The organism is Halorubrum trueperi (assembly GCF_042662525.1).
GTDB classification, from domain to species: domain Archaea; phylum Halobacteriota; class Halobacteria; order Halobacteriales; family Haloferacaceae; genus Halorubrum; species Halorubrum trueperi.
Window position 1 is genome coordinate 1 of sequence record NZ_JBHSXI010000015.1, and the last position, 42,645, is coordinate 42,645.

A 42,645-nucleotide genomic window follows, 5' to 3' on the forward strand; every position below is an offset into this window, starting at 1 on the left:
TCTCGAAAAGTAGCCTCGATAAGCCGCCGCTGTCACGTGGTCCTTCGCTTAGCTAAAGACGGATGGCTTCAAGAGTAGAGCGGATCGCAGTGAGTTCGACGAGGATCTCGTCAAGTACATCACGCTTGGTTTCACCCGCGTCCGTCGTCGGTTCACCACGGCTGCCCTTCACGCGTTTGTTAATGAGTTCCTGAACCGCGCGCGGTTCAGGGATTGACTGGAACTGCATCTCGATACCGGAGCCGCCAGCGGTCGAAATATCGACGTTTCCGTAGCCGAATCGAGAGCCGAAGAATCCCTGGCTGTAGGAGGTGTTTTGAACCTTTCCGAAATCGATGCGCTGGACATCACGTGAAAGGATTCCCGTCTTCTTGTACAGCCCGTCGGTCGTCACAACGCACTGCGTATTCTCGCGCTGCAGATAGCTCCCGGCAATGATGAATAACCCAACGAGGATGAGAGAGAGGGGCACTCCAACGACAAGCGCTGGGATCAAGCTACTCTTGTGCGGTTTTCCAGACCAAACAATTTCTTCATCCTCGTCGAGGGTTAACCAGTCGGTAGTTTCAGGGTCGATAGTAGATGACTCGGACATACGAGGCACTTTGCCAGAGGACTGTATTAAACTCCCGACAGGACGATAGCGATTGGTGCTTGTTGTGCCGTTCAGACTCGTGATGAGTCCACTCCCCCGACACCGACTCTTAATCTACTTCAGACCGATGCACACGTATGATACGATACTCGGCGCGCTCGGCGTTCTCACGGCGCTCGTTCCGAACCGGATCGTGGACGTTTTCGAGGCGATCGTGGTCGAGAAACCTGGCGAAAACACCGTTCATCCGTGGTTCAGTCTCATGATTCGGGCGGAAGGTGTAATGTTCGCGCTCGCCGCGCTCCGTGACGGCCGCCTCTACGCGTGGCTGCTGAATCTCACCGGCACTTCGACAGTGCCAGTAGTTGTGAGTGCTGGGCTCGCGTTCTTCGATATTCGAGTATCGTCTGAATAATTATAACCGGACATTCCGAACATTCGATGTCTGTAACGACAGTCACATCACGATGAACGAGCATGAAACAGATATCGGCGAGTGGCGGTCCCTCGGCGGCGCCCCTGTTGGAGACGGAAGCGATGACACCGACCTGGTCTTTGCCCACGTCAGCGACCTCCACGGGCAGCTAACGCCGCGCTATCAGGTCTACTACGACAACCCGACGTCGAAGCCCGACTTCGGCTTCGGAGACGACGACCGCGTCATCGAGCGTGGCGGCGGAATCTCCCTGCTCGCAGCGAAACTCGACGAACTCCGCGAGCACCACACCGTTTGTACGCTCATGAGCGGCGATACGTTCCACGGCACCGCCGTGACTACCTACACCGATGGACGAGCGATGCTCGAGCCCATCAACGACCACGTCGCGCCCGACGTCTACGTCCCCGGCAACTGGGACTACTCGAACGAGGCCGCCGAGGAGGGCAACTTCCTGGAACTGATGGACACACTCGACGCGCCTGTTCTCGCGAACAACCTCTACGACTGGGAGACCGACGAGCGATTGTACGACGCCTACAGCACCCTCGACGTCGGCGAGTTCTCTGTAGGCGTCGTCGGGATGACGAACCCGTACGTCGACCGGATGGCACCCGCGTTCTCCGAGGGGAAGTACCGATTCGGCAAGCACCCCGAACTCCTCGAAGAGTCCGCACAGGCAGCCCGCGAGGACGGCGCGGATGTCGTGGTCGCGGTCACCGAGATCGGTCTCCCATGGATGGTCCAAGCCGCCAAGGACTGTCCGAGCGTGGACGTGATGTTCAGCGCGCACACCCACGAGTACACCTACGACCCAATCGTCGTCGAGGAGACTGAAACCGTGGTCGTCGAGTCCGGCATGGGCGAGGCGCTCGGGCGCGTGGACCTCCGCGTTCGGGACGGAGAGGTACAGTTCCGCCACCACCTCTACTGTCTGACCGAGGGCGGCGAGCACACGCCGGAACCGGACCCCGACGCGGAGGAGACAGTCGAAACCGCGCGTGCGCCGTTCTTTGAGGACGACCCAGAATTCGAACGAGGGGCCGGCACGCTCGACCGCCCGCTGGACGCGGTCGTCGGCCGGACGGAGGAACCACTCTACCGGCAGTCGTTCCTCGAGAGCGCGTGGAACACGCTGTTCAACGACGCACTCAGGGCCCACTTCGATACCGACCTCGCCGTCTCGCACGGGTTCCGGTACGGGACTGCCATCCCATCCGGAGAGATCACGCTCGGAGAACTGTACACGTTCTTCCCGATGACGACGCCCGTCGCCCGCGGCGTCGCCTACGGCCAGCAACTCACGAACCACATGGAAGCGTTCCTTCAGGACAACTTCACGCCCTATCCCTACGACCAAGAGGACGGTCGTGTCCGCAACTTTTCCTCGAACGTCGAGGTGACCGTCGACCCGACGGCCAAGCGCGGCCGTCGCCTCGTCGAGCTACAGGTCAACGGCGAGTCGGTCGACCCGGAGGAGACGTACTCGGTGGCGACGTTTCGCCGGCCCGGCGACCCCGAACACGACCTCGGCAACTGCGGGTTCCCGTTCCAGGACGTCGAAGTCGAGGGCGGGACGATACCGGTCGACGTCATCGTCAAGTACCTCGAGGAGCACTCCTCCATCGACTACGAGGTGATGGGGCTGGTCGAGACCGCCGACGACGGCGGTCGAGCCCAGAACACGCCTGCAGACGGGCCGTATCCGTTCATCCAGCCCGGCGTCGACTACGCGGCCGGCGAGGCGTACTGCGAGACGTCCATGATTCCGCGCGGGAACGCGTTCCCCGAAGAAGGGCGTAATCGAACGCGCTAGGCGGCGACGGCGCACGCGACAGATCCGACGAGCGGCAAACTCGACAGCACACAGGTGAGATACGATGGTCAAGAACATCACTGCGGAACAACTTGCAGACAGGATTGACGCCGACGAACAGTTCACGCTTATCGACACGCGTCCCGAGGACAGCTTCGAGGCCTGGCATGTACGCGACGCAGAGAACGTTCCGTACGACCCTGACGAGGGGCTGAGCGAGGACCAACTGAACGAGGTGAACGCGCTGGTCGACGGCCGACCGATCGTCGCTATCTGCGGGAAGGGCCTGACGTCGACACCGTTCGCGTTCGAGTTGGACGAGCACGGCCACGACGACGTCTCTATCGTCACTGGCGGTATGGAGGCGTGGAGCAAACTCCACGAGATCGTCCCCATCGAGACGTCCAGTGACGACCTCGTCGTTCGGCAGGTCCAGCGACGAGCGAAGGGTTGTCTCGGCTATATCGTCGGATCGAAAGAGGCGGAGGAGGCCGTCGTGTTCGATGCGACCAGACAGACCGACCAGTTCAAAATTGCTGTCCAAGACGCTGGGCTCTCGATAACGCGCGTGTTCGATACGCACGTGCACGCCGACCACATCTCAGGCAGTTCGGCGCTTGCCGATGAGATCAGCGTGCCCTACCACCTCGGCGAAGCAGCCAGTGAGCGCGGTGTCGAGTACGAATACGAACCGCTGTCAGATGGGGAAACTATCGAGGTCGGTGACATCGAGATCGAAGCCTTCCACACGCCGGGTCACACCTCGGAGATGATGAACTACCTCGTCGACGGGGAGTTCCTGTTGACGGGCGATACACTGTTCGTCGACTCCGTGGGGCGGACGGAACTCCAGTTCGGTGATGACGACGCCTCCCACGGGGCCGAACTACTGTACGACTCACTGCACGAGACGATCCTCACCCTTCCGGACGACACGGTAATCCTGCCGGGCCACCTCACCGTCACGAGCGACGGCCGCTACGAGAACGGCTCGCCGGGCGAACCCCTCGAGGCCCGGATCGGTGACCTCCGCGACGAACTCGACTTTCTCGGGCTGGACCGCGAAGCGTTCGTCGAGCGCCTGACCGAGGGCGCCCCGGAGAAACCCCCGAACTACGAGTCAGTCATCGCCATCAACACCGGCAAAGAGACCGTCAACGACGAGGGAGAGGCGACCGAACTCGAACTGGGGCCAAACAACTGTGCCGCGTGAGTGACATCCACCGCGTCGTAACCGGAGAGGAACCAGAGGTCCCTCACTCGGTAAAAGTACTGAGACTGGGTCCCCGTCAGAAACCGGGTCGATAACACCTCGACGCCAAGCGAGTCTGAGGACGGTCAGTGACGCTCGATGCGACTGTGATAGACTCGTTTACCGCTGCTCACCCCGGTCGATTGCGTCTAACACTGACGAACCGGACCGATGGCTTGCTCCTATCGTGGGGGTGCGGCGTGGCATCGACGGTCCGTTCACCGCGATCGGGGGAGTCGCCAGGTCGACGAGCGGGATATCTCGGCGTCCGCGGAAGCTGTCGTGCAGACTGACGATACTGTGGGAACCCCAACTACCTCCTGGATCGGCCCCACGAAATAGCACATCGCATACTCTAAACCGGGAGTAGCAGACAATTGTGTTTCTACATAGCAGTTGGTTCACATGTGGTTGCGTGAAATCAACAATGAGCAACTGCTGGATTGATCCTCTGTATTCAGCATGGCCCCAGGAACATATCACTGATTGAGGATTTCAACAGAGCCGAACAGACTTTTCTCAATCGATTTCACAAACGTCGGGATCTACAGGCCAATAACCGATACCGGTTTCAATACGAAGTCGTGCGGAGCTTCGTTTTCTTGGTGAAGAGAAAGAATAATTATTCCGTGATAATTTTGAATTCAGTGGCTCTGTTGAAATCCTATTCTTCGATGTGAATTCTCTTCTGAAACATACTGTCGAGGAGAGTTGCGTACTGGGCGATTCGTGAGTTCCCTTGATTGATTGGTCACACTGGTCTCCAAACACTCTAGACTATAGTTCGCGTACTATGAACTATGTCGAACGCTCCAACTCCCATTCAACTACCGGACGCGGGACACACCCCACACCGGTTTTTCGTTATCCAAGACCTGCTGGGGACTCCTGATCTCGCGCGGTTCTACACCGATCTCTTAATTCACTCCCCGACAACGGTCACAGCAGCCCGCAAACGTCAGAGCCTCTCGAAGAGTACTGGCTACAAGTACGCGAATACACTAGCCGAGTTAGGTGTCGCAGAGGAGTTGGATAAGTACGAAGACGGTTCTTCACTCTGGCGTGCCGAACCCGTGAGTGGAGCTTGGACAGAGCAAACAACTCTCGCACTCGGCCCCGCCATTATTGCGGTCTATGGCGCAACGAGTGTAGACGACGATCTCGAACTGTTCGTTGACCGCCACGGGAAGGCCGCGCTCGCACCGACGGTTATGGCCACGCTCGCTTACCTACAAGGAGATACGACGCGTCGTGGTGTCGCGGATGACCTGGGTGTCCCTGCCGTGGAAGCCATCGCGGTCACTCAAGCAATTGAGCGGATCATCGCCGTGATGAAAAACCACGACCCAACCATTAGCGACATCACGTTCGAGGTAGACGTTCACGACCGCGCAATCAAGCAGGGACCGTACCAGCGGGCCAATGAGTGAAGATCACCCGTCTCCGTTCCTAACAACCCTCATTCTCGATACAAGCTTTCTTCGAACGATCTGACGAACAGAATTCATTTCGCATCAACCATTCAGACAGCACGTCAGAGACGAAGGGACTGACCCGTATCTACCACCAAGTGTCATAGACGAACCTGCGGAGCAACGTGGATACATCAGTATACACAGTCTGTACTGAGTGATTGGAGGTGAAAAACTATCAACTGTCAAGGGTTTCAACAGACCCCACGGGTCGTACGTCCGTATCTCTGGAAACGGCTCACCGCAATTGAGTAGGAACATTGAGGGGGATAAGCAGAGAGTGGAGAGCCATGAGTCCTACCGTCCAAGAACTTCGAAACGCAATTCGAGTAGCGACAGGTCGCTTCGAACGGGAGGTCGAGGCGTCGTTCACGAAGGAGGAACTGCAAGCGGTTTGTGAGGCACTCGGAGTCGATGTCGACAAGACACGGCGATCATCAACATCGCAGAAGCGACGACTCATCCGGGCGCACGTCGGCATCACCGAGTCACTTGAGGCGGCCGACGACTCCACCTTCCGGAAGGCCGATCTCCAAGCGATCGCTGACGGAGTCGGGGCCTCATTCGAGTCGTAGCCACCAATCGCCCAAGCAATCTGGCTACTGCAGTTCCCGACCTGACTCCTCAAGTGAAATCGCCTTCTTCTGACCGACTCGCGCGGTGTGTCAAGGCCCTGCCGCAAAGGCGGCCGAAGGGGGGCCTACCGCAAAGCGGCCCTGCTCCAGAAGAACTGCCCAAAACAGTCGACATCCAATTCCGCACAAGCGGGTACTACGGAGTTGATACAACACCGGTGGTCAAACCGGGAACCGCAGCGAGGAATCCGCCAAATTAGTTATCGTGACACGCAGCGTCCGAACGAAACTGACGGTGCTGTCAATTCACACCGTGAGGCGAGTTAGTCTAAGAGTGTCACCTCCGCTGCGTAGTTCATGTGCGGGGTTTGACGGTCGCGGTGTTCGACGACCGCGTCGTATAATGCTTCCACGCAGATACCCTGCATCGTTGCCTCCACGTCATCACTTACATCGTTACGGACGTGCTCGTCGATGAACTGAGTTACTGTCTGTTCTGCCTCAAGATAGCTGGCTTCATCTTCGAACGCGCTCCACGCAGTGCGTCCGCTCCCCCCGGCAAGCCCTTCGTGAAGTCGTTCCCTGACGACGTGGTCCGCTCCGGTTTCCCACGCCGTTATGAGGTCGTCTGCGACATCCTCAGCGTACCGAACGAGTGCCGTAAACGGTTCTACAGGTCGCCCAACCGCTTCGTGACTGTCGATCGCGTCAAGTGCTTCATGGGAGATCCGATCAGCAACATGGTCCCGGTCCAACTCCAGGATTCCAACCTCAAGGGTTGCGCCGTAATCCGTGACTGTAAGCCCAGTTCCGCCACCGGCCTCAGACCACGTCCGAACCGCAATCCACTCCTCGCCAGTCCTCATGAGGTGGTCAGTCACACCCCGATCCGAATCGTAATCCCGGTTATGAACATGAACCGTCACATCACAATCCCCCGAACGGTCGTGCTTGAGTGCCTCCCGTGCTTTCGCTTCGATCGTTTCGAAACGCTCACTGTATTCATCGCTCTGGTCACCGCTGTCGTCAACGTCTGGTGAATGATTTCGTGTCATGGGTATCGCGTGCTAACCGCTATCCGCACCGCAAACACGCGACGTCCGATGACGCGCTGGCCCCGCGTCAGCAAAGGACTATGATACCAGGATTTTGGGTATCAGGTGAGCTTGCCAGAGAGGTCTACGCATCGTCAGCCTATAGATGCACGAATCTTCTCGGGCGTCGCATACCTACTCGACTCACCGGATCACGGATAAAACCTTGCCCCGCCGATCTCAAACAGACCTCCAGTAAGATGCGTAGTGCCCAAACAGTGGGTTGGGCAATTTGCTACCAGAGTGGCTGATGTCGGCGTGTGATCCAGAACGAGAGCACACGCCTACACTGGTTTCAAGAATGAATTTCCCGCCCCCTAAGAAACGATGTTTTAGCGGCACTCATATACGAAACTGGGGATGGGAATACGCCCGAATTCATCGTAATCCCTATTCTCTTGATCATTTTCTTCCTTCAAATTTACCTTATTGGTACTCTCATCATTGGAAACGTCATAAATGGATGAGTCCCTTGTACGGACCGCAACTGGGTCACAATCTATCAACGGGTGGGGATTTCACTCACGGATAGACAGCTAACTCGAATTCGTACCAGCTCCCGTCGTAGATCGCGTACATATTCGGAAACGTCGTATACTCCCCATAGTCGCTGTGGTCCCGTACGTGATCGGCGGTGTTGAGTTGGGTGAGGACTTCATCGAGTCCGTCTGACATCGGTGGCGACTCCTCGTAGAATCCTGAAATTGGCCGTCCCTCCGTCGCCGTGTTGAGTACGTCCGTCGCCTCTGTAGAAAGTGAAACCGTTGAAAAGTCGACTTGGAGAACGGTGTTGCGCACGTGTTGCTCGTATTCAGACCGTGGTCCCCCTATCGGCTCGGCAGTGAACGTCCGTTCAGTGACGGGGATGGTATCCTGCTCCGCTCGGGCTTGGAACAGATGGTCATTATGTTGCAGATACTCGAACGGGGGTGATGGGACGAGATCGCTAGCTTCGGAATCAAGGTGGTGGTGATACGTGACGCCGCGTGAACCGGGCTTCTGATCACCGACATCGATCGCCGGGTTTCGGTCTGCGGCGGCGGCTTCCATCGCCCGCTGTAGTATCTGCTGGTCACGATCGGACAGCGACGCGATCGGGACAGTTGCCGGATCGGTACCGTCGGGCTGTTCCGAATCCTGTAAATCCAGGTAGAATTCCCACCAATCTCGTTCGACGGTGCGAACCATATCGACGTGGATTCGGTAGTACTGGTCGCCGTCCATAACGAACTGGGAGCGTTCCCGTTGCTCGGAACCGAACTCGTACTCGTAGGCTAACTGGTAGTTCAGTACCGTGACGGAACCACTCGCAAGCAATTCGTCGTAGACGGTACGTTTGTATTCCTCGGGATAATCGATAGCGAACTGCGCGTGTTGTGCCGTCGGATCTTCCATTAGGAACGCCTCGTACGGATCCTCTGCCGGGTAGGCACTCAATCGAAATCGAGAATCACCGGACGATATACAGCCAGCAGCACTCGTAACTCCCACTGCCCCAAGTGTCGTCAACAGCATTCGTCGCGTATATGGAACTCTCATTAACGACTCATTTTCTATAGGAGCGGGGGGCAAAGCGTCTCTGCAGAAGTACTGTTCGAACGGTAAGCAAGACGTGGTACATTCTCACGAGTATTCAGCTATCGCTGGGGAAAACGTTTCAATTCCTCGGTAACTAAAATCGAGTTTGACCTTTGCATCGCTTTCATCGAGACTGCAGTGATCGTGAAAAGCGCATAAAATGTACTGGTTGCCCCGTTGATGACGAATACCTGTGTCTCATAAATAGTGTAGACCAGTCGGTATGGGTTGTCCGCTAGTATGATACAGTTGGATTTCGTGTTTGCTTTGCCACATTTATTTATCCTCTTGAGAGAAGGCGTTCTTGATGCCCTCCAAAATCAGGGATTTTGTAATGAGTGAACCGTCTGGACGGTCCGCTGCAGCGGTGATGTTCTCCGGCGCACTCCTTTTCGTCGGTATGTACGTCTACTTCGGAGTGTTTGGCGACTCCTCCACAACCCATGAACTCTTCCTTGCGGGATCGTTCGCACTGTCTGGGACCGCCGAGTCTCTTCCCAAAGACCGACGGCGAGCAGCTGGGATTCTCCGTGTGACGGCGATTCTCATTCCGCTGAGTATGATCGCTATCATCGTTATCGCGCCTGAAATCATCAACCCGCGGTAGGAGTGGTTTGTATTCGCTTTGTTGGACAGAGAAGATTGCGTTCACGGATCGAATACTGCGCGTGGCTTCCTCGTCGTACACGACAGGACTTGCTCTTCGAAGGAAGCTCGAACCTCGACGAAGCTTAAAATCTGGTTTTGATACTACGTTCGACCTAATGTGACAGCGGTAATCCGTAGATACGATGATCATCGTCTCCGCATTCAACGATGGATTCACCGCCCTCCGCGCGAATCCAATCCTGCTTGTCGCCGGCCTCCTCGTCGGGGCCGGCAGCCAGTTGCAATACGTCGATCACCTAATTGAACAACCACTCCTCTCGGCAGGCGTGTCGCTCGCCTGGCTGATCGTCTTCCCGTTCGTTATCGGCGGATTCCTCGGCACTGCCCGAGTTGCGATCGACGGAACAGACGCGTCACTCACCCATTTTTTCACTGCAGCCCGGACACATTACCTTCGACTGCTCCTTGCAAGTATGTTGTTCGTGCTACTCGTGTTTGGAACCGCTATCGGACTCGGGGTCATCGGGTTCGTCCTCGGTATCGGGGCGATGGCGATCGCCCCGATTAACGAGATGGCCGCGTTCGTCGCAGGGATTATCTCGCTGCTTATCTGGTTGGTGTCGATCCTCGTTGTCATGATGTTCGTACAGTTTTACGATACCGCGATTGTTATCGAAAACAAGAGCGTTACTGCCGCATTCCAGAGAAGCATCAGGCTCGTCCGTTCAAATCTGAGAAGTGTCGCCGGATTCTCGCTGGCGTGGGTTGCCCTTATGAACGTTTTCTTCATCCCCGAATATCTGCTTCAGTTGATGCTAACGGACGCTGGGCCGGATGACGTATTACCGATTGATCTCGGAATACCGCTCGTTGTCCTGCTGCCTATCGGGATCGTCCTTACCACGGTTGGATTCACGTACTTCCATACAGTGTACACGGCCTACTACATGCGACTGATCGCTGCCTCACCAGCCGCCCCGGAACCAACATAAACACCTACCAACAATTACGACCGACCGTTTCGAACAGTCCCTGACTGAACCAGAGGCCGCAACCGACATCCATAGAAGCTAACCCCATCATGGCACGACTCCTCCCAACTCAAACAGACGCTACTGTCGAACGAAGCGATACTCCCGCTGTATTGAGTCTCGACGACGACGTGACACGAGATGTGATCGAAGCGTTGTCCTCCGAAACCGCATACGAGATCTTTCGGCTGCTCAATGAGACGCCAGCAACGCCGGCACGGATCGCCGAACAGCTTGACCAGAGCGCGCAGACCGTTCATTATCACCTGAAAAACCTCAAATCGGCCGGCGTTATCGAAATCACCGACACCTGCTATTCGGAGAAAGGCCGTGAGATGAGCGTGTACGTTGTGTCGGAAGACCCGACGCTACTCTTTCTCGGCACCGAGGATGATCGGCCGAGTCTCAAACGTGCGTTCAAATCCTTCGCCTCGCTACTCGGCCCTCCATCGATCCTGCTTGCCGCCGGCGAATCCATCTCCCAGTTCGTCACTGTCGAATGAGCGGGCAAACCGACGCACCGACCCGAAGCACTTCTACCTGTCACGGCATAACCACGGGTGACGTGGCACCGACGATTAAGGCACGAGATGATATCGATGGCTGTGGCTGCCTCGAATGCCGCAACATCGATACAACGGCAACCCGCCGAACGGTTCTCGATACGTTAGTCTGGTCCGTTCGTCTGTTTCGATCCTACCCGTCAATCGTCGCTTTTGCGAGCGTGATTATCCTCACCAACCGGCTTCTCGAAACGGACAGTATAAACGTACTCCCGCTGCCCGCAATCGGCGTCTTCGAGACGCTGACAGCGTTCGCGTTCATCGTCTTGATTCGAGCATACGTGGGAACGATCGTCACAGGAGAACTGACCGGCGCTCCCGTGACGATACGCGAAGGATTCCGTCGAAGCCTCGCTCGAACGCCGGCATTAGTCGGTTTGATCCTCTTCATCGTTTTTTGCGCTATGACGATCCCGTTCCTCCTGTTTCTCCCCCTCTTGGTGCTGGTCGGTGCGATCCCGGGCAATCCCGTAGAGATCGTTGGCTTTCCGGTTGCTGCAGCAGTCGGTGGCATCGTTTTTGCCGTGCCGTTTCTCTTCTTGTTGTTCAAGTTCTGGTTTGCACCGGAAGCCTGCGTTATCGGCCGGTACGGTCCGATCGAATCGCTCCGGGTGAGCTGGCGCATCACAACGAACTACCGAGGAAAGTTCGTCCTCGCAGGGGTGATTGTAATTGGAAGTGCACTTAGCCTCTATCTACCGACAATGTTCCCCGAACTAGGTGCGAGAGTGGCCCCAGTGTCTCCCGTTTTAGAGGCTATCTCGACGAGCGTCGGTGAACTGCTCTCGATCGTCTGGGCAAGCGCGTACGCACACATCTACGTCCAAGGAGTTATTTCGTGAATTTGGAGAAATCCCATGAATTCAGTTCGCTTATATCGCATCGATGACGATCGCTGCGATCACGATCGGCTCTGTCGGGATTGAACTCGTATCGGTGAGGTCGATTTCGTACTGATCGAAGTCGAACAGTGTGAATTCGCCAGTGATGGTACCGATCGAATCACCGTTGGCGTCTGATATCTCGTACTTGTGTGCGAGGTATTGGCCTCCCGGCAGGAGTTTCCGCGCGAGTGAGACGGGTGCGCCGCGAGAGTTAATCTCGGCGAGTAGTGACTGGTCGTTCGCGTCGCTGAGCCGCCACGTGTCTTGCAACACCGAGAGATCATTTTCAAAGATAACGAGCTCTTCGTCGGTGCGACTGTCAGTGAGGAGGTAGTCTCCGGCGATATCCCACGTATCGATCGCTTTCACACGACAGATCTCAGTCCCATCTTTATCCACGAATGGGAACTCGTCTTTTTTCTCGTACATTTGGTACGTGGTTCGAAAAAGCGTGTTTCCCGTAACGTCCCTCGCTTCGTACTCGGGTCGAAAGTTCTTATCACGGTCAATCTGCTCGACAGTATACTGACTTCCGGAGAGGTCGATCGCAGAGAGGTCATACTGTTGGAGGGCTGTCATCGTTCGATACGCTCACCCGTGGCAAAAATAACTACCGCCTACAGTAGCGGTAGTGTTCAGATAAGCTGATTCCATGAAAAAGCAAACGATCTGAGCCACTCGTCAGCAGTTTCTGCTTTGGCATTGCTGAAACAGTTTGAGAAACAGGTAGTTCAACGTTTTATCTCACGAAAGACACGTTCGATACTGTTTCGATTTCCATGTCGTTTGTATCTAAAATCGAAATCGTGTTTCCGACTGGCTTGCTGAAGTGAAGCTGAACCATCAACGAAAACAGTTGCGTCGTCTACATTGTGTTTGTTGCGGAGTTCAGCAACAAATCGATCCGCGAGAGCGTTAATTGTTGTCGATTCAAGCTTTGTATGGAGCAGATCCTTCGTTTTCGGATCGACAGCAGCGTACAGCCAATACTGTTCATCATCAAGTCAAATCACCGTCTCATCAACCGCAACGTGATTCGGACTTCGGCCTGATTTTGGCTGTAGATCGGCCTTGTGGCCCCAATTATGAACGGTGGAGCGAACCCGATCAACACCAAATACCTCAAGAAACGAAACAGTATTTGAAAGCGATAAACCAGCCAAATGAAGCTGAATACTGAGCTTCATTAACAACCTCGGTGTTGCATCTCACTCCACAAACTCTAAGTTGATCTCGTCTAAACAGCCGCCGAGGCGGTCGTTTTCGGGCATAGATCACTTTGAAAACGCACCGCCTCACCTTTCAATCCTTATCTGAACACCCCCGCAGTAGCACACCGTTGTCAGTGACCCACGACTGAAGTCGTGGGCTTTCGCCTTGCATCTTTGTGATTTAATTGTATACCCTACCGAAAAAGACACAGATCTGCCGTTTGAATCCTGCAACGACACGTGACAGCCAGCATAGACACCGCGCGCGTCTTGGTGCCTGACCGGCGAGGAACGTAGTACCGGTCGCACGCTCCGGCAGAACTCGCTGTACAAGGTGCATCCGTTGCGGGTATGGGAAGTGATCCGATACGCAGTGACATACTCATCACTGACGCGACCATGTGGTTACTCATTTAGTGGACATTGAATTGAAACTATGACAGACGATACCGATCCTGCATCGTCGGACGAAGATAACGAGGAGCGGGGAAAATTGGACAAGGTCATCAACGTCGTTCTGGAATTGCTCGGCCTGATATGAGACTTACTGGGATGGATACACATTGAGCGGTGTTCTAATCGGTAGGGTTATCCCCTGTACTTTTCCTTTCAGCTAGACGTTGCTGGCACGCCGATTGAACACGTTGAGGATCGACTCAGGGTAGCGCAGGTGTGGGAGTCGGATTTCTCGATCGGAATGCCCGACGACTCTGGAGGTGTCAATCCAACGACGAATCGGCTTTTGTTCGACGCGTAATCCAGTTTCGTCCCACGGCTCAATTCGCCACAACCGCGTTCGAAACAGTCGATCATAGGCGACGATCGCATTTCCCTCATCGGAGACCCGATATTCGATGCCGCCGTACCGCAACCCGTAGTCGATTGTGAGTATCCCCGCCGGAACGATCAAACTGGCCACGACAATAGCGAGCACAGTGTTCCAGACGTGCCCCATTGCGAAAAGGAGCACAATGAGCAAGGGAAGGCTTTCATTTAGTAGAATTACAGGATAAACATATAACTCTCTGAGGATTTCAACAAAGTCACTCTTTCTGCTTCGCTACTGTCTTTACAGCAACATAATCTCACAGCCTTCTGCGAATTTAACAGAGGGCTCTGGTGAATCGCCAGAAGGCGTTTGATTTCACTGTTTCACGGCTCGCTTGATGTTGTAGACCGCACACGTCAGGACGATCTCTCGAAATTCGCGGTACCACGCTCGGGCACGCACCGCATGGCCGAGCGTCCGCTTGATCGTCGAAAAGACGGTCTCAGACAGTGCTCGTTGGCTATACAGAGACCCATCGATGCGCGCGTTATGCGCGCAGTCGATGGGTCGGAACTCGCGGTGCTTGATCAGCGGTCTCACACCCTCTTCGCGCAATTTCTCGCGTAATCTCTTCCAATCGTAGCCTTTGTCGGCGGCGAGGCTGGCAATCTCGCCCGCCGTAACGCGGGCGAGATTGCCAGCCGATCTGCGTGTCGTGACGTTTCTCGGTCGTACAGTGAACGTCGAGCACAGCTTGTGTTTTCGTATCGACGAGCGCGGTCGTTTTCAGCGTTTGAACGCGGTAGTTCGTCCGGCGGCAGTAGTGCTTGCTGGCGGTTTCGCGGTCGAAAAACGTCGCGTCCATCGCGGCGTGATCGGCGGTGTCGTGCAGCTGCGCTGAGAGGCGTAGCAGCACTCGCCAGATCTTCATCTCTAACCTATCAAACGCCTTCACAAGCGTGGAGTGATGTGGGAGATCGCCCTCTTCGAGGCCGATCTCGGCCAATATTTGTGGCATCTCGCTCAGCAGATCTAGCGTTTCACGGTACGGTTTCACCAAGTAAATCCGGAGACAGTGGAGCGAAACGACGGCGTAGTCGGCGAAGCCCCTACCCCCTTCGGGGGCGGCGGCTTCGCCTCGGCCACCAACAGCATTTTTAGCTAACCGTACCGCTTTGCTTGTGAAGCGGGAGATTTTCGACATAGGCATCGGCAGTCTCCCGCTTCAACTCCTTTGAACTGACGACCTATCCCGACGCAGTATAGCGATTCACCAGAGCCTAACAGAGCAGTTTGGTCCTATATTTCGCTATTGTGTCGCGGTCAAGGGTGACACCGAGTCCAGGATCAGTCGGGACAGATACGTACCCGTCCTCGACATCAAGGTCCTCCTCGACGACATCCCAACGAAGCGGAGAGTCTTCGATACAATACTCCAGCAGCGGTGCGTTCGGATTGGCTGCGATCAGGTGGAGGCTTGCAGCGACTAAGATATCAGTGCTGTATCCGTGAGGCAAGAACGGAATCCCACTTTGGGCGGCAAGAGACGCGATCTTGTTCATGTGTGTAATACCGCCCGACCGGGCTACGTCCGGCTGTACCCCGTCAACATTTCCGCGAGAGATGAAGTCTCGAAAGCCGTATGCCGTATACTCCTCCTCGCCACCGACAATCCTAGTTTCAGTCGCGTTGCTGATCTCTGCGTAACCTTCGACATTGTCAGCGAACACCGGTTCTTCCATCCAAAAGAGGTTGTGGGCCTTGTCGAGAGATTTCGTCGTCTTGATCGCACGTTTGGTATCCCACCCGTAGGTCATCCCTGCATCGACCATGATGTCAAAATTCGGCCCCAAAATGTCTCGGGCAGCTCCGAGCAGTTCATGATCATGCTCTACATCTTGACCGAAGCTACCCCAGCCGAACTTCACAGCGGTGAATCCATCTTCAAGGATTTGCTCAGATTGCCTGCGCATGTACTCTGTATTCATTGGATCCTCAGGAAACAGAGTACTTGCGTACGCACGTACCTCATTGCACTTTTTGCCCCCAATGAGTTTGTGAATTGGCTTGCCAGTCACTTTGCCCATAATATCCCATAACGCCATGTCAATTCCACTAATAGCCGTAATGGCAGCTCCCTTTCGTCCGTAATAGTAACTCTTGTCAAACATCTCGTCCCAAAGTACCTGTACGTCGAACGGATCTCGCCCAACGACGACCTCTTTGAGACCGGTAGATTTGTCGTGGGAGCGCGGGGCGTTTACGATCGCCTCGACGACCGCCGGAGACGAGTCGGCTTCTCCAATACCGGTAATGCCTTCGTCGGTTGTAACTTCGATAATTGCCGCATCTTGCGTCCCATTCGCCACATCCTCCACGTTGGAGAGGGATAACGTGTGTACGATGACGTCCGTAATCTCCATGTAAATCCTCTGTTTCGGACGTTACAATAAATAATTATGTTGCGTCTGGGACTAGTAAGCGATAGGCCAGTGAGACAATAGAAAAGGGAAAAACCCAATACAGTTTGCTATGATTTCTATGACATGCGGATTGGACGATTCCAAGTCGACGGACAGTCACGAATCGGCGTCTTCGAAGACGAAACAGTCAGAGATGTTACATATAAATTCGAGTCCTTCCGCGATGCCCTCTTACGACCACGGGATGCCGAACACGCCGAGGGAAAATACTTTGACATCAGCGAAATTACTTATCTCCCGCCAACGACCCGCCAGAACACAGTGTTCTGTGCAGCGCTTAATTACGAAGCACACGCCGAGGAATCGGATAGCGCCGTCCCCGAACGACCACTCATATTCATGAAGCTGGCTCGCACGTTGGTCGGTCATCAAGAACCAATCTCTTATCATACACGAGTGACCCAAGAAATCGACTACGAGGCCGAGCTCGCAGCGGTGATCGGCGAGCGTGCCCGGCATGTCTCGAGCGAAGAGGCCTTGGAGTACGTCGCTGGATACACCATTATCAATGACACCTCCGCCCGTGACCTACAGTTGGAGCTCGAAGTCGGAGAGGACAACCTACTCGATTGGTTCTCGGGCAAAACTATGCAACGGACAACACCGGTCGGTCCCTCCATCGTCGTCGATGAGATCAACGATCCACAAAACCTCTCGATCGAGTCCCGCGTAAACGGCGAGACAATGCAGGACGACAACACCGGTATGATGATCCGTACCGTCGCCGACCTAGTGGCATTTGTCTCCTCACGTGTCGAACTCAAACCCGGAGATATCATCGCAACCGGTACGCCAGAGGGCGTGGGTGCCTTCCAAGACATCCAGCTCCATAACGACGACACCGTTGAAGTCGAGATCGAGGACATCGGTAGGCTCGTCAACACCGTCGAAGAGGTCAACGAGTAACCGTCCTAGGGGCTATCGTACACTCCCCAGGATCACTTGGAAAGCACATTCCAAATACTGAACCATGCCATTGCAGTCGGATCCTACTTGTTCCATCGGGGTTTCGTGATTGCACCTTCTGAAGCCGATTCGAACATCGATCCATACTTCGCGAGGACACCAGAGGAGTCGTCAGATGCAGGCGGTGTCCAGTCATCAAGCCGATTGTTGATCTCCTTTTCGGAGACATCGATATCAAGTCGTCTCTCAGGAATGTCGATGGTGACTGTGTCTCCCTCCTCAACAATGGCAAGCGGACCACCGTCGAACGCTTCCGGGGCCACATGTCCGATCATTGGTCCTCTCGTCGCCCCACTGAACCGCCCATCTGTCACGAGTGCAACATCATCTTCGAATCCTTGGCCGACAATCGCTGTCGTCGTCATAATCATCTCGCGCATACCGGGACCCGCACGGGGCCCCTCGTATCGGATGATAATCACATCACCAGAGTTTATCTCGCCGTTTCGAACGGCGGCGTCAGCGTTCTCCTGATTGTCGAAAACACGGGCTGGACCCTCTATCGAAAAGCTGGACTCGCCGGTAACTTTGAGAACAGCTCCCTCTGGCGCGATATTCCCAAAGAGGACGACGATCGCTCCCTGTTTGTGGATCGGATCGTCAAGCGGAGTTACGACGGTCGAATCAGTATTGGGGAGCGATACATTGTCGAGAGCTTCGGCAAGCGTCTTCCCCGTGAGGCGCTTTGTGTTTCCATGGAGGTGTCCGCCCTCGTACAGCCGACGAAGGATCACCGGAACCCCACCCTCACTGTGGAGATCCACCATGTGGAATGTCCCTCCCGGCTTGAGGTTCGTTATGTGAGGGGTCTCACGCGAAATCCGATCGAATGTCTCGATGTCCAGATCTACTCCGGCCTCGTTGGCCATCGCGAGGAGGTGAAGAACTGCATTGGTCGAGCCGCCCACCGCATTCAGGACAGTGATCGCGTTCTCGAACGCCTCGTAAGTGAGGACATCAAGCGGTCGAATATCCGATTCAAGGGCCTCCATAAGGAGTTCTCCGGCCTCAACACCAACGTCGCGTCGCTCGTCACTTACTGCCGGTGGCGTTGCCGATCCAAGCGGCGCTATCCCCAGTGTTTCGGCAATTGTGGCCATCGTGTTGGCGGTGTACATCCCAGCACAAGAACCGGGACCGGGACAGATCACCTTCTCGAACTCTTTAATCTCGTCCGCGCTTATCTCCCCTTTGCTGTACTTCCCGAGCGCTTCCTCGATATCCTGCATGGTGACCGGTTCACCCTTGTACTCCCCAGGAAGGCGAGTCCCACCGTAGAGGAACACGCAGGGGATGTTGAGCCTAGCCGCAGCCATCATCATTCCGGGAAGATTCTTGTCGCAACCGGCTACAGTAACCAGTCCGTCAAGTTTCTCTCCCTCCGCAACGAGTTCCACTGAGTCGGCGATAATCTCGCGGGAAACGAGAGAGGTTCTGTTCCCGTCGTGTCCAGTACTAATGCCGTCGCTAATAGTTACCGTTCCGAACTCAAGAGGAGTTCCACCTGCGTTCGAAATACCTCGCTTCGCCGCTGACGCAATATCGTCGAGGTGAACATTACACGGTGTGATCTCGGCTGCCGGATTGGGTACCCCGATGAGCGGCTTCTTGAGGTCCTCTTCCGTCAAATCCATCCCGTAGAACATGGCTCGATGGGGAGCCCGTTCAACACCTTCAGTAACTTCTTGACTACGCAATTTCTCTGGCACGAACAACTTGTTGATTGCCACCTTGATAAAATATATTGTTTATTCGAGGATGTGTGACTCGAATTTAGTACAATTTATTAATATATAAATTAATTTGAAATTGAAAGTACTGTTCTCGATTCTAGTATAGGCCATCCTATAGATACTCGCTACAGGAACCTCGATAGCTATTCAGGCGGATAGCGAATGTTGCGTACAGGTTGAATTCGTCAAAAAAGAGGTATTTTAATATCGGTCCTCGAACTGCAGTTCAACCTCTCTCTGTGAGACTGGATTAAAAATAACGTCCTTCTCGTCGTTAAAATTATCTCTTTGATCGATATATTCCACGATGTCGTAGGCAGTTCCCGGGAAATCTTTCGACAAGGTTATTGATACAATGTCCTCACGCATACCGAACTCGCCGAGGCTAGCGAATCCCTGATGCAGTAATAGTTCCACGAACTCAAACAAGTCTCCGGAGTAGAATTCGTCGATCACCTCACCAAGTTCGACGTCGTGGTACGTACGATCTATCATCATCGAGATAGAGATATCCACACTCTCATCGAACACGGTGTCGATATTCTCAGCGATGAGTACAGCATCTTCGAACACCTCAATCTGATCGGAGGTTCCCTCCTTCAATATCAGATACATGATTGCAAGATTAGCCTCGAGGCTATCGAGCACCGCGTTACTTTCGGAAGAATCGACGATCGCTTCATTAAGAATTCCTTGATCGACATAATCAAACACGGTAGCAAACTCGGTGATGATATCAATATAGTCGCGGAGCAACCTCCTTTCCCTGTCCCTGTCGATTCCATCGACTGGACTCTTGTTTCGGAGATACTTTGTGTCTTCCTCCGAGAGTAGTTTCACCCGATCACCAAGTCTATCAGACATTTTCTACCTCCGATTTAGAACTTGATACGGGATAAAAACAGGCTGCCTCCTGAACAGAATTGATCGATTCCATATCCGGTTCTTGCTTGCATTTTTCCTTTGCATACTTACAGTTGTCTCTGAACCGGCAGCCGGATGGGATGTCTACAGTGTTTGATATAGAGGAATCAATATCCGTACCAAGGCGTTGTTCATCTGGATCGGGGTTGGGGACAGCCGAAAGTAATTGCTCCGTGTATGGGTGTGCAGGATAATCTATGATCTGACCCGTATTACCCATTTCCACAATGTCACCAAGATACATGATGATCGTCTCATCAGTAATGTATCTAATTGTTGCGAGATCATGTGAGATATATAATAGCGTGAGATCTTTCCGATCTTTGAGCTTCTTGAATTGATTGAGGATACCGGTACTAACACTCACGTCCAACATCGATACCGGTTCGTCGGCAACGAGGAACGATGGATCTAGAACCAGTGCCCGGGCGATAGAGACACGTTGACGTTCCCCTCCGGATAACTCTGAGGGGAGTTTCGGAATATAGTTCTCGGGGGGAGTCAAGCCGGAATCCTCCAGTGCTCGAACGATCCGGGCTTCGCGCTCCTCAGGACTGCCGATATTATGGATCTTTAGCGGCTCGGTGACGGTTTGCCCAACCGTATATCTGGGATTAAGAGATTCGTAAGGATCCTGAAAGATTATCTGTATATCCCGTCTAAACTCTTTCATTTCTTCCTTGTCGAACTCCGAGAGATCGCGCCCTTTGTATCGGATCGTTCCCGAGGAGGGTTCAACCAGCCCCACCAGTAACTCACCGAGCGTGGACTTGCCACAACCACTCTGGCCGGCCAGTCCAACAATGTCTCCCTGGTGGATATCGAAGGAAACTTGGTCAACCGCCCGAAGGTACTTCTGATCGCTAAACAAACTTGAAAGGATCCCTCCTTCTCGCACAGCGTACTTTTTTGTAAGATCACGAATCTCGAAGAGAGGATCTTCACGCATACTAACGCACCTCAACCGTATCATTCTGTTCCCACGTCTCTATCTTCTTCCCCTCTTCTCTGAACTTTTCTGCCTTCGACGTGTAATGACACTTCGCCACATGTGATCTGTTGTTCACTTTAGTATCCGGTGGTGTTACCGTACAATCTTCTGTTGCGAACGGGCATCTGCTCTTAAATCGGCATCCTTTCGGCGGATCGATCAGTTCAGGTGGTGAGCCGGGGATTGTGACCAACGCGTCATCCGGATCTGAATCAATTCTCGGAAATGCGTTCATGAGACCGACGGTGTACGGATGAGCGGGTGACTTGAAGACATCGCTTGAATCCCCTGACTCAACAACATTTCCTGCGTACATTACTGATGTTTTATCAGAGACCTCAGCGACGGCATTCACGTCGTGGCTGATAAACATCATTGCACTATTAGTCTCTTTCTGAAGATCGGAAATCAGCCGGAGGATCTGATCCTGTATGACGACATCGAGACCTGTCGTGGGTTCATCTGCTATGATCAGAGGAGGGCTTAGCGCCAGAGCCAAGGCGATAATGACGCGTTGGCGTTGACCGCCGGAGAGTTCGTGACCGTAGTCATTTATTACAGCCGCATCAAGATCTACGTCTGTCAATAATTGCTCAATTTTCTCTCTTCGCTCGGCTTTCGAAAGATCGGTGTGGATACTCAGGGCTTCGTGAAATAGTGATTTGATTCGATAGACGGGGTTGAGAGCGTTCATGGCGTTCTGAGCGATCCACGATATCTCGCTCCATCGGATGTTTTCTCGCAAAAAATCCTCGGACCGTTCCGTCAGATCTTTTCCATCGTATATGATCTCCCCACTGACGATGTTGGCGTTACTGGGAAGAATACCCAAGACGCTTTTTGCCATAGTCGTTTTTCCACAACCACTTTCACCGACTATCCCAACCGTTTCTCCCTTCTCAATCTGAATATTGACATCTTCTACGGCCCGTACGTTACCTTGGTCCGTTTTATATTCAATATTCAAATCGTTCAACTCAAGTAGAGCCATCGGACATGGATTGAAACCAACTCCACTTAAATCTTTGTCGGATAGGACAACAAACGGCATCGACCTTAGGACAGGGTAGTTTTTGGAAATTAAATGTTAGTGTTGATGCATGCCTCCAAAAGGACATATTACTGATCCAAGTTTAGAGAGCACAACCAGATAACAGGGCATGATTATCGCTGACAGCCCAAAGCGGCATACTACAACTCTACGGTAAACCTCTTCGCTAAATAGAAGATTTTTCCGGGTAACGTCAGAACCCTTCCGATGATGGGTAGTTCAGGTTGCAGATGCTACATGAAGTTTTACGAGGGCAGGTTGGATGTCTGTGCTTGTCAGCCGGAGGGTATGTGTCTGTGTGTGGTCCAGGATTCGACTTTTCGAACTACTAGAGTTGGTCCGGCATCGCTACATTCAACCCCAAATTGAGGGAGTAGTGAGAGAAATTAAAACTGGGTAATCCTCGTATATAACACAGGGCTGCTTCTCATTTACTCAGTTCTGGAGCGTCTCGAGATCGGCTACGACTTCGTCAACAATTTTGTCAGCAGCCTCAGGAGCGAATGGTGTTACTCGAGTCTCGTACCCGCCTTCTTCGTGTGCCTTGGCAGTTGGAATATACGCTACACGGCTCACGTTAGAGTATCCCGAGAAGAGTGTGTACTCGAACGGCGACTTCTGCTTGATCGCCTTGCCGGTCTCGACAAACGGCTCCCCAGGTATTCCGACAACAGCAACATTCGGCGATAGAACGATGATCTGAACTTCGATCGGATGTGTTTCCTTTCCACCGAACTGGCCCGCGATTTTTTCGTCCTGTTTTGCACGCTTTGCACGAAACGTCGCGTTCGTGATCGATTCGTTATCGGCGTCTTCCTTCCGGAGCTGCTGCAAATGCTTGCGATGATCCTCGTATCTGTCCTTCGCTTCGTTGAAGCTCATTAGGTCGCGTATTGGAAGCTCAATCTCACGTGACAGCACAATTATAGAACGATTCGGGACATTCTCGTCGTACTCGTAGACAGCGAGGGGAGCGCCTGATTCTAGCGTCTCAACATAACGTTCCTCACGCCCACGCGGGTCGAGTGACCACCAGACTCGTGCGACTTCAGATCCGAGCCGTCGGCCGAGTGGTCTGTACTCGTCGATACCGTTTTTCGCTACACCGTGAATTGGACCAACATCACCCGCTGCTCCCTGCAAAAACAGACAAGTGGCGCCCGTCGATTCCTCGACAGTTTGTCGTACAACTCCCGGATAATCCGGCGTGATGAGGTCATTATCAGGGCCGACGGTGATCGGATGACACGCATAGTTAGCTACTGCCGCAAGCGGTTCTCCTGCCACCGTATCAAAGCGTAAGACTCCAACTTCATAATCGACTGGCCCATCCGGGTTCCGTCCCACAATCATTCGGCCGTCCTCAGGCCGCTGAAATCGCCGATTGATCGCTATCTCCGAATGGCCTGTCCCGGCTGCCACGCGGGCCGGCTCCATTGACTCAACCGCCTCCCAAGCGGCGCCTGCGATGAGATGAGGGAGCGACTCGAGATATGGTTCGACCATTTCTGATCCTTCATCGATCCAACTCTCCCTACGAGTCGTCGGTCCAGAGTGCGTGTGTGAAAACGAGAGTCTAACATTCGATGTTGGGATATCAACTAGCCTCGAGATCTCCTCACGTGTCCGCTTCGCGTCTTTGTAGGTTAAGTTTCCAATGTCAATATCGGCGATCACAATGGAGTCAGAGTCACCGCCGAGGGCAAGAACTGTCGTTCGGAGTGATAAATCGACGCCAGCAGCCCGTTCGTGGGTCTGAGCGCCCCAGTTTCCGTGAGCAATTCCGACTGGCGGTGTGATGTCAACTGTTGCAATGCCTGCACGTAGTTGGGTCATAAACTCGGTATGTTTATACATGCCACAACTACTAAACATTTCGTATGCGGTTTCGTTCGTCACAATTATCAGAGAGTTATTTTGGACATAAATCACGCCTCAATTATCAACTGGTAAAGACGGGAAGTAATACAGAAATTAATAAGCTACCAACGATAAACTGGAGACAGATGCTCTAATACTATACTACTCCTCAGTTTCTTCAGACGGCCTCATCAGCTGTTCATCGTCATTCCAGACGTAACCAGTATCCTCTAGAATCGACCTGGCCTCCTCAGCTCCGCCCTCGTATGTGACGGGGTCAGGATGTCGCCAATCCTCGTTAATTGGCGCGATAAACGTCTGCCCAACAGCAGGAACCCGGAAGTTCTGATAGGCAGTCTGGACGATCGCTTCCTGATCTATCGCATGGGCACAGGCTTGGCGGAGCGTCCGGTCGTCAAACGGCTCCACGGAGTTGTTCATGCAGAACGCTTGGAGGCTGACAGTCGGCTGTTCTATCGTCGTTACGCTGTCCACCTCCTGTAGTCGGGTAAACTCCGTCGGCCCGGGTGACTGATAGAACGTGGCCGTCCCGGATTCGACATCGCCGATGGCAGCTGATTCGGCGCCGTATACCTGGACAACATACTCGTCGAAGTCGTAGTCCCGGTAATAGTCGTCGTGCACCTCGTAGCGAATCTGTTCGGAACCAAACTCGGTGACTTTCAGCGGGCCACTTCCAGTGTAGTCCGGATCACTCACCTGTGCAGGATCGTCGACGTCCTCCCAGACGTGTTTCGGAGCAATAGTCACCTGACTGAGCGTCACTCTCACTAGATACGCGGCCGGATCCTCTAGATTGAACCGAACCGTTTGCTCGTCAACTGCTTCGATCTCACTGATCTGCTGGACGAGCGACTGGTACTGGCCGTGAGCCCACTCATCGACAATTTCGTAGGTGAACTTCACGTCTTCTGCAGTTATCGGTTCCCCATCGTGGAATGTGATATCATCTCGTAGCGTTACCTCCAGCGTCGTGTCGTCCGACCACTCCCATTCGGTCGCCAGAGCGGGTTGAGGAGAGCCATCATACCAAAGCTGAACGAGAGAATCAAAAGCGACGTTTACCTGCGAGTGGATCGAACTGTCTGAAAAGTTCCCCCAGTTCAGGCGGTCGACAGTCTGTGTCTGGGCCTTGACCACCCTGGACGCATCCGTTGTCGGCGAGATCTCGGTTAGTGAAATCCGGTTATGGAGTAGTTCCGTCCCCGGGAAGGCCTCCCAGCCCTCCCATTCGTTGTTAGCCACGCCAAGGACGTTCTCAAACTCCGACATTATATACGGAACGTCTTCTCCAAATTTCTCCTGAATATCGTTAACGAGTTCCCTCCGTGCTTCCTCGTCAGTTTCGACATTCGAATCCTCGATCATTTGATCCATCTCATCGTCGGAGTAATAGGCGTGGTTGAGTGTGCCCTCTCCGATACCCTGCGAGTGGAGGTTCTCATTAAGGAATACGAACGGATCGATCCGGTCTGGCGATCCGGTCCGACTCCATCGGTTCACGACCGAGTCTTGTGGATCCGAAAGCAAAGCCTCAACCCAAGCCGCGACCTCCATCGTGTTCAGGTCAATCTGGATTCCGATTTCGCCGAGCTGGTCGGCGATCAAATTGAACGCGTCAACGTTCGCAGGATTCGCCGAACGATTCGGGATCGGAAGCTCGAATGGACCGACAGGCTCGTGATTTTCCAGTTCGTCACCACCGAAAGTACTGGTACACCCGGCCAGTGATGTTCCTGCAGCGACACCCGTTGCTGTCTTGATAAATGCACGTCTATTGTGCATAGTCCTCACATACCACTCATGGTATATATAAATATGGTTAATTTCATAGTAATTTCCACCTTATAATCATGGTTCTGCACGATAGGCAGTTCGAATAGATAATCATCCCACCGAAAACAAGGAGTATTTCGGAAGGTACAGGTGACAATCTCTCCGAAATCATTGTGGGTTATAGTCTCGAATACGTGGCTAATAATTTTGACTATGCAGTTGACATGGCTCGTGACCCAGAAACATCCTCAGTTCTTAGCTGGGGCGGTATCTGTATCAACGACTATCAAATTGGAGCAGCATCGAGGATTCTTTTAGAAACGCGAGATTCTCTCGGTCCGGGGTAGATATTTATATCATAGGAATATACGACTATCCATGCAGCAGAGACACAAGTACATATTCAAACGTGTCGGCTTTACGGGGTTGTCCCTTTATATAATCGCAACATTCCTGTTTCTGATGTTCCGAATTCTTCCAGGTGACCCGGCATATGCTGTCTTTCAGCCGGGAATGTCGGTCGAGGCTCAAAACAGTTTGCGCGAGCAGTTCGGTCTCAACCAGCCGCTTTACATCCAATATCTAAAATACATCGAGAACCTGTTGCAGGGAAATCTGGGGATGTCTTTCTCTCACCGAGAGCCCGTTTCGTCGATTCTGGTCGAACGAACGCTCAACACGCTCACGCTATCACTGACTGCCGTCGTGCTAGCATTTGTGTTTGGAACACTGATCGGCGCGTATCTCTCTTGGAAGCGGGGAACGAAAATTGATACCATCGGTATCGGTGCCGTGCTGGCACTGCGGAGCGCCCCCGCGTTCTGGACCGGCATGTTAGCGATAATGATATTTTCTTTCAACCTCGAATTATTCCCAACTGGTGGCATGCGATCCATCGATTACGCCGGGACTGGACTCTTCGCGAGGTACCTCTCGGTTGACTTCCTGTGGCACCTCGCGTTACCGCTCATGGTAACGGGGTTGTACTACCTAAGCATTCCTGCGTTCATCATGCGGAATAACATGATAGATGTGCTTGGAGACGACTACATACTGATGGCTCGGGCAGTGGGAGTCTCAGAACTATCGATACTGTACCGACATGCGGCAAGAAACGCGCTACTTCCCGTGTTCCACTACGCTGGAGTCATGATCGGGTTTGCGTTTGGTGGCTCGGTTGTTATTGAGACTGTTTTTTCGTGGCCGGGTGTCGGACGCATGATGTGGACCGCAGTGACGGACTCGAACTACCCACTTGCACAGGGAGCGTTCCTGATGATCGCGTTAGTGATCATGATGATGAATCTAGTTGTGGACATATTGTCGGTGTACGTTGATCCTCGTGCTTCAGTAGGGGGTGGAGAGTAAAATGAGCCAGAGAGATCAGATCATCGACATTGACAAGTGGTTCACGGACAACCAGCAGGTGATGCTGGGACGACTGTACGAACAGTTCCGGCGGGGATTCGGTCTCCTGTGGGCTGACCGGATGGCCCGTGTGAGCCTGTTGGTCCTTGGAGTCTTCACATTCCTCTCGATATTCGGACCGACTCTGGCACCCTACGATCCGAGTACATCTCACATAGCGGCCAACGGGCAGGTCAAGGCGTTACAGCCCCCATCACTCACTCATCCGTTCGGTACAACACACATCGGACAGGACGTGTTCTCCCATTGGATGCACGGAACGAGAACGTCGATCTTTGTCGGATTCGTATCGGGATTCGTAGTCATGGTTATTGGAACAACCGTCGGGATCGTTTCCGGATACTACAAAGGGAAGGTCGATACGATCCTCATGCGAATCGTAGACACCCTCTACGGAGTCCCAGCACTCCCGCTGATTCTGATGTTCGCTCTGTTCTTCGGGGCTTCCGTCTATAATATTTTCATCGCGATGGCTCTAGTGCTGTGGCGGACCATGTCACGGATAATTCGTTCACAGACGCTGTCTCTCTCCGAGCGACCCTACGTCCGAGCTGCCAAAGCGACAGGGGCCAGCGATCGGCGGATCATGGTTTTCCACATCCTCCCCAACATTCTTCCTCTAGTGTTCATTCAGACCGTGATCATGGTGAGCGGTGCGATAATCCTAGAGGCAGGCGTCTCGTTCCTTGGGGCGGGTGCGCAGAATACGATCAGTTGGGGAACTATGCTTCAGCAGACATTCGTCACGGGCGCGATCCGGACTGCCTGGTGGTGGGTCATTATTCCCGGTATCAGCATCAGTATGACCGTAGTCTCGCTATTCTACATTACGAGGGCCCTAGAGAAGATTACGAATCCTGAAGTCCGAACACGGTAGTTATCGTTTTACATCGATCAACATAATTTTCACCGGTATGAATCGTATGCGGAATTTAATCGACACCTCTTAGGCTCATATAATCAGAAATTCCGACTCCGACTGCTACTTTCGTCCGCAGCAATTCGCCGCACAGGTACAGAAAAGACGTCCTGCATAGGTCGACCCGTTGGGCCAGTGTAAACGGCTAGGAACGCGACAACAGCTGTGCTCACAACCTAAGACATCAACGTCGCTCACCACTCAGGCACATGGAAGTTATCACGGTCGAAGAACAGTGGTTCGTCCGGAACAGGCGGCTGGTCTTCGAATACCTCGTCGTCAATCGAGACGCCGAGACCAGGCTTGTTAGGGGCTGGAATGTAGCCATCCTCAATCTCAAGAATGTCGGTGTCGATGTGCTCAGAAAGCGCCCAAGACCCAAAACCAGCGTCGCCTTCTTCGTCGAAGTCGGTGTGTGCAATCTCTTGGATCAGGAAGTTCGGGACTGACAGATCGACGTGCAACGCCGAGGCGAGCGCAACAGGTCCGAGAGGGTTGTGTGGGGCAATGCGCATCCCGTGGTGCTCGGCAGCTGACGCGATCTTTTTAATTTCTGCGAGACCTCCACTGTGACAGATATCCGGCTGCAGTACCGCGGCAGCATCGCGCTGGATAATCTCCTCGAACTCCCGGAGCCGATAGCGACGATCACCAAGTGCGTAGGGAATGTTCGTACTGTCCGCCAGTTTCTCGACAGCAGGAATGTAGTACGGCGAGATGAAGTCCTCTGCGACGAGCGGATTAAACTCCTCGAGCTCCGAGGCGATATGCTTGGCTTCGGCGAGTTTCCAGCGTGAGGCAGGATCGAGCATAATGTCGATCTTTGGCCCGACAGCGTCTCTGACGTCACTGACGATGTCGGTGACTTCGTCAATCACCTGAGGGTACTTTTTCGGATCGTTTGATGTCGGAGAGAATTTGATGCACGTCAAGCCCTCCTCAACTCGCTCATGTGCTTGCTCCGCCAAGTTCTCGCGCGTCTTCTCTCCGATCCACTTGTAGACGCGAACCTTGTCTCGAACTGGTCCACCTAGCAACTCGTAAACTGGGACGCCGAGTGCTTTTCCTTTGATGTCCCAAAGGGCGGTCTCGATCCCGGAGAAGGCACTATTCATGATTGGTCCGTCGTGGTACCAGACCGCATCTTGGAACTGGCGTCGGTGACGCTCGATCGGTGCCGGATCCTCGCCGATGAGATAGCGGTTGGCAATGGCTTGGATCACCTCAAAAACGGGCTGTGGCGCCGTCTCGACCACGGCCTCCCCATATCCCGAGGTTCCCTCATCAGTATCAATACGCACCACAGCGGAGCTACCACCTATTCTGGCAGTTTGGACATCCGTAATCTCCATGGATGTTTGGTTTCTCCCAGGTTTGATTAAATCTATGGGTGGATCATTTTTTGTGGACACGGTGGTTTGGGACTCAGTTTCACGGGACCACTCGTTTCGTGTACGCCGCTGAAACTACCTATGAACTCCCGTCTGACCGAAGCGTTTTTTTCAACGCCCTGAGTCTCACGGGATGGAACATATCAATGCCAACAGTTGTAATCACAGACTACGAGTTCCCCGACCTAGAGATGGAGACGGCAATCTTTGAAGACGCAGGCGTAGAGGTCGTCACCACACAGGCAGACTCTCCCGAGGATGTCATCAAGGTGGCTTCCAAAGTGGAAGCCGATGCGCTACTCGTCCAGTACGCTCAGATAACGTCCGCCGTATTCGACGCGCTTGATAATCTCACGGTCGTAGCTAAATACGGGATTGGAACCGATAATATCGACCTAAAGAGTGCAACCAAACATGGGGTGAGAATCCTCAATGTGCCAGACTATTGTCAGGACGAAGTCGCTGAACACGCTCTTGGCCTCATGCTCAGTTGCGAACGCAAGTTTTCACGATTCGATGCCGCGGTCAAGTCGGGAACCTGGGACTGGAAAGTGGGCAAACCGATTCATCGGCTAACCAACAGCACGGTCGGGGTGGTCGGCTGTGGACGAATTGGGTCAACGTTCGTTGAGAAAACACGAGGTTTTGAGTTCGAGGTACTGGGACATGATCCGAACGTCTCCGACAAGACGGTACAGGAACGCGGATTCAAACCGACGGGGTTCGAGGATTTACTCGAGCGGTCGGACGTCGTGACCGTTCACGTCCCGCTTGACGACAAGACCGAGGAAATGTTCGATGCCGCCGCGTTCAAACGGATGCGATCGGACGCGATCCTAGTTAATACTTCTCGGGGAGCAGTCGTCGACACGAATGCACTGGCTGACGCTCTTGACGGCGGCGAACTTCGGGGTGCAGGATTAGATGTCCTCCCCGAGGAACCGCCGGATAACTCACCATTGCTCACCCACGACGACGTCGTTTTGACTCCCCATGTCGCTTGGTATTCCGAGGATTCATTCGTCGATTTGCGAGAGTCCGTTGCAACAGACATATCCCGGGTACTCACCGGACAGAGCCCGAAGAACATCGTGAACACTGCTGTGACAGAGTCGTGCGAATGATGGGTGAAAGAACTTAACGACAATCACATATGTACGAACTGCGGTGACATGCGCCTGAATCCGACTGAGGATATTGTTGCTGGAACGTACGTACTTGGTCAATTACTTACAGCGTCGGTATGCTTGGGTGTGCGATAGAAGCATACTTCGAATCATCTCGAACATAAGCAGCGATTGGAGGCTATCCCACGGACAGATGCTGAGCTATCCGGAAACGGAACTCGAATAGATTGGATTCATCAACCCTTTCGAGACAGGCGAGGATGTCGTACTCTCCACCATCCTCACGTTCGAGAACATGTCGGGCGCACAGCAATCGGTACAGCCGTCTCTGACTCCGAAGTCTCCATTGAGAACGAAGCGGCGCTTTTGGTTCGACTGCAGGACTTCTGGTGCACGCTTCCAGCTCGATGGCTCGGTCAATGGCCTCAGAATGCGTGAGGAAGTGAGAGTCCTCGCTCCTCTACAGGGTGAGCATAAGCACACGAATCTCACCGGACGTACTACAGACAGTCCCTCACTGTCCATCCTGGACAAGTTTCCAAGAATTCCCATGGGCTATCTTTGCACTCAAGAATTCCAAAGTTCCTCCTGTGATGTCTATATGTGCCACCCTCGGATCGAAGAGCATGTTCAACCAGAAAAGCCGTCAAGGAAGATCAAGTCACTCAGGGATTTGACCGTAGATGATGAGGGCCCATCGTATTTTCATGACGACTCTCCCAAGAGACTCCAGAGAAGGTACGCGACGTAATAGTCGGTCCAGATGAGGTCGTAGTCCACAGCGTACTCACCAGGTTTGTCATAACACCCCTCAAGAATCATCCCGTGACGCGGGTCAGATGCATCTTGTACGAGATATGAATCAATGATCGACGCGAGGATCCCCTCTCCAGTCCTCTGAAGCTCTTCGATGGTCTCGGAATCACCCTCAAGACGGACGAGTCCATAAGCGGCCAACGCCGCTGCGCTCGTATCCCGCGGAGCATCGGGGATCGTCGGCACCTCGAAGTCCCAGTATGGAACCAGATCATCGGGTGAATGATCCACGTAGTACTCAACCGACCGAACCAGCGTGTCGAGATACCGCTGTGCACCTGTTTCCGAATACGCCCGTGCCAGTCCGGCGATATTCCACCCCTGTCCCCTAGCCCAGCAGGTGTCGTCATCGTATGCCAGATCGTTATACTGGCGTTCCAGGCGACCAGTCTGAGGGTCAAATTGGGCCTCCTGCCACGTACTTCCGTCCTCCCGAAGGTACCAATCTAGATGTCGATCACAGTGAGAAACAGCGATGTCCCGGAATCGCGGATCACTGGTCTCATGATATGCCCGCCACAGGACAGGGACAGACGTGTAGATCATATCTACGGCACTAATCCGGGTGCCGGACACGCGTTCCCCAACCCCCTCGCTGAACTCGAACTGCTCTTGGGGCCCCTCAATCGTGTACTCACCGACCGGGATCTGTCGTGCGATCTTGTCGTAAAGTGAGACCATACTGTCCGCCCCGGTCAGTCCAATCCCAAACTGCGAACGATCGCCTGTGATGTCGTAGGCCCGGAATCCGGCGTAATGATAATTCATTCCGCCAAACATTGACTCACGCAAATTTGGGGACTGGACAATCTGATCGGTATAGGTACGCGCGGCGCGTTCGATCCGATCCGCCTCAAACGGACGGACATCGCTCGCGATCCAGAGCAGTCCGATCCAATGTCCCCCACACCAGTTCCCGTCAGTAGTTGTGTCCCACGCGCCAGTCTCCGGATCAGCCACGAACGGGAACGCACCATCCATTTCATCGAGTGTCAACAAGATCCGATCTACGATGGCGTCAAGTGCAGATAGAAGTTCGTAGTCGTCTAACGGCGAATCAGGCACCATACACGGTCAAACATCGAGCCAGAAAATGAATCTTTTCCCTCCGACAGTAATCTAAATTTGAGGATTACGATTGGGTATCTCGACTTCGTGGTGTCGTTGTCAGAAACCTATGAAATAGCTGACCAATAGAACTAAGTGAGAAAGCACTGAAGCAGATTCTGATGAAAGAATCCAAGTTAGCTTCTTCCGAGCAGTTAATGGAGCGTTCAAAGGAAACAATTCCAGGCGGAGTGAGCAGCTATGCGAGAAAATTCGACCAGCCGTTGAGCTTCAACAGCGGACAAGGATCGAAAGTATACAGCGTGGAGGGTGACGAGTACGTCGATTATCTCCAAGCATGGGGAGCCATCATCCTCGGCCACTGCCACGAGCAGCTAAACGAAAGGGTCAGCGACGTACTCTCAGAACAGGATCTGTATGGAATGGGGACGACAGAACTTGAAGTTGAAGTCGCCGAAACTATCAGTAATCACGTTCCTTCGGCGGAGAGAGTTCTTTTCGGCGTCACCGGATCAGAAGTCGTCGCTCGAGCGATCACACTTTCTCGAGCAGTTACCGGCCGCCGAAAAATTATCAAGTTTCAAGGTCACTACCACGGCTGGTACGATCCGGTAGCGATGAACCATCTCACGGATCCGGACAAACTCGGCACAAAGGACGTATTTACGAACGGAGTCCTACCAGAAATAGTCGACGAGACGATCGTTCTCCCCTTCAACGACGTCGAGGCCGTCGAACGAGCTTTCGAGAAACACAATGATGAAATCGCAGGCGTGATACTCGAACCAATTGCACACAATATGGGCTGTATGCCGCCGAAAGATGGATATCTCGAAGCTCTCCGGCGGATCACCGACAAGAACGGTAGTCTGCTAATCTTCGACGAGATCATTACCGGATTCAGACAAGACATGGGCGGCGTCCAGTCGATTGAAGGTATCATCCCTGATCTCACGACGCTGGGAAAGAGCATCGCGAATGGGTATCCAATGTCGGTACTCTGTGGGAAACAGGAGTACATGGATCGGTTCCACACCAAAGAAAACGGGGATGTAGCCTTCGGCGGCACATATAATTCTCACGCGGCCGCGCTCGCGGCCGCAGGTGAAACATTGCGCTTGCTCGAGGATCTCGATTTTCACTCGAAAGCGACGGCCCAGAGCGAGGAGATAAGCGCCGCACTCTCAGATCTAGTAGAAGACATCGGACTCGAGGCCCATATACGGAGCTACGGGCCGGTATTTCTCACGTATTTCGGCAACCCTCCGATGGACAATTACGAGGATACACTTCGCCACGACACCGAACAATACATGGAATATCGTAGGGAAATGGTCGACAGAGGCGTGCTGATGGTTCCAAAGGACGTTCGGCGAAACTATCTCACTGCAAGTCACACCGATGAAGACACGCAGAAGACCATCGAAGCGGCAGAAGATGCGTTCAAAGCTGTTTCTCGGTGAATCACGGTATCTCCCGATTGGTGCATAACTCAGGTAGAGGATTTCTTGCAATGAAGGGGGAGGTTACGCTTTTAGTCTCTGGAGAACCTCAAGTGTCTCTTCGATCACGATGCTGGCTGTATTTGGTGTAAACGGAGTGGTATCTACTTCATAACCGCCGTTTTCGTAATTTTCAAATGTTGGTATGTATGCGTGCTTTTCGTTCGAGTACCCCGAAAAGAAGGTGTGCTCAAACGGTGACCTCGCTTTTATCTCCATACCTATCTCGACAAACGGTTCACCCGGGATCGTGACAAAAGCGATGGAGTCGCCGAGTGTGAATACCTGTAGTTCGAAGATCACGTCTGATTGACCACCAAATGTATCGACTCTTCCACGTCGGAGTTCGGCCCGGCGACATTCCATAGCTTGTGCCTGTATCTTGGACTCCCTAGCTCCACTCTCACGCAGTCGGTGGAGTTCCGCCATCTTCTCCTCGTAATCGTTCTCAACCTCGTTGAGCGGCGAAAAGTCGCTGAGCGGTAGTTCGAGATCGTAGCTCACGACTTTGTGAGATTGTTCGGTTCGGTCGTCGTAATCGTACTCGTAGACAGCGAGGGGAGCGCCTGATTCTAGCGTCTCAACATAACGTTCCTCACGCCCACGCGGGTCGAGTGACCACCAGACTCGTGCGACTTCAGATCCGAGCCGTCGGCCGAGTGGTCTGTACTCGTCGATACCGTTTTTCGCTACACCGTGAATTGGACCAACATCACCCGCTGCTCCCTGCAAAAACAGACAAGTGGCGCCCGTCGATTCCTCGACAGTTTGTCGTACAACTCCCGGATAATCCGGCGTGATGAGGTCATTATCAGGGCCGACGGTGATCGGATGACACGCATAGTTAGCTACTGCCGCAAGCGGTTCTCCTGCCACCGTATCAAAGCGCAAGACTCCAACTTCATAATCGACTGGCCCATCCGGGTTCCGTCCCACAATCATTCGGCCGTCCTCAGGCCGCTGAAATCGCCGGTTGACCGCTATCTCCGAATGGCCTGTCCCGGCTGCCACGCGGGCCGGCTCCATTGACTCAACCGCCTCCAAAGCGGTACCTGTCGCTTTGCTAACGAGGCTGTCAAGATATGCATCAACCATTTCATCCCCTTCCTCGAACCAATTTTCTCGGTTTACACACGGACCGGAATGAGTATGCGTATACGATACGCGAACATGTTCTTCGGGTATTTCGGCCAGTTCTGCGGTCTCCTTGCGTATCGCGGTAACGTCGTCCTCACTCCACAGAATTACGATATCGAGACTGAGCGTAACGGTCGTCCGCTGACCGTCACTGATTGCGAGTGCCGTTACCTCTAGTGGGAGGTCGACGCCGACGGCTCTTTCGTGGGTCTGTGCTCCCCACGAAGCATGTGCGATTCCAACTGGAGGTGTCATGTCCGCTCGTGCGACACCGACGGACAATTTATCAGACATAGTTCGTGTGCATGAGAAAATGGGTCGAGACTTATATCTTTGTACTACACTAATTCGACAAGCACGAACAAATCAGGTCTGCTAGGCTATTAACCGCAACAAGCAATGATCTATTAGTGATAATCAATCTTCAGTTCGATTATATTCTTTGTCTCTAGGAGCTTATCTGCAAGTTCGTTTTCCATCCGTTCGTCAGTCATCCGAGCACTCGGACCGCTTACACTGATTGCGCCGACAAGCTCATTTGTATCGGAGAGGATTGGAGTCCCGACTGCCTTGACGCCACGTCTCCGTTCTTCATTGTTGAACGAGAGGCCGGTTTTGCTGATCGTTTCTAGTTCATCGAAGAGTTCATCGAGGCCAGAAATAGTCGAAGGAGTGAGTTCAGGAATACCACAACGTTCGATAATATTTCTGATTTTCTCGTCGGAAAACGTCGAGAGGATCGCCTTACCCATTGCCGTCGAGTGGAGATAGACGTGTTGTCCGATATGGGCGTTATCATCAACAGAATCGGCTGTTTCGGCCTTGAAAAGCAATACCCCCCAACCGCCCTCCTCTATCATAAGGTCGGCAAGTTCGCCGGTGTCCCTGGCTAACGACCGAAGAAGTGGTGCGGCAACCTGAAACAATTCCTGTTGACTCCTAAGCCTACCTCCAATTTGCAGGAATCGATGGCCCAGACGATACTCGCTGCCGTCCTTGATGACGTATCCTGCGTTTGCCAAGGTGTTCAGGTACACATGAACTGAACTTTTAGGTATATTTAGGTCTCGTGCGACCTCGGTCACGCCGACGGAGCCACGATCGGAGATCGTTTCTACAATATTGAATGCACGCTCTATCGATTTGATCCTGTTCGTGTCCGAGGTAACGTTCGTTCGGTTCGGGAATCCATCCATACACAGAACTTAGATTCAACCTATATCAAGTTAGCTGTTCAGAACCGCTTGACTTCCTGTGGCGTAGTAATTTGGTACTCTTCCGAGGGATGTTCAAAATGGTTGAACAGAGTACCATCATCTAATATCTATTTTATTGAATATGTTAACAACCAACACGAAGAAGAAAGAATTAGAATTAGAATTACATTAGTACTATTGTAATATTACAAATGTATGACTGTAATGGTGAGAGACAGGGGGAGTTTTAGCGGTTATGATTCGGAAAAAAATCACAAATTTCGTTATGTCTGGATTCTATAATTTAATTTTGCGGGTATTTATTTATAACACCTCAATGTATGATTTTGATTGGCTATTCAGATTCGTCAACATGATAAATACAATTTGATTCGGTCGTATTAAATTTGAGGATGAGGTGTTCGATTTCTGTGTCTTTATGGTCGAAATCGAACGCCTCAGAAAGGGAATCACGTTGATTGATTTGTCGTTTGTGGAGCGAGATCTATCGCCTCGATGTGTATTGAAGTAGGAAGATACTACCACTTAGCTGTTATATTACTTTGAGAGGTAGATAAATTTCCCGAAGAGTGTAGGATCGAACGGAGTAGCGTTGGTATCCACAACTGGGTTCGTAATGACGATCTCGACAGTGTCCCCGGATCAGTTTGCGGTTGACGAAAATATGATCCGCCTCCATGGTCAGCTATTCTGGCTTTACGCAGCCGTGGGTCCATATACGCTTCTTTCCGATCGCAACAAAACAAACGATGCAATGGATTCTGACCGAGCTACAGCGGCGCTACCAGTTTGGTGACGTAGAATTTTCATCGATGACGCAGACTATCTTGGACCGGTTCTCGCTGAAGACGGCTATCAATTTGAAGTTATTTATCATGGAAATTAGAATACTATTGAACGTATTTTTTAGGAAATGAAATAGAGCACATTATTGTTTGCAAATATTTTTAGCAATATTGCGTTAGAGACAGTTCAAAACTGACTCTAAGCCGTCCCCGCCAACCACAAATCACGTCAAACTTAAGTCGACCTTTGATTCACGGCTTAAGCTGGCTTGGGAACGATCTCTTTGGTATTTGTCGTTTGAAACCTTCCAATTGTCACACTAAACCTGGTTAAACCAGCAACACTTTCGAACAGTTTTTGGATTTCTTGCTTCAGACAATGTTTAGTATTGTTGAACGAGTATCTTTGCTCACAAACAAGAATATTGGGTCGTGTTGAAATGCGTCGCTCAGAGTGTCTGACGCGTCTTTAACAGGAAAGAAGTGGGCGATGTGAGTAATGTCCCCTCAAATCATCCGCTTCGTTGAGCGGTGTGTAGATTTCGCCAAAGAAACTGTCGTTGGCCGCCCGAGTTCCCCGCTTGCGCGGGGCGAGGGCGGTGTTACTGCGGTGCGACGACTAGAGCAGGACTCGGCAATCGATGTGATTGTCGTGACGCGTGGCGGGGGCGCTGACGCAGATCTGTAGTGTTTCAACAAGGAACCCGTCGTTCGAGCGATCGCTGATTGTGCGTCACCGACGGTCGTTGCGGTTGGGCACGAAGATGACGAGACACTTGCGGAGGCGGTAGCGGTTCACCGGTCGATGACGCCAACCGACGCTGGTGTGGCGGTCGCTCCGGACCTCGCTTCAGTTCGCCAGCGCGTCGCCGATATTGAACACCGAGTGGATCGTGCCTACACCTCGGTCGTCACCGACCGCGTGGCGGCACTCACCCAACGGCTTGACGCCGGGCTCCAAACGCTTCAACAACGAGCGCAGGCTCGGAAGGCGACACGGCAACGCACCGCTGATCTTGAACACCGGATCACGGTCGCATACGAGGCGCTTGTCACGTCGCGGCTGACTGCGATCGAAACCCAACTGAATGACGCGTACCAGGTCCTCGAACATGCTGCTGAGACGGATGCGATGACTGCTCGGGCCGCGCAGCGTCGAGTAGGAGGGCTTGAATCGCGGATCGACACGGCGTATCAGACACGCGTTGACCGTGAGTTTGGGGCGCTCGAAGCTCGAATCGAGGATGGGTACCGCGATGTCGAAACCGACGCTCGCGTACAAGCTAGAGAGAGTGAGACACGACGCCTCCGGATTGCAATCATCGTATTGCTCGTTGTGCTGGGGCTTACGCTGCTGGCACTCGCCGTGGGTGTTCTCTGAGGGTTGAAAAGGCTGGACGGTAATCACACAGGTATGAGTCAGCACGACGACGTCGATCACCTGTTGAAAGGCGTTGAAATAGGCCGGGCGACAATCAGGGCATCCGGAGAAAGCCTTGGAGTACGCTGCCAATTCACAGCCAGTTTCTGGTCACATGTTCGAGGCTCACGTTGAACTGATCTACTCGCCTCTACGTTCTTTCTCATTGTCCTATAGGTAGCGCTCCAAGGATCTCACGAGTATTGATCGGAACGGTTTCGAGGTGTACCGAGAGTCATGATTCATCGTTCGCGTATTGGTAGGTTGGACGGATATCCTCGAGGAGTTCTTCGACGATTTTCCAGAGGATCAGAGAGGGAGTTTCGTGCTCGAATGTAATCTCCCAACGGTCCTCCGTATCGTCGGTTGAGTACTGAAAATGCGCCTGCCCGAGATCGGGATGGTCCTCGTCTTGGTGCCAGCCGGCGTGAAAGCCCGTGTTAGGGTCCGTGTAGTTGATACGGAACCAATCGTCTGGATCCTGTCGATACCACTTGATGGTGAGTTCCGGTGAGTCAGGGCCTGTCGGGGGATCAAGACGAGCCGGATCGAAAATCGCTCGCAGCTGCTTGGCCTCGATATCGTCCGGAATGAACTCGACCGTCGAAATCTGTGGCACACGATCGAAGACGTCCCGTTTTAGCTGAGCATAGAGGTTCGCGTTCGGATCACCACCTGGATGCGGGACAGACATCCGTTAGCTGTTGGCCTCGGCACGCTCTGTCGTCGGAGTGAGGAAGTCCCATTCGCGGATGGCAAAGCCGACGATCTGGAGACGCTGCTGAAGCTGCCCCCACTCACGGGCGAGCTCGCGGCGACGGTCTTCCTCGTCAGCGTTAAGGGACTCGTCAGCGAGCGTTCCGCGAAGTTGGTTCGGTGACTCAACGCCGAATTCGTCTTCCCAGTCACGGATCTGCGTCTTCATCTCGGCGAGACGGTCCGTGAGTTCTTCGACAGTATGCCCGCTGTCTCGAAGCCGCATCGCCTCTTGCATCGCTTGGCGGCGATAATCAGGGTAGTACGTCGTGTGCGTGCCGCTTTCGTCACGATGGAGGATCCCGTCGTCGACGAGGCGTTCAAGCACACGTTTGGTTGGCTCGTGTGACCAGTCCGCTTCGGAAGCGATCCAGTTGACCGTCCGCGGCTCCGACAGCTGCCTGGCGGTCATCCGCACACGATCTTCACCCGTGGTTTGGCGTTCCATCAGGCCCTTCGAGTTTGATTCTTCTCCGGTCATACCACACCATTCGGACTGTATCTTAATATAGGTTGAGACTATTCGTTTTATATTGAATCAAATCGTGAGTTATGAGAACCCCGGCCGCTCAGCATACGCAATCGGATCACGCGACCCGGCATTCCGGAACGCCTCAAGCCGGAACGTACACGCATCTGTCGTCGTGACCTCTTGCCCACCAGGTGTTAGTACTTCCTCGCTGACGCTGACTTTCTGTACCTGCTGTGGTAATTGACGATACCGAGGCTGTTGACGAAAACAGTATCAGACGGTTACGGCTGTTGCTGAGCGGATGAACGTCTGTCCTGTTGTCGCTCGTATGCTGCGAGTTGGTCAATCCGCTCATCTGTCGGCGGATGCGTCCGGAACAACCAGCGTTCGAACCGGTACAGGCGTTGCCGAAGCCACCAGTACGACGGCTCTCTGTTCCCGTCCGGACCAAGCATTACTTTCTCCAACTCTGCAGGCTCGAGCGGAAGGATCGAGAGCGACGAAACCCCCGACACCTCGCGTAAGTCCCGATTCGGCGTGCCTGAAATGCTCCGGTCGAGCTTCGTGAGCGCAGTCGCAAGCACCGACGGTGAACCAGTGACCGCAACGGCAGCTCGATCTGCGGCCTGTTCTCGTGCCCTCGAGAGCCGGGCAGTCATCGCTTTCCCCGTTCCCCAGATGAGCGTCGAGACGAACCCAAGTGGAACGATGAGGATCGCAGCTCCCCCCGGATTTTCGATGTCCGCAAGTCGCGTCCCGAGTCCACGAGCGAGGATCACGGGGAGTGACACGGCCGTCATCACCATCGCATCCCGGTTTTTCACGTGCGCAAGTTCGTGAGCGACGACCGCTTCAAGTTCGGCACGTCCGTCGATTGTGTCGAGCGTCCCGCGGGAGAGAACGAGATGGACGTTGTCCGGACGGAATCCGACGGCGAGTGCTTCAGGAGTCTGTCGGTCCGAAAGGGCAATCGTCGGAACGGGGACGTCGAGTTGCGCTGCGACCCGGGTCACCAACTCGTACAGCTCAGGCTCGGCCTCCTCGTCAACGCGGTTGGCATCAGCGAGCCGTTCGATCGTATCGATCTGTTTGTATTCGAGATAGCCGATCGTCACCACGGTCAACGCAGTGAGTCCTCCTGCAAACGATGACGCTGCAGAGACATCAAGAAATGAAAGAACACCGTAGAGAACGGCCCAGACCCCACAGAGAAACCCGACCGTGACAGCCGCCATTCCAACGATTGTAACGGTCATCTGAACGGGAAGCGACCACCGTCGAGAGGGCATGGATTCCTGATGGTTTGAGACACAGTAGTAAGTTCTGGTCGCATTGATTGTATCCCAACAGTCCCACTGACCGTAACTACGTTAGATCAAGTGCAGACGTGTTGCTCCAGTTGTGATCAGTACAGAGGACTCACTGAACGCTCAGTACAGACTGAGAACAGATCGCTTGTACTGGATATTCACGACGCGTCGAGTCGATCATAGAACGTCCTCGGTTCGACGATATCGATCCCACGGAACGAGTCGATATCGAGCAGGTGTCCGTCGCCCGAGACAAGGTAATCGACGCCACCGGCGACGGCCGCTTCAAGGAACTTGTCGTCGTCGGGATCCGCCTCAACCGCCGTGATGTCTTCCTGTGGATCGACGAACTCCGAATAGTATCGGACCAGTTCGACTTCCTGTTGTACCTCGTGTTCGCTCATGTGAAAGCGCTCTGGGTACTTGAGCAGCGTTTCACGGAACTCGGTGAGCGTTTCCACGGAAACGACGATCTGGTACTCACGTTCGAATCCCTTGACGAGAAGTTCGTGTGGCACGCCGGTTGCGATGACGCCCGAGATGAGGACGTTCGTATCCAGCACCGCCCTCATTCGTCGCTGCTCCGCGCCTCGTGGACGAGTCGAGTGACCTCGTCGAGAGATGTTTCGCCCGCATTCGTTCGGTTTTCAACACGCCGTTGAAACTCCTCGATCGATGGGAGGTCGACTTTCTTCAACACGAGACCATACTCCGTCGGGACGACCATGAGCTTCGTCCCCTGTTCAAGTCCGAATTGGTCTCTGAGTTTACTCGGGATCGTGATCTGTCCCTTCGAGGTTACCGTGGTTACTTCAGGTTTATCGGACGCCATTGTATGCGTAAGAATTCCTTACACAAAGGGTTGAATCTACCGGTCAATTCGCAGGTACATTGAGCAGTTGATTCAGTCTCTCTCCTCTGAAATCATCTTCCTGCAATCGGTCAATACAGGCTATGCAGACACCACTTAGTGCAGGGGTACACTTATCGGTATGTTAAACAAATTATGCATATGGGTCAAACGAATCGGGTTCCGTTCGTCAGGAATACTGTTGTCGCTACAGTAATTCTTGCGAGTTTGTATGGACTCAGCTACGGAGTTCAGTCCGGCCCTCTCCAAATTCCCGGCTATATCCTTCTCATGGGATTCGGCACGTTTGGAGGTGCTGTGGGGCCAGAATCCTTGTTCCCTGTCCTCTTCGGTATATATCTCATTTCTCTCGGAGCGGTTGGTGCCGCCGCCGTTCATGTAGTTCGGAGACGGCTACCTGAAAACCACTTCGCAGGTTGGCGGCTTGGTGTAGCCGGTGCCTTTGGTATAACAGGCGTTCTCTCGATTTTGTTCGCAATAGTTGCGTTGTCTGGCACCCAAATGGATGCAGTCTTTACTACAGTTCTCTCTGCGCTGGTATTTCTGGGTCTGGCCGGTTGGTTCGCTGGACTGTTTACTATCAGGACAAAGTGGGCCGAAAACATCAACTAATAACTGCTTAGTTCGCAAGTGCGATCTTCCGGTTGATTCAGCCGCACAACCCCGGAAGTCATCCGTCTTTAGCTAAGCGAAGGACCACGTGACAGCGGCGGCTTATCGAGGCTACTTTTCGAGA

At 53.3% G+C, this 42,645-nt stretch carries 36 protein-coding genes and 4 pseudogenes; 16 read left to right on the forward strand and 24 right to left on the reverse strand.

Features of this window, described 5'->3' with window-relative positions:
- Nucleotides 1–67 precede the first annotated feature (67 nt).
- Nucleotides 68–595 (reverse strand): annotated as a pseudogene (locus tag ACFQEY_RS13275) (PH domain-containing protein); the annotation flags it as partial.
- A 55-nt stretch (nucleotides 596–650) separates the two neighbouring features.
- On the opposite strand from ACFQEY_RS13275, the gene ACFQEY_RS13280 reads away from it, so the two are divergent.
- The 5 genes from ACFQEY_RS13280 to ACFQEY_RS13300 all read left to right on the forward strand — a co-directional run bounded on the left by ACFQEY_RS13280 (nucleotide 651) and on the right by ACFQEY_RS13300 (nucleotide 6,146).
- Complete coding sequence (locus ACFQEY_RS13280; RefSeq protein WP_379769354.1) at nucleotides 651–1,010, forward strand: hypothetical protein; 360 nt, start codon at nucleotides 651–653, stop codon at nucleotides 1,008–1,010.
- A 52-nt stretch (nucleotides 1,011–1,062) separates the two neighbouring features.
- Nucleotides 1,063–2,847 (forward strand): bifunctional metallophosphatase/5'-nucleotidase, encoded by a 1,785-nt coding sequence (locus ACFQEY_RS13285; RefSeq protein WP_379769356.1) that lies wholly within the window; start codon nucleotides 1,063–1,065, stop codon nucleotides 2,845–2,847.
- Nucleotides 2,848–2,911: 64 nt separating this feature from the next.
- Complete coding sequence (locus tag ACFQEY_RS13290) at nucleotides 2,912–4,060, forward strand: MBL fold metallo-hydrolase (protein ID WP_379769359.1); 1,149 nt, start codon at nucleotides 2,912–2,914, stop codon at nucleotides 4,058–4,060.
- An 839-nt stretch (nucleotides 4,061–4,899) separates the two neighbouring features.
- Nucleotides 4,900–5,529, forward strand: a complete 630-nt coding sequence (locus ACFQEY_RS13295) for a DUF7437 domain-containing protein (protein ID WP_379769361.1) — start codon at nucleotides 4,900–4,902, stop codon at nucleotides 5,527–5,529.
- 332 nt (nucleotides 5,530–5,861) lie between these two features.
- Nucleotides 5,862–6,146, forward strand: coding sequence for a hypothetical protein (locus ACFQEY_RS13300; RefSeq protein ID WP_379769363.1), 285 nt, complete (start codon nucleotides 5,862–5,864; stop codon nucleotides 6,144–6,146).
- Between the two features lie 323 nt (nucleotides 6,147–6,469).
- On the opposite strand, the gene ACFQEY_RS13305 is transcribed toward ACFQEY_RS13300, so the two are convergent.
- Together ACFQEY_RS13305 and ACFQEY_RS13310 are read right to left on the reverse strand one after the other, a co-directional pair.
- Nucleotides 6,470–7,027, reverse strand: a complete 558-nt coding sequence (locus ACFQEY_RS13305) for a hypothetical protein (protein WP_379769366.1) — start codon at nucleotides 7,025–7,027, stop codon at nucleotides 6,470–6,472.
- Between the two features lie 735 nt (nucleotides 7,028–7,762).
- The gene (locus ACFQEY_RS13310) at nucleotides 7,763–8,635 is read right to left on the reverse strand and encodes a hypothetical protein (RefSeq protein WP_379769368.1); all 873 of its coding nucleotides are present in this window, start codon (nucleotides 8,633–8,635) and stop codon (nucleotides 7,763–7,765) included.
- A 490-nt stretch (nucleotides 8,636–9,125) separates the two neighbouring features.
- Between ACFQEY_RS13310 and ACFQEY_RS13315 the strand changes: the two genes are divergently transcribed.
- From ACFQEY_RS13315 to ACFQEY_RS13330, 4 genes are all read left to right on the forward strand, one after another.
- Entirely contained in the window at nucleotides 9,126–9,425 is a 300-nt protein-coding gene (locus tag ACFQEY_RS13315) for a hypothetical protein (protein ID WP_379769370.1), read from the forward strand.
- Between the two features lie 184 nt (nucleotides 9,426–9,609).
- Nucleotides 9,610–10,419 (forward strand): DUF7847 domain-containing protein, encoded by an 810-nt coding sequence (locus ACFQEY_RS13320; RefSeq protein ID WP_379769372.1) that lies wholly within the window; start codon nucleotides 9,610–9,612, stop codon nucleotides 10,417–10,419.
- An 89-nt stretch (nucleotides 10,420–10,508) separates the two neighbouring features.
- The gene (locus ACFQEY_RS13325) at nucleotides 10,509–10,961 is read left to right on the forward strand and encodes an ArsR/SmtB family transcription factor (protein WP_379769374.1); all 453 of its coding nucleotides are present in this window, start codon (nucleotides 10,509–10,511) and stop codon (nucleotides 10,959–10,961) included.
- A 62-nt stretch (nucleotides 10,962–11,023) separates the two neighbouring features.
- Nucleotides 11,024–11,863, forward strand: a complete 840-nt coding sequence (locus tag ACFQEY_RS13330; protein ID WP_379769376.1) for a DUF7847 domain-containing protein — start codon at nucleotides 11,024–11,026, stop codon at nucleotides 11,861–11,863.
- Between the two features lie 30 nt (nucleotides 11,864–11,893).
- Here ACFQEY_RS13330 and ACFQEY_RS13335 read toward each other — a convergent pair whose 3' ends face one another.
- The 5 genes and pseudogenes from ACFQEY_RS13335 to ACFQEY_RS13355 form a co-directional block, all read right to left on the reverse strand.
- On the reverse strand, nucleotides 11,894–12,484 hold the full coding sequence (locus tag ACFQEY_RS13335) for an LURP-one-related family protein (RefSeq protein WP_379769378.1): 591 nt from the start codon (nucleotides 12,482–12,484) through the stop codon (nucleotides 11,894–11,896).
- 56 nt (nucleotides 12,485–12,540) lie between these two features.
- Nucleotides 12,541–13,176: pseudogene (locus ACFQEY_RS13340) on the reverse strand (IS6 family transposase).
- Between the two features lie 553 nt (nucleotides 13,177–13,729).
- Nucleotides 13,730–14,071, reverse strand: a complete 342-nt coding sequence (locus tag ACFQEY_RS13345) for a hypothetical protein (protein WP_379769380.1) — start codon at nucleotides 14,069–14,071, stop codon at nucleotides 13,730–13,732.
- A 189-nt stretch (nucleotides 14,072–14,260) separates the two neighbouring features.
- Nucleotides 14,261–15,089 (reverse strand): annotated as a pseudogene (locus ACFQEY_RS13350) (IS5 family transposase).
- 76 nt (nucleotides 15,090–15,165) lie between these two features.
- Nucleotides 15,166–16,308 carry a mandelate racemase/muconate lactonizing enzyme family protein gene (locus ACFQEY_RS13355; protein ID WP_379769382.1) on the reverse strand — a complete coding sequence of 381 codons (1,143 nt, stop codon included), beginning with the start codon at nucleotides 16,306–16,308 and terminating at the stop codon, nucleotides 15,166–15,168.
- Between the two features lie 123 nt (nucleotides 16,309–16,431).
- Here ACFQEY_RS13355 and ACFQEY_RS13360 point away from each other — a divergent pair, with 123 nt between their 5' ends.
- Nucleotides 16,432–17,274: a fumarylacetoacetate hydrolase family protein gene (locus ACFQEY_RS13360; protein ID WP_379769384.1), complete on the forward strand. Its 843-nt coding sequence runs from the start codon at nucleotides 16,432–16,434 to the stop codon at nucleotides 17,272–17,274.
- Nucleotides 17,275–17,357: 83 nt separating this feature from the next.
- On the opposite strand, the gene ilvD is transcribed toward ACFQEY_RS13360, so the two are convergent.
- The 6 genes from ilvD to ACFQEY_RS13390 all read right to left on the reverse strand — a co-directional run bounded on the left by ilvD (nucleotide 17,358) and on the right by ACFQEY_RS13390 (nucleotide 25,699).
- On the reverse strand, nucleotides 17,358–19,064 hold the full coding sequence (gene ilvD, locus ACFQEY_RS13365; protein ID WP_379769386.1) for a dihydroxy-acid dehydratase: 1,707 nt from the start codon (nucleotides 19,062–19,064) through the stop codon (nucleotides 17,358–17,360).
- A gap of 204 nt (nucleotides 19,065–19,268) precedes the next feature.
- Nucleotides 19,269–19,931, reverse strand: a complete 663-nt coding sequence (locus ACFQEY_RS13370) for a hypothetical protein (RefSeq protein ID WP_379769389.1) — start codon at nucleotides 19,929–19,931, stop codon at nucleotides 19,269–19,271.
- The gene (locus tag ACFQEY_RS13375) at nucleotides 19,924–20,940 is read right to left on the reverse strand and encodes an oligopeptide/dipeptide ABC transporter ATP-binding protein (RefSeq protein WP_379769392.1); all 1,017 of its coding nucleotides are present in this window, start codon (nucleotides 20,938–20,940) and stop codon (nucleotides 19,924–19,926) included. The genes ACFQEY_RS13370 and ACFQEY_RS13375 overlap by 8 nt, the downstream gene beginning before the upstream one ends.
- Nucleotide 20,941: 1 nt before the next feature.
- Nucleotides 20,942–21,973, reverse strand: coding sequence for an ABC transporter ATP-binding protein (locus ACFQEY_RS13380; protein WP_379769395.1), 1,032 nt, complete (start codon nucleotides 21,971–21,973; stop codon nucleotides 20,942–20,944).
- A gap of 495 nt (nucleotides 21,974–22,468) precedes the next feature.
- Nucleotides 22,469–23,932, reverse strand: coding sequence for a neutral/alkaline non-lysosomal ceramidase N-terminal domain-containing protein (locus ACFQEY_RS13385; protein ID WP_379769397.1), 1,464 nt, complete (start codon nucleotides 23,930–23,932; stop codon nucleotides 22,469–22,471).
- A 123-nt stretch (nucleotides 23,933–24,055) separates the two neighbouring features.
- Nucleotides 24,056–25,699, reverse strand: a complete 1,644-nt coding sequence (locus tag ACFQEY_RS13390) for an ABC transporter substrate-binding protein (RefSeq protein ID WP_379769399.1) — start codon at nucleotides 25,697–25,699, stop codon at nucleotides 24,056–24,058.
- A 369-nt stretch (nucleotides 25,700–26,068) separates the two neighbouring features.
- Between ACFQEY_RS13390 and ACFQEY_RS13395 the strand changes: the two genes are divergently transcribed.
- The gene (locus ACFQEY_RS13395; protein ID WP_379769401.1) at nucleotides 26,069–27,058 is read left to right on the forward strand and encodes an ABC transporter permease; all 990 of its coding nucleotides are present in this window, start codon (nucleotides 26,069–26,071) and stop codon (nucleotides 27,056–27,058) included.
- A gap of 1 nt (nucleotide 27,059) precedes the next feature.
- Nucleotides 27,060–27,995 carry an ABC transporter permease gene (locus tag ACFQEY_RS13400; RefSeq protein ID WP_379769403.1) on the forward strand — a complete coding sequence of 312 codons (936 nt, stop codon included), beginning with the start codon at nucleotides 27,060–27,062 and terminating at the stop codon, nucleotides 27,993–27,995.
- Between the two features lie 236 nt (nucleotides 27,996–28,231).
- On the opposite strand, the gene dgoD is transcribed toward ACFQEY_RS13400, so the two are convergent.
- Nucleotides 28,232–29,389: a galactonate dehydratase gene (gene dgoD / locus ACFQEY_RS13405; protein WP_379769406.1), complete on the reverse strand. Its 1,158-nt coding sequence runs from the start codon at nucleotides 29,387–29,389 to the stop codon at nucleotides 28,232–28,234.
- A gap of 98 nt (nucleotides 29,390–29,487) precedes the next feature.
- Here dgoD and ACFQEY_RS13410 point away from each other — a divergent pair, with 98 nt between their 5' ends.
- On the forward strand, nucleotides 29,488–30,552 hold the full coding sequence (locus ACFQEY_RS13410) for a C-terminal binding protein (RefSeq protein WP_379769408.1): 1,065 nt from the start codon (nucleotides 29,488–29,490) through the stop codon (nucleotides 30,550–30,552).
- A 708-nt stretch (nucleotides 30,553–31,260) separates the two neighbouring features.
- Here ACFQEY_RS13410 and ACFQEY_RS13415 read toward each other — a convergent pair.
- Nucleotides 31,261–32,439, reverse strand: coding sequence for a glycoside hydrolase family 88 protein (locus ACFQEY_RS13415; protein WP_379769410.1), 1,179 nt, complete (start codon nucleotides 32,437–32,439; stop codon nucleotides 31,261–31,263).
- 161 nt (nucleotides 32,440–32,600) lie between these two features.
- Here ACFQEY_RS13415 and ACFQEY_RS13420 point away from each other — a divergent pair, with 161 nt between their 5' ends.
- Nucleotides 32,601–33,902: an aspartate aminotransferase family protein gene (locus tag ACFQEY_RS13420; protein ID WP_379769413.1), complete on the forward strand. Its 1,302-nt coding sequence runs from the start codon at nucleotides 32,601–32,603 to the stop codon at nucleotides 33,900–33,902.
- Between the two features lie 63 nt (nucleotides 33,903–33,965).
- Here ACFQEY_RS13420 and ACFQEY_RS13425 read toward each other — a convergent pair whose 3' ends face one another.
- On the reverse strand, nucleotides 33,966–35,372 hold the full coding sequence (locus tag ACFQEY_RS13425; protein ID WP_379769415.1) for a neutral/alkaline non-lysosomal ceramidase N-terminal domain-containing protein: 1,407 nt from the start codon (nucleotides 35,370–35,372) through the stop codon (nucleotides 33,966–33,968).
- 113 nt (nucleotides 35,373–35,485) lie between these two features.
- Entirely contained in the window at nucleotides 35,486–36,274 is a 789-nt protein-coding gene (locus ACFQEY_RS13430) for an IclR family transcriptional regulator (RefSeq protein ID WP_379769416.1), read from the reverse strand.
- 1,524 nt (nucleotides 36,275–37,798) lie between these two features.
- On the opposite strand from ACFQEY_RS13430, the gene ACFQEY_RS13435 reads away from it, so the two are divergent.
- Nucleotides 37,799–38,461, forward strand: a complete 663-nt coding sequence (locus ACFQEY_RS13435) for an exodeoxyribonuclease VII large subunit (protein ID WP_379769432.1) — start codon at nucleotides 37,799–37,801, stop codon at nucleotides 38,459–38,461.
- 274 nt (nucleotides 38,462–38,735) lie between these two features.
- On the opposite strand, the gene ACFQEY_RS13440 is transcribed toward ACFQEY_RS13435, so the two are convergent.
- From ACFQEY_RS13440 to ACFQEY_RS13465, 6 genes and pseudogenes are all read right to left on the reverse strand, one after another.
- Entirely contained in the window at nucleotides 38,736–39,194 is a 459-nt protein-coding gene (locus ACFQEY_RS13440; protein WP_379769418.1) for a hypothetical protein, read from the reverse strand.
- Between the two features lie 3 nt (nucleotides 39,195–39,197).
- Nucleotides 39,198–39,737, reverse strand: a complete 540-nt coding sequence (locus ACFQEY_RS13445; protein ID WP_379769421.1) for a DUF7342 family protein — start codon at nucleotides 39,735–39,737, stop codon at nucleotides 39,198–39,200.
- Nucleotides 39,738–39,806: 69 nt separating this feature from the next.
- Nucleotides 39,807–39,899, reverse strand: a pseudogene (locus ACFQEY_RS13450) (7-cyano-7-deazaguanine synthase QueC); the annotation flags it as partial.
- Between the two features lie 110 nt (nucleotides 39,900–40,009).
- Nucleotides 40,010–40,984: a M48 family metalloprotease gene (locus ACFQEY_RS13455; protein ID WP_379769423.1), complete on the reverse strand. Its 975-nt coding sequence runs from the start codon at nucleotides 40,982–40,984 to the stop codon at nucleotides 40,010–40,012.
- Nucleotides 40,985–41,196: 212 nt separating this feature from the next.
- Nucleotides 41,197–41,610: a putative toxin-antitoxin system toxin component, PIN family gene (locus ACFQEY_RS13460; RefSeq protein WP_379769425.1), complete on the reverse strand. Its 414-nt coding sequence runs from the start codon at nucleotides 41,608–41,610 to the stop codon at nucleotides 41,197–41,199.
- Nucleotides 41,607–41,870, reverse strand: coding sequence for an AbrB/MazE/SpoVT family DNA-binding domain-containing protein (locus tag ACFQEY_RS13465; protein WP_379769428.1), 264 nt, complete (start codon nucleotides 41,868–41,870; stop codon nucleotides 41,607–41,609). Before ACFQEY_RS13465 ends, ACFQEY_RS13460 begins: the two co-directional genes overlap by 4 nt.
- Nucleotides 41,871–42,050: 180 nt before the next feature.
- Between ACFQEY_RS13465 and ACFQEY_RS13470 the strand changes: the two genes are divergently transcribed.
- Nucleotides 42,051–42,521, forward strand: a complete 471-nt coding sequence (locus tag ACFQEY_RS13470) for a hypothetical protein (RefSeq protein WP_379769430.1) — start codon at nucleotides 42,051–42,053, stop codon at nucleotides 42,519–42,521.
- The last annotated feature ends 124 nt before the right edge of the window (nucleotides 42,522–42,645 follow it).

Bases quoted from the DNA above. Each gene is read 5' to 3' on its own strand.
- ACFQEY_RS13360 (WP_379769384.1), top strand. From the start codon at position 16,432: ATGCGGATTGGACGATTCCAAGTCGACGGACAGTCACGAATCGGCGTC.
- ACFQEY_RS13375 (WP_379769392.1), bottom strand. From the start codon at position 20,940: ATGCGTGAAGATCCTCTCTTCGAGATTCGTGATCTTACAAAAAAGTAC.
- ACFQEY_RS13335 (WP_379769378.1), bottom strand. From the start codon at position 12,484: ATGACAGCCCTCCAACAGTATGACCTCTCTGCGATCGACCTCTCCGGA.
- ACFQEY_RS13345 (WP_379769380.1), bottom strand. From the start codon at position 14,071: ATGGGGCACGTCTGGAACACTGTGCTCGCTATTGTCGTGGCCAGTTTG.
- ACFQEY_RS13425 (WP_379769415.1), bottom strand. From the start codon at position 35,372: ATGTCTGATAAATTGTCCGTCGGTGTCGCACGAGCGGACATGACACCT.
- ACFQEY_RS13390 (WP_379769399.1), bottom strand. From the start codon at position 25,699: ATGCACAATAGACGTGCATTTATCAAGACAGCAACGGGTGTCGCTGCA.
- ACFQEY_RS13445 (WP_379769421.1), bottom strand. From the start codon at position 39,737: ATGACCGGAGAAGAATCAAACTCGAAGGGCCTGATGGAACGCCAAACC.
- ACFQEY_RS13420 (WP_379769413.1), top strand. From the start codon at position 32,601: ATGAAAGAATCCAAGTTAGCTTCTTCCGAGCAGTTAATGGAGCGTTCA.
- ACFQEY_RS13440 (WP_379769418.1), bottom strand. From the start codon at position 39,194: ATGTCTGTCCCGCATCCAGGTGGTGATCCGAACGCGAACCTCTATGCT.
- ACFQEY_RS13470 (WP_379769430.1), top strand. From the start codon at position 42,051: ATGGGTCAAACGAATCGGGTTCCGTTCGTCAGGAATACTGTTGTCGCT.
- ACFQEY_RS13310 (WP_379769368.1), bottom strand. From the start codon at position 8,635: ATGGAAGATCCGACGGCACAACACGCGCAGTTCGCTATCGATTATCCC.
- ACFQEY_RS13465 (WP_379769428.1), bottom strand. From the start codon at position 41,870: ATGGCGTCCGATAAACCTGAAGTAACCACGGTAACCTCGAAGGGACAG.
- ACFQEY_RS13460 (WP_379769425.1), bottom strand. From the start codon at position 41,610: ATGAGGGCGGTGCTGGATACGAACGTCCTCATCTCGGGCGTCATCGCA.
- ACFQEY_RS13415 (WP_379769410.1), bottom strand. From the start codon at position 32,439: ATGGTGCCTGATTCGCCGTTAGACGACTACGAACTTCTATCTGCACTT.
- ACFQEY_RS13355 (WP_379769382.1), bottom strand. From the start codon at position 16,308: ATGGAGATTACGGACGTCATCGTACACACGTTATCCCTCTCCAACGTG.
- ACFQEY_RS13395 (WP_379769401.1), top strand. From the start codon at position 26,069: ATGCAGCAGAGACACAAGTACATATTCAAACGTGTCGGCTTTACGGGG.
- dgoD (WP_379769406.1), bottom strand. From the start codon at position 29,389: ATGGAGATTACGGATGTCCAAACTGCCAGAATAGGTGGTAGCTCCGCT.
- ACFQEY_RS13380 (WP_379769395.1), bottom strand. From the start codon at position 21,973: ATGGCTCTACTTGAGTTGAACGATTTGAATATTGAATATAAAACGGAC.
- ACFQEY_RS13290 (WP_379769359.1), top strand. From the start codon at position 2,912: ATGGTCAAGAACATCACTGCGGAACAACTTGCAGACAGGATTGACGCC.
- ACFQEY_RS13295 (WP_379769361.1), top strand. From the start codon at position 4,900: ATGTCGAACGCTCCAACTCCCATTCAACTACCGGACGCGGGACACACC.
- ACFQEY_RS13400 (WP_379769403.1), top strand. From the start codon at position 27,060: ATGAGCCAGAGAGATCAGATCATCGACATTGACAAGTGGTTCACGGAC.
- ACFQEY_RS13455 (WP_379769423.1), bottom strand. From the start codon at position 40,984: ATGACCGTTACAATCGTTGGAATGGCGGCTGTCACGGTCGGGTTTCTC.
- ACFQEY_RS13285 (WP_379769356.1), top strand. From the start codon at position 1,063: ATGAACGAGCATGAAACAGATATCGGCGAGTGGCGGTCCCTCGGCGGC.
- ACFQEY_RS13325 (WP_379769374.1), top strand. From the start codon at position 10,509: ATGGCACGACTCCTCCCAACTCAAACAGACGCTACTGTCGAACGAAGC.
- ACFQEY_RS13315 (WP_379769370.1), top strand. From the start codon at position 9,126: ATGCCCTCCAAAATCAGGGATTTTGTAATGAGTGAACCGTCTGGACGG.
- ACFQEY_RS13370 (WP_379769389.1), bottom strand. From the start codon at position 19,931: ATGTCTGATAGACTTGGTGATCGGGTGAAACTACTCTCGGAGGAAGAC.
- ACFQEY_RS13300 (WP_379769363.1), top strand. From the start codon at position 5,862: ATGAGTCCTACCGTCCAAGAACTTCGAAACGCAATTCGAGTAGCGACA.
- ACFQEY_RS13430 (WP_379769416.1), bottom strand. From the start codon at position 36,274: ATGGATGGATTCCCGAACCGAACGAACGTTACCTCGGACACGAACAGG.
- ACFQEY_RS13320 (WP_379769372.1), top strand. From the start codon at position 9,610: ATGATCATCGTCTCCGCATTCAACGATGGATTCACCGCCCTCCGCGCG.